This is a genomic window from Streptomyces sp. NPDC111520 (assembly GCF_055635295.1).
Genome location: NZ_JBVKBW010000001.1, coordinates 790646 through 844667, shown reverse-complemented (window position 1 = coordinate 844667; position 54022 = coordinate 790646). Strand labels below are relative to the sequence as shown.

Sequence of the window (54022 nt, the reverse complement as noted above, 5' to 3'; positions counted from 1 at the left end):
CTACAAGCGCGGACTCAGCGCCCGACAGGTCCAGATGATCGCGATCGGCGGCGCCATCGGCACCGGCCTGTTCTACGGGTCCAGCAAGGGCATCGCCGCCATCGGACCCAGCCTCATCGCCTGCTACGCCGGCGCCGGCATCGTGATCTTCTTCATCATGCGGGCCCTTGGCGAACTCCTCACCTACCGCCCCACCTCCGGCAGCTTCGCCGACTACGCCCGCGAGTTCTTCGGGCCGTTCGCCGGCTTCGCCACGGGCTGGTCGTACTGGGCGCTGTGGGTCACCGCCTGCATGTCCGAGGTCACCGTCGCCGGCGCCTACATCAACTTCTGGTGGCCGTCGGTGCCGGTCTGGTCCACCGCCGCGGTCGCCCTCGTCGTGCTGTTCGTCGCCAACCTCGTCTCGGTCAAGATCTTCGGCGAGCTGGAGTTCTGGTTCTCCACCATCAAGGTCACCGCGATCATCGCGATGATCGTCATCGGCGTCGGCATCCTGACCTTCGGCTTCTCCTCCGCCGGCGACACCGCCTCCGTCACCCACCTGTGGACCGACGGCGGCTTCGCCCCCAACGGCGCCTGGCAGGCCATGCTCGCCATGCAGGGCGTGATCTTCGCCTACCTCGGCGTCGAACTCGTCGGCATCACCGCGGGCGAGGCCGAGAACCCCAAGCAGACCCTGCGCAAGGCGATCAACACCCTCCCCGTCCGCATCGGCATCTTCTACGTCGGCACCCTGATCGTCCTGCTCTCCGTGTTTTCCTGGACCAAGTACGACCCCGGAGTCAGCCCCTTCGTCCAGGTCTTCGTCCAGGTCGGCATCCCCGGCGCCGCCGGCATCATGAACTTCGTCGTCCTCACCGCCGCCCTGTCCTCCTGCAACTCCGGCATCTACTCCACCGGCCGCATGCTGCGCGGCCTGGCCGTCAACGGCGAGGCGCCCAAGGCCGTCGCGAAGCTCAGCGACCGCCAACTCCCGCTGCCCGCCCTCGTCATGTCCACCCTCGTCATGGGCATCGGCGTCATCGTCAACGTCGTCTCCCCGGACAAGGCGTTCGTCTACATCACCTCCGTCGCGACCTGCGCCGGACTGTGGACCTGGATCATGATCCTCGCCGCGCACCTGCGCTACCGCGCCAAGGTCCGCGCCGGCCTGCTGCCCGCCTCCGACTTCCGCATGCCGGGCGCCCCGGTCACCAACTGGCTCGGCATCGCCGCGCTGCTCCTCGTCGCCGTCCTGATGGCGACCGACGCCGACACCCGGCTCGGCCTGTACGTGTGGCTCGTCTGGTCGGCCCTGCTGGGCACCGGCTACCTCGCCCTCAAGCGACGCGCCCCCCGCGGCCCCGCCCCCGCGCCCGCCGCGCAGTGACCCCGTCCGCGTCCCGGCCCGCGGCCGCCGTACCCCCGTACGGCGGCCGCCGCCCTCGCCAGGGGGGCCGGGCACGCACCCCTCTATCCTGACGACCATGCTGACCATCACCCGCGCCCTGCACGACGCACTCGTCGCCCACGCGCGCGCCGACCACCCGGACGAGGCCTGCGGCGTGATCGCGGGACCGGCCGGCAGCGGCCGCCCCGAGCGGCACATCCCGATGCTCAACGCGGCCCGCTCGCCCACGTTCTACGAGTTCGACTCCACCGACCTCCTCAAGCTCTACCGCGACCTCGACGACCGCGACGAGGAGCCGGTGGTCATCTACCACTCCCACACCGCCACCGAGGCCTACCCCTCGCGCACCGACATCTCCTACGCCAACGAGCCCGGCGCCCACTACGTACTGGTCTCCACCGCCGACACCGACGACGCCGGCCCCTTCCAGTTCCGCTCGTTCCGCATCCTGGACGGCGAGGTCACCGAGGAACCCGTCGAGATCGTCGACTCCTACATCTGAGACGGCACGGTCCGCATCCTGGGACGACCCCCTCTGGGGCCCCGGGGGAATCGATACGATGACCCCATGGTTTCCCACGACGTGAGCGACAAGGCGCCGGGCACGCTGCTCGTGGCGCGGCTGCACGTCGACCTGTGCCGCCTCGCCAGCGCGGCATGTCCGTGCGCCTGAGCACCGTCAGCCCGCGCCACCCCGCCTTCCCGCCGTACTCACGCACCCCTTGGAGCCGACGCATGGCCATCGAGGTCCGCATCCCGACCATCCTCCGCAGCTACACCGACGGCGCCAAGGCCGTCGAAGGCAGCGGCAGCACCCTCGACGAACTCCTCGCCGACCTCGACACCCGCCACACCGGCATCCGCGAGCGCATCGTCGACGCGGGTGAGCTGCGGCGCTTCGTGAACGTCTACCTCAACGACGAGGACGTCCGCTTCCTCGACGGCATCACCACCAAGCTCACCGACGGCGACAGCGTCACGATCCTCCCGGCCGTCGCGGGCGGCAGCGGTCTGCCGGCCGACCGCGTCGGCGGGCGCTGATGCGGTACGACAGCCCGCTGGCAGCCGTCGGCAACACCCCGCTGGTACGGCTGCCGCGCCTGTCCCCCTCCACCGAGGTCTCCGTCTGGGCCAAGCTGGAGGACCGCAACCCCACCGGCTCCGTCAAGGACCGCCCGGCCCTGCACATGATCGAACAGGCCGAGCGCGCCGGACGCCTCACCCCCGGCTGCACGATCCTCGAACCCACCTCGGGCAACACCGGGATCTCCCTCGCCATGGCGGCCAAGCTCAAGGGCTACCGCATGGTCTGCGTCATGCCCGAGAACACCTCGTCCGAGCGGCGCGAGCTGCTCACCATGTGGGGTGCCGAGATCATCCCCTCCCCGGCCGCCGGCGGCTCCAACACCGCCGTCCGCGTCGCCAAGGAACTCGCCGCCGAACACCCCGACTGGGTGATGCTCTACCAGTACGGCAACCCGGACAACGCCGGCGCCCACTACGCCGGCACCGGCCCCGAGATCCTCGCCGACCTCCCCTCCGTCACCCACTTCGTCGCCGGCCTCGGCACCACCGGCACCCTCATGGGCGTCGGCCGCTACCTGCGCGAGAAGGTCCCCGGCGTGCAGATCGTCGCCGCCGAGCCCCGCTACGACGACCTCGTCTACGGACTGCGCAACCTCGATGAGGGCTTCATCCCCGAGCTCTACGACGAGTCCGTCCTCACCACCCGCTTCTCCGTCGGCTCCGAGGACGCCGTCCGCCGCACCCGCGAACTCCTCCAGCAGGAGGGCATCTTCGCCGGCGTCTCCACCGGAGCCGCCCTGCACGCGGCCCTCGGCGTGGCCCGCAAGGCCGAACGCGCCGGAGAACACGCCGACATCGTGTTCGTCGTCGCCGACGGCGGCTGGAAGTACCTGTCGACCGGCATCTACACCGCCGAGTCCACCGAGGCGGCCGTCGCCGCCCTGCACGGCCAGCTCTGGGCCTGACCCTCCACCCACGGCGCCCCCGCCCGTCCGGACCTCCGGCGGGCGAGGGCGCCGTACTGGTGATTCCGCCCACAACGGGGCTCCGCAGAGGAGCACGCGCACGCCGTGCGCCTTACGCTCAAGAACACATGGCGGGTCGCTCCCGCCCCTCCCCCCTCCCCCTGCGGAGCGGGGGCGTCGTGGCGCGCCAACGCAAGACCCCCGGAACAATCCACGGAGGTTTCTGCACATGAAGCTCACCGTCGTCGGCTGCTCGGGTTCGTTCCCGTCCGCGGAATCGGCCTGCTCGAGCTACCTCATCGAGGCCGACGGCTTCAGGCTGCTCCTCGACATGGGCAACGGTGCCCTCGGCGAGCTGCAGCGCCACTGCGGTCTCTACGACCTCGACGCCATCCTGCTGAGCCATCTGCACGCCGACCACTGCATCGACATGTGCGGGTACTTCGTCGCCCGCTACTACCGGCACGAGGGCGGCCCCGCCCACGCCATCCCCGTCTACGGGCCCGAAGGCACCGAGCGGCGGCTGGCCAGCGCGTACGGGGACGTGCCCGACGAGAAGTGCATGAGCGAGGTCTTCGACTTCCGCACCCTCGAACCCGGCACCTTCCGCCTCGGCCCCTTCACCATCACCGCGGACGTCGTCAGCCACCCCGTCGAGGCGTACGGCTTCCGTGTCGAGCACGCCGGTCGCTCCATCACCTATTCGGGTGACACCGGTCCCTGCGACGCGCTGCAGACCCTCACCGAGGGCACCGACCTCTTCCTGTGCGAGGCCTCCTTCACGTACGGCAAGGAGGACATCCCCGATCTGCACCTCAACGGCCGCGAGGCCGGCCAGTACGCCGACCGCGCCGGCGCCGGGCGCCTGGTCCTCACCCACATCCCGCCCTGGACCGACCCGCAGGTCGCCCTCGAGCACGCCCGCGAGGTCTACGACGGCCCGGTCGAGGTGGCGAAGGCCGGCGCGGTCTACGAGGTCTGAGCGCCCACGCACCCTTTTCGCGCAGCACGAAGCCCCCGGATCCAGGCGGATCCGGGGGCTTCGTCGTGTGGTCTGCGAGGAGGCTACGCCTTGACGAGGTCCTCGTTCTCCTCCTCGGGCTCACGGCCCGGGGTGGGGAGGTTGAACCTGGTGATCGCGAAGCGGAAGACCACGTAGTAGATCACCGAGAAGACGAGTCCGATCGGGATGATCAGCCACGGCTTGGTCGACAGGTTCCAGTTCAGCAGGTAGTCGATGGCGCCGGCCGAGAAGGTGAAGCCCGTGTGCACCCCGAAGGCCCAGGTCACAGCCATGGAGACGGCTGTCAGCACCGCGTGGATCGCGTACAGCAGCGGCGCGATGAACATGAAGGAGAACTCGATCGGCTCGGTGACACCGGTGACGAAGGAGGTCAGAGCGAGCGAAAGCATCATGCCCATGACGGCCTTGCGGCGCTCCGGGCGGGCCGTGTGGGCGATCGCCAGGGCGGCGGCCGGGAGGCCGAACATCATGATCGGGAAGAAGCCGGTCATGAACTGTCCGGCGTGGGGGTCGCCGGCGAAGAAGCGGGTCAGGTCGCCGTGGACGACGGTGCCCGCGGAGTTGGTGAAGTCGCCCAGCTGGAACCAGGCCACGGAGTTCACGAACTGGTGCATGCCGATCGGGATCAGACCACGGTTGATCAGGCCGAACAGCGCGGCGCCGAAGGAGCCGAGACCGGTCATCCACTCGCCGAAGTTGCTGATCACCTCACCGATGGGCTCCCAGACCAGGCCGAAGAAGACGCCGACCAGGGTGCCGACGAAGGCCATGATGATCGGCACGAGGCGGCGGCCGTTGAAGAAGCCGAGCCAGTCCACCAGCCTCTTGCGGTGGTAGCGCTGCCACAGGACGGCGGCGAGCAGACCCATGATGATGCCGCCGAGGACCCCGGGGTTGTTGTAGGTGGCGGCGACGTCCGCGCCGTCCTGGATCTTGGCCTCGGTGACCGGGAAGGCCTTCAGGACGTTGCTGTAGACCAGGAAGCCGACCAGCGCGGCGAGTGCGGTCGAACCGTCGGACTTCTTGGCGAAGCCGATGGCGACACCGATGCAGAAGAGCAGCGGCAGGTTGTCGAACACGGCGCCGCCGGCGGTGGCGAACACCGAGGCGACCTTGTCCCAGCCGAGGCCGTCCGCGCCGAAGACGTCGGGCTGGCCGAGACGGAGCAGAAGGCCCGCCGCCGGCAGGACGGCGATCGGCAGCTGCAGGCTGCGGCCGACCTTCTGCAGGCCCTGGAAAAGGCCGGAGCCCCGCTTCTTCGCTGCGGGGGCCGCCGATGCGGTGGCGGTAGTCATGGGGGGTCCTCCTGGTCTAAACCACCGAGTGGTGTAGACCAGTATTAACATGTAAGCAACGCGTCAAGGAAAGCCTCGTCGGGTGTGGTCTAGACCACAATGCCGAGCGTGGTGCCTCGGCTACGCCTTGACGTTGTCCCGTTCCATCCCCTCCGCGATCTCCTCCGGCTCACGTCCCGGCGTCGCCAGGTCGAACCTGGTGATCACGAAGCGGAACAGCACGTAGTACACCGCCGCGAAGACCAGCCCGATGGGGACGATCAGCCACGGCTTCGTCGCCAGGTTCCAGTTGATGACGTAGTCGATCAGCCCCGCCGAGAACGTGAAGCCGTCGTGCACGCCCAGGCCCCACGTCACCGCCATCGACACCCCCGTCAGTACCGCGTGGATCGCGTACAACGCCGGCGCGATGAACAGGAACGAGTACTCGATCGGCTCGGTGATGCCCGTCACGAACGAGGTCAGCGCCACCGACAGCATCAGGCCGCCCACCTCCTTGCGGTGCGACGGGCGGGCGCAGTGCGTGATCGCCAGCGCGGCGGCCGGCAGGGCGAACATCATGATCGGGAAGAACCCCGAGGTGAACTGCCCGGCCGTCGGGTCACCCTGCAGGAAGCGGTTGATGTCCCCGTGCACCACCGTCCCGTCCGGCTTGGTGAAACTGCCGAACTGGAACCACACGAAGACGTTGAGGAACTGGTGCAGCCCCACCGTCAGCAGCGCCCGGTTCGCCACCCCGAAGATGCCCGCCCCGTACGAGCCCAGGTCCGTGAGCCACTGGCTGAACGCGGTGAGCCCGGCACCGATCGGCGGCCAGACGAACACGCACAGCACCGCGAAGACGATCGCGACGAACGCCATGACGATCGGCACGAGCCGGCGCCCGTTGAAGAAGCCCAGCCAGTCCACCAGCCTCGTGCGGTGGTAGCGCTGCCAGAAGAACGCGGTCAGCAGCCCGATCACGATCCCGCCGAACACCCCCGGGTTCTGGTACGCGGCCGGGGCCGCCGCCGCAGGCGTCCCCGGCGGGATGCACGCCCCGCTGATGGTGCTCGTCGCCAGGAAGGCCGTCCCCTTCGGGCAGTCCTGCGGGAACTGGTGCAGCACCCCGTAGTAGACGAGGAAACCCGCCACCGCCGCCAGCGCCGTCGAGCCGTCCGCCTTCTTCGCCATCCCGATCGCGACGCCCACCGCGAACAGCAGCGGCAGCCCCAGCGAACCGTCCAGCAGGGCGCCGCCCGCGCCGTTGAAGACCTTGGCCACCGCGTCCCAGCCCAGGCCCCGGGGTCCGAAGACGTCGTCCTGGCCCAGCCGGTTGAGGATGCCCGCCGCCGGCAGCACCGCGATCGGCAGCTGCAGGCTGCGGCCCATCTTCTGCAGCCCCTGGAACAGCACGGAGCCCCACGTCCGGCTCGGACGCGGGGCGGCCGCGGCGGCGTCCGGACCCATGGGGCCACCTCCCGGCGGGTAATGTGGTGTAGACCAGTTGCGGCGCGGCTGGGACACTCATGCATCCCCGCAAAACCGGTCCACCACTGCACTACGGTGTGAAATCGGACCGAACGGCCGAGACCAACCAGGAGCACAGATGGCCAGCAAGGCAGAGAAGATCGTCGCCGGGCTCGGCGGACTCGACAACATCGAAGAGGTCGAGGGCTGCATCACCCGACTCCGCACCGAGGTCAAGGACCCCTCGCTCGTCGACGAGGCCGCGCTCAAGGCCGCCGGAGCCCACGGCGTCGTCAAGATGGGCACCGCCATCCAGGTCGTCATCGGCACCGACGCCGACCCCATCGCCGCCGACATCGAGGACATGATGTGACCCGGCACTGACCGCCGGACCACCACAGCCTCACCCGCAAGGGGCCCGTTCCAGGACCGGCACGGGCCCCGAGCCGCGCTACGACTAGGCTCGACGCCATGTCTCGTATCGACGGCCGCACCCCCGAAGAGCTCCGCCCCGTCACCATCCAGCGCGGCTGGAGCAAGCACGCCGAAGGATCCGTCCTCGTCTCCTTCGGCGACACCAAGGTCCTCTGCACCGCCTCCGTCACCGAGGGCGTCCCCCGCTGGCGCAAGGGCAGCGGCGAAGGCTGGGTCACCGCCGAGTACGCCATGCTGCCCCGCTCCACCAACACCCGCGGCGACCGCGAGTCCGTCCGCGGCAAGATCGGCGGCCGCACCCACGAGATCTCCCGCCTCATCGGCCGGTCCCTGCGGGCCGTCATCGACTACAAGGCACTCGGCGAGAACACCGTCGTCCTCGACTGCGACGTCCTCCAGGCCGACGGCGGCACCCGCACCGCCGCCATCACCGGCGCCTACGTCGCCCTCGCCGACGCCGTCACCTGGATGCACGGCCGCAAACTCGTCCGCGCCAAGGCCCAGCCCCTGAGCGGCACCGTCAGCGCCGTCAGCGTCGGCATCATCGACGGCGTCCCCATGCTCGACCTCTGCTACGAGGAAGACGTCCGCGCCGAGACCGACATGAACGTCGTCTGCACCGGCGACGGCCGCTTCGTCGAGGTCCAGGGCACCGCCGAAGGCCAGCCCTTCGACCGCAAGGAACTCAACAACCTCCTCGACCTCGCCGTCGCCGGCTGCGCCGAACTCGACGCACTCCAGCGCGCCGCCCTCGCCGAACTCGAACAGATCACCAAGGACTGACAAAGAGCAGGTCTGGAAACCGCAACCTGAGGACGGCGCGGTGCGTATGTAAAGGTATGCACCCACGCACCCGCCGCCTCGCGGCGCTCGCCACCGCGGCCGCCCTCGGCACCACCGCCCTCATCGGCTGCAGCGCCGTCGACGCCGTCGACAAGGCCCTCGACTGCGCCAACGTCGCAGCCCAGATCGCCACCGACGTCCAGAACCTGCAGAACGCCGTCAACAACGCCGGCAACAGCCCACAGGACGCCGCCAACGCCCTCGACCAGATCGCCGACGACCTCGCCGACCTCGGCGACAAGACCGGCAACGCCGACGTCAACACCGCCGTGGGCGACCTCCAGAAGGCCGTCGAGAACGCGCAGAAGGCCGCCCAGAACGGCGACACCCCCGACATCACCCCCGTCGCCGACGCCGCGACCGAACTCTCCAAGGTCTGCACCCCCGGCTGACGGGATAATCGGACCATGCCGCACACCCGCCTGGTCCTCGCCACCCGCAACGCCCACAAGGTCGCCGAACTCCACGCCATCCTGGCCGACGCCGGACTCGGCGTGGAGCTCGTCGGCGCCGACGCCTACCCCGAAGTCCCCGACGTCCGCGAAACCGGCGTCACCTTCGCCGAGAACGCCCTCCTCAAGGCCCACGCCCTCGCCCAGGCCACCGGACTCCCCGCCGTCGCCGACGACTCCGGCCTCTGCGTCGACGTCCTCGGCGGCGCCCCCGGCATCTTCTCCGCCCGCTGGGCCGGCAAGCACGGCGACGACCGCGCCAACCTCGAACTCCTCCTCGCCCAGCTCTCCGACATCGACACCCCCCACCGCGCCGCCCACTTCACCTGCGCCGCCGCCCTCGCCCTCCCCGACGGCACCGAACGTGTCGTCGAGGGCCGCCTCCTCGGCACGCTCCGCTTCGAGCCCCACGGCAACGGCGGCTTCGGCTACGACCCGATCCTCCAGCCCCTCGGCGAGTCCCGGACCTGCGCCGAACTGACCGCGGACGAGAAGAACGCCATCAGCCACCGCGGCCAGGCCTTCCGGGCCCTGGTGCCGGTGGTGCGGGAACTGGTGGGGTGAGTCCCTAAAGGCGTGGCCTGCGCATCCAATCCTTGGATTCGCAGGCCACGAGTGTGCGGCGGAAGGGATTCGAACCCTCAAGCCCGATCAAGGGCCACAGATCCTAAGTCTGCCGCGTCGCCTCTGCGCCACCGCCGCTAGCCGCCACCCATGGTAACGGGTGGCGGCTGGGGACTCGCATACGGTTTACCGGCTCAGTGGGCGCCTGCCTCCTCGACACCATGTGTCGGTGACGGCATGGCAGTTCGGGCAGAGCAGTCGTAGGTTCTCCGCCCGGTCGTCCAGCCGGTCGCCGTTGATGTGATCCACTTCCAGCGTCATCGGCCTGCCGTGCCAGCTTTCGCCGGTGCCGCATTGCGCGCACTGGGAGGGTGTGCCGATTTCCGCGAGGGCCCTCCGCAGCAGTACGGCCTTGGTGCGGTAGCCGTCGGTGCGGGCGACCAGGATGTCGGCCGCGGGCTTCTTGGCGTTGGGCCCGTTCCTGTTGCCGTGCGCCTGTCCCAGGAAGTGGCCGGTGTCCAGGCCGTCCTCCGCCAGCCATGCGCGCAGCATCGCGCGGGTGCGGGTGTTGTCGGGCCTGTCGAGCCTGCGAAGGGTCTCGGCCACGGAAATGGAGCGGGTCACCGCCGCGCGGAGTTCCGCGGGCGTGGGGCGGGGGCGTCTGTGTCCTCTGCCGGAAGAGGGCCTGCGGAAATGGGAGATGTCGACGCCGAAGTCACCGAACCGCTTCTCCAGGTAGCGGTGCAGCTTTCCGTAGGGGGTCCTGCCGAGGAATGCCACGACCTCCTTCATGGAGTGGCACTGTGCCGCTGCCGCCTGGAGCAGTTCGCGGGTGTACGGAGTCCCGGCGCTCAACGGACCACGCCCCGGTCGCGTCGTTTGCCCCGGCCCCGGTAGGTGTCCGTCGTCGCATGGCAGTTGGGGCACAGCAGGCGGAGATTGGCCGGCCGGTTGTCCCGCCAGATGCCGTCGAGGTGGTCGACCTCCAGGGGTAGTGGCCGGCCGCACCACATGGGTTCCGTCCCGCAGAGCGCGCAGAGCTCGGCGACGCCCCGGGCCAGCATCGCCCGCTTGAGCCGGTCGCTGTGCACGCGACGGGCCGTGTCCGTCTCCTGCTTGACCAGGATCTCCTCGTGCGTCCGACGACCGGGGCCGCGAGGCCGGGTCACGAAGTGCGAGGTGTCGATGCCGAATCCGCGAATGCGGCGGCTGATGTGCGTGTGCTGCCCTCCGACGGCCTCCACGCCCAGGCGGCGCAGCACTTCGTACATGTTGGCCGATGCGGCGACTGCTTCGGCGAGAAGCTCGCGGGTCCAGCGACCGCCCTCGCGTTCGAAGTGCGAGGTGTCCACGCCCATGCGTCTCATCCGCTCCCGCAGGTAACCGCGCGTCGGACTCCTGGGGTCCACGCCCAGTCTCGTCAGCATCTCCGACAGCGTCCGCGACGACGCCGCCGTCTCGGTCAGGAGTTCACGGGTGTAGGGGCTTGCGGGCACTGATGTCCCCCCATGCGATCCTGTGTTGCCCTTTCGCACGTTTTAACGACCCGCTTGTACGACGGTTACGCCGTCCGGGATACGCCGAAGGGCGCCCGGCGTGTCGTGCGGGGCGCCCTTCGGCGGGGGAGGGGCTACGCGTCCTTGAGGGCCTGGCGCTGGTGGCCGAGGCCGTCGATCTCGAGCTCGACCACGTCGCCGGCCCGGAGGTACGGCTTGGGCTCGGGGCGGCCGAGGGCGACGCCGGCGGGGGTGCCGGTGTTGATGACGTCGCCCGGGTACAGGGTCATGAACTGGCTGACGTAGCGCACGACTTCGGCGACCGGGAAGATCTGCTCGGCCGTGGTGCCGTCCTGCTTGAGGTCGCCGTTGACCCACAGCCGCAGGCCCAGGGCCTGGGGGTCGGGGATCTCGTCGGTGGTGACGAGCCAGGGGCCGAGGGGGTTGAAGGTCTCGCAGTTCTTGCCCTTGTCCCACTGGCCGCCGCGCTCGATCTGGAAGGCGCGTTCGGACACGTCGTGGGAGACGGCGTAGCCGGCGACGGCGGCGAGGGCCTCCGCCTCGTCGGCGGCGTAGCGCAGTTCGCGGCCGATGACGACGGCGAGTTCGACCTCCCAGTCGGTCTTGAGGCTGCCGCGGGGGACGAGGACGGTGTCGTCGGGGCCGACGACGGTGTCGGGGGCCTTCATGAAGAGGATGGGCTCTTCGGGGACGGCGGCGCCGGTCTCGCGGGCGTGGTCGTGGTAGTTGAGGCCGATGCAGACGATCTTGCCGATGCGGGTGAGCGGGGGGCCGATGCGCCGGTCGGCGGGGTCGGCGGGGTCGAGGGCGGGGAGGGTGCCGTCGGCGGCCGCGGTGCGGATGCGGGCGAGGGTGTCGTCGTCGGCGAGCAGGGTGCCGTCGATGTCGGGTGTGAGGGAGGACAGGTCGCGCAGGGTGCCGTCCTGGTCGAGCAGGGCCGGGCGTTCGGCTCCGGCGGGGCCGAGTCGCAGCAGCTTCACAAGACTCTCCGGGTGTGGTCGGGGGTGGCGGTGGTCATGTCCGGGGGTCGGGGTCCGGGTCATGTCCGTGGTCATGTCCGTGGTCATGTCCGATGGGGGCGGTCATCGGAGGTCTTGGTTGATCCTCCAGCGCCGGGGGTGGCGTCCGCAACCCCTTGACCGCGCTGTGGACGGTGGAGCCAGGCGCGTTCGGCGGCGGTCCAGGCGGTGGAGGTGGCGACGTAGAGGCCGGCGGCCGGGGGGACGACGGCGGCGGTGATCAGGGTGCCGAAGGAGAGCAGCGGGAGGTGCTTGGCGAGGCCTTCGGCGTCGGGGGCGGCCTTGCGGGCGCGGTGGTAGGACCAGTAGGCGACGGCGGCGACCACGACGAGGATCGCGAGGTGCAGGGCGCCGGTCCGGTCGTCGGCGATCCGGGCGGTGGAGGAGGCGTGGTAGAGCACGAAGAAGGCGGGGAGCTGGAGCAGGGTCGGCAGCATGCCGGCGAAGGGGGAAGCGCCCTCCTGGGTGTAGAGGCCGCCGAGGGCGCGCTGGAGTTCCTGCGGGTCGCGTGCGTGCTTGCGGCGCAGTTCGGCGACGCGTGGGGCGAGGGCGGCGCGGGCTTTCTCGCCGCGGGCGGCGGCGCGGGCGAGGGGGTGGAGCGCGAGTCGTACGAGGAGGGTGACGAGGACGATCGCGGTGGCGGGTGCCGCGGTGCGTCCGGTGAGCGGGACGAGGGTGTCGGTGAGGGTGAGCAGGGCGTGCGTGAACACGGACATGGGGGTGGGACCCTCCGCGGGTGTCGTCGTGCCGGTCGGGGTGGGCGCGGCGTGACGGGGCGCGGTGGGGCGGTGGGTGCCGTGGTGCGGTGGCGTTGCCCCTAGGCGGCCGTCGGGAGGGGGCGGCCGGGGGCCCTGGGGCGTGGGCGGCCGGAGGCGTCGGGGTCGCGCTGGGGGAGGAAGGCGGTGCGGTGTTCCCGGTCGCGCAGCGCGGTGCGGACGCGTCCGCGGGGGACGGGGGGTGCGGTGGCCGCGAGGCGGAGGGCGCTGCCGAGCAGGAGGGCGAGCGCGGCGGTGGTCGCGGCGGCGGCGACGGCGGTGGTGAGGCCGCTGTGGGTGAGCAGGAGGCCGGTGAGGAGCAGCAGGAGGGCGGCGCCGTGCACGCGTGCGGCTGCCGCGGTGCTGCGGATCACGCGGACTGCTCCTTCCGGCCCTTCCGGTCGTTCCGTCAGGGATGACGTTCGGGGGGCCGGCGTGGTTCCGCTGCGGCGAGTCCGCCCCAGACGACCAGGCGGTAGGTGGAGGTGAATTCGGGGGTGCAGGTGGTGAGGGTGATGTAGTGGCCGGGTCCGGTCATGTGCCGGCGGGGGTGGACGCCGCTGTGGGGGACGGGGGCGATGACGGTGCCGTCGGAGGGGGTGGTGCGGGGGAGGGTCTGCCGGACGACGTAGGTGTAGCGGGTGGTGGCGGTCTCGACGAGGAGGGTGTCGCCGGGGCGGAGCCGGTCGATGCGGCGGAAGGGTTCGCCGTGGGTGTTGCGGTGGCCGGCGAGGGCGAAGTTGCCGGGCTGCCCTGGCTGGGCGGTGTGCGGGTAGTGGCCGGCGTATCCGTGGTCGAGTACTTCGGTGCGGTTGACGCCTTCGGCGATGGGGGTGGTGACGCCGATGCGGGGGATGCGCAGGACGGCGTAGGCCTGGGCGGGCCGCGGGGTGGTGGCGCCGGCGGTGGTGCGGGTGCCGGCGCTGCGGGGTCGGCTCGTGGGTGCGGCGGCGCCGATGGCAGCGGATTCGTCCGATGTCTCGGGGGTGGGGGTGCGGGTGGTGGGGGCGCGGTCCCACTGTCGTTCGAGGGTGGTGACCCGGTGCGCGGCGCCGGACTGGGCCCGCAGGTTGGTCCACCACAGCTGGTGGGCGACGAGCAGCAGGAGGACGGCGCCGAGGGTGAGGGCGGCTTCGCCGGCGTCCCACAGCGCGCGTCCCTGCCAGCGCAGCGGGGCGGGGGTTCGGGTGGGCATGCCGGCACGGTAGGTGACGTGGCGTCAGATTCCCAGAGCGGGGCCGGCCCGGGTCCCGTCCGTCCCCCGGCTATCCCGCGAGGAACCGGGAGACGGTGTAGATGACCAGCCCCGCCAGTGAGCCGACGACGGTGCCGTTGATGCGGATGAACTGCAGGTCGCGTCCGACGTTGGCCTCGATCTTGCGGGTGGTCTGCTCGGGGTCCCAGCCGGCGATGGTGTCGGTGATCAGCGCGGTGATCTCGTCGCGGTAGGTGGTGACGACGTACGTCGCGGCGTCCTCCAGCCAGCCGTCGATCTTGGCGGTCAGCCGGGGGTCCTCCGTCATCCGCGCGCCCAGCGACAGCAGCGAGGCCCGGGCCCGCAGCCGCAGCTCGCTGCGTTCGTCCTCGGCGGCGGCGACGATCATGCCGCGGACCGAGCCCCACGCGGACTCGATGAGGTCCTGGACCTCGTTGCGGGCGATGAGGTCCTTCTTGAGCCGTTCGACGCGGGCCCGGGTGTCCGGGTCGGACTGCAGCTCGACGGCGAAGTCGGCGAGGAAGCGGTCGATCGCCTCGCGCGCGGGGTGCTCGGGCATGTCCCGCATCTCGGCGGTGAAGCGCACGAGTTCCTTGTAGACGCGTTCGCCGACCCTGCGGTCCACGAAGCGCGGGGTCCAGCCGGGGGCGCCCCCCTGGACGGCGTGCATCACCGAGTCGGAGTGCTCGACCAGCCAGTCGTGCGCGCGGACGCAGACCAGGTCGACCACCCGCCGGTGCCCGCCGTCGGCGACGACGCGCTCCAGCATCTTGCCTATCCCCGGGGCGATCTCCTGGGCGTCGGCGCGCCGGGTGATGGCCTCGCCGACGACGGCCTGGACGTCGGAGTCGCGCAGTACGGTCAGGGCGCCGCGCAGCGCGGCGGCGCCCTGTTCGGTGACGCGGTCGGCGTGCTCGGGGTGTTCCAGCCAGGCGCCGAGCCGCCGGGCGATGCCGACCTTGCGCAGCCGGGTGCGGACGACCTGCGGGGACAGGAAGTTCTCGCCGACGAAGTCGCCGAGGGTGCGGCCGAGCGCGTCCTTCTTGGTGGGGATGATCGCGGTGTGCGGGATGGGCAGGCCGAGCGGCCTGCGGAAGAGCGCGGTCACCGCGAACCAGTCGGCGAGCGCGCCGACCATGCCCGCCTCGGCGGCGGCCGCGACGTAGCCGGACCAGGCGCCGGCCCCCGCCGACTCGGCCCACTTGGCCAGTCCGTAGACGGCCGTGGCCACCAGCAGCAGGCCGGTGGCGATCACCTTCATGCGTCGTACGCCGCGCCGACGGCCCTCGTCGGCGGGGCTGTACGAGAACACCGGGGTCGGGCCTTGGTCCGATCCGGTCACCGGAGCCGTTTCCATCCGCCGCATCCAATCCTTCCGCGTATCGTCCACACCACACTCTTCGAGTGGAACGAACAACGAGTTCCCGGCGTCCGACCATGCAGACGGGCAGGCCCCACGTCTCCATGGGATCATGGCGACAGCGGATCGCGCCGGTTTCCCGCCCATTGATCCCAGGAGTGAAGCACCGCATGGCCAGGACGACGGGTTGTGCACTGCTCGCCGGAATCGTCGCGCTGGTCGTGGTCGTCTCCGCCGCGATCTTCGTCACCACCAGCCACGGCGACGCCTCGGCCCGCTCCGGGCGGCCCGTGGTGCCGGCGGGACTTCCCGGTGTCCCCAACCAGGCCGCGCCCGCGGCGTCCGGTTCCTGGGTCGGCACCTGGTCGACGTCCCCGGTCGGCGGCGAGCCGAACACGCCGGACGGCTACGCGGGGTGGTCGATCCGCAACGTGGTGCACACCAGCGTCGGCGGCACCTCGGCGCGCGTCCACCTCTCCAACCTCTTCGGCCGCACCGCACTGCCGGTGGGCCGGGCGACGGTCGCGGTCGGCGCGGCCCCGGGGTCGCCGGCCGCGGCGGCCGGCACGATGCGGTCGCTGACCTTCGGCGGGCGGACGTCGGTGCGGATCCCGGCGGGCGGCGCCGTCGTCAGCGATCCCGTGCAACTGGCCGTCCCGCAGGCGGCGGACCTGCTGGTGACGACGTACACCCCGCGGGCCTCGGGCCCGGTGACGTACCACCCGCGGGCGCAGCAGACCTCGTTCATGGCGTTCGGTGAGCGCGCCGCTCGCACCGACGGCACCGCCTACACCACGCGGACCCCGTACTGGCGTTACGTGACGGGGGTGGACGTCTTCACGCGGCAGGCGGCCGGGTCGGTGGTGCTGTTCGGCGACTCGATCACGGACGGGATCACCTCCACGCCGGGCGCGAACCACCGCTGGCCGGACCGCCTGGCGGTGCGGCTGCGCGGCTCCGGCGACCGCGGGCTGCGGTTCGGCGTCCTCAACCAGGGGATCAGCGGCAACCGGGTGCTGCGCGACGGCGAGAACGGCGCCAATCCGAGCGGCCTGAGCCGTCTGGAACGGGACGCGCTCTCGCAGACCGGCGTCCGCGCGGTCGTCGTCGATCTGGGCATCAACGACGTGCTGCGGCCGCCGCAGCGGACCGGCGCGGCGGAGATCGTCACGGGGCTGCGGGAGATCGTGGCGCGCGGCCACGAGCGCGGACTGCGGGTGCTGGGTGCCACGCTGGCCCCGTGCGGGGGCCATGCGGGATACAACCCGCACTCCGAGTCGGTGCGGCAGCAGGTGAACGCGGCGATCAGGGCGGGCAGGGTGTTCGACGAGGTGATCGACTTCGACCGGGCGCTGCGGGACCCGGACCGTCCCGGTGCGCTGCTGCCCGCCTACGACTCCGGCGACCACCTGCACCCCAGTGACGCCGGCTACCTGCGCATGGCGGACACTGTGGAGTTGTCGCTGCTCAAGGGCGGCGCGGCGGCCAAGGTGTGACGAGTACGGACGGACGGCGACACCCATGACGGACCACGCGGGCGGGCTGACCGGCTACGCCGAGCACTTCGGCGAGCCCGAGGGCTACCTGGACTTCGCCCGCTACGGCCCGCCCTCGCGGGACGTCCTGGACGCCACGGCGGCCGCCCTGGCGGAGTCGGCGGAGGCCGACCACACCACCGTCAACGACCTGATGCGGGCCGAGCCGCGGGCCCGGGCCGCGGCGGGACGGCTGGCGGGCACGGACACCGCGCACGTGGCGCTGCTGCCCAACGCCTCCACCGGTCTCTTCCACGCCGCCTTCGGTGTGCCCGGCGGCGCGGTCCTGGTGCCGTCGGCGGACTTCCCCGCGAACCACTACCCGTGGCGGCGCACGGCCGCCCTGGGCCGGGCGGTGCCGCGCTGGCTGGACGGGGCGCCGACCCCGGAGGCGGTGCGTGCGGCGCTGACGGACGAGGTGGTGGCGGTCTCGGTGAGCGCCGTGGACTTCCGCACCGGCTACCGGGCGGACCTCGCGGCGCTGCGCGAGGTCGTCGGCGACCGGCTGCTCGTGGTGGACGCGATGCAGGCGTTCGGCGTCGTCGAGCTGCCGTGGCAGGCGGCGGACGTGGTCGTGGCCGGCGGCCAGAAGTGGCTGCGGGCCAGCTGGGCCACCGGGTTCGCGGCGCTGTCGGACCGCGCCCTGGAGCGGCTGGAGCCCACGCTGACGGGGTGGACCGGGGTCGAGGACGTCGCCGTCTTCGACGACGCCGAGCACCCGGTCGCGCCGGACGCGCTGCGCTGGAGCATCACCAATCTGAGCCCGGTGACGGCGGCGGCCTTCGCGGCGGCGCTGGAGCTGGTCGAGGGCGTCGGGGTGGCCGCGATCGAGGCGCACGTCGCGCGCCGGGTCGACGAGCTGATCGACGTGGTCCGTTCGGCCGGCGGGCAGGTGCTGTCCCCGGTGGCCCGCGCCGAGCGGGCGGGCATCGTGTCGTTCGCGGTGCCGGACGTGGACCCGGCCCGGATCGCGAAGGCGCTGCACGAGCACGGGGTGACGCCGTCGGTCCGGACGGACTCCGTCCGGCTGTCCGTGCACGCCTCGACCACGGCGGGCGCGGTGGAGCGCGTGCGCGCGGCCCTGGCCTCCCTGCGCTAATCCCCGGGGGCGGGGACACCGCCCCGCTCGGCCCGCACCCCGGCCGCCGCGGGACGCGCCCGCCGCGACCGTGCCGGGGCGGCCCGGCGGGCACGTGACGGACCGCGGGCGGGGCATGGGCCCCCGGGGTCGGCGGCCGCACGCCGTGCCCGGTGCGCCGTCAGGGCCGGCCCGGCCGGGTCCCCCGCAGGACCCGGCGGTCGTGGAGGCCCGTGGCGCCGGCCGCCCGGGCGGCGGGGTGGCCGCCGCGCCTTCGCGGCCTCACGCGGGAGCGGTGCTGCTCGCGGCGTACATGCGGGCGATGACGTCCTCGATGGCGGGTTCGCGCACCGACAGGTCGACGACCGCGTGGCGTGCGGCGAGTTCGGCGACCAGGGGTGCCGCGCTGGCGGCCGCGGGGAAGGCGATCCACTGCCGGGCGCCTTCGACGCGTTCGCAGCGGGCGCCGGTGAGTTCCACCGGGGGCAGCTCCCGTTCGAAGTCGACGACGAGGGTGCGCTCGCTCTCGCCGACCTCGTGCAACCCGTCGAGGCCGCCGTCGTACACCAGGCGGCCGTGGTCGATGACCATGACGCGGCCGCACAACTGCTCGATGTCGGTGAGGTCGTGGGTGGTGAGCAGCACGGTGGTGCCCTGTTCGGTGCTGACGGTCCGCAGGAAGGAGCGGACCTTCGCCTTGCTGACGACGTCCAGCCCGATGGTCGGCTCGTCGAGGTAGAGCACCTCGGGGTCGTGGAGGAGCGCCGCGGCGATGTCGCCGCGCATGCGCTGGCCGAGCGAGAGCTGCCGTACGGGGACGTCCAGGAGCGGCCCGAGGTCGAGCAGGTCGACGCAGCGGTCGAGGTTGCGGCGGTAACGGGCGGCGTCGACGCGGTACATGCGGCGTACGAGTTCGTAGGAGTCGCGCAGCGGCAGGTCCCACCACAAGGTGGTGCGCTGTCCGAAGACGACGCCGATGCGGCGGGCGAGCCGGGTGCGTTCGCGGGAGGGGTCGATGCCGGCGACGCGCAGCCGGCCGCCGCTGGGGGTGAGGATGCCGGTGAGCATCTTGACGGTGGTGGACTTGCCAGCGCCGTTGGGCCCGATGTAGCCGACCACCTCGCCGGCGGGGACGGTGAAGGAGATGCCGTCCACGGCGCGGACCTGGCGGCGCTCCCTGCGGAGCAGGCCGGTGCGCCGGCGTACGTCGAAGACCTTCTCGACGCGGTCGACTTCGATGAGTGCGGTCATGTCGGTCATCAGCTCCCGGTGCTCCGGTACGAACGCAGGCCCGCCCGCCAGGCGGCGCCGGCCAGGGCGCAGCAGGCGACGGCGACCAGGGGCGGGGCGAAGTCCACCCAGCCGGGCAGGCCCAGGGGGTCCTGGCGGCCCAGGACGCGCAGTGCGGGCAGCCAGTTGACGAAGGCGAGTGGCACGATGAAGGTGACGCCGCGCACGAGTTCCTTGCCGAAGACCGACGGCGGGTACTGCAGCAGGGTGGCGCCGCCGTAGGTGAAGGAGTTCTGCACCTCGGAGGCATCGCCGGCCCGGAACTGGAAGGCGGCGCCCGTGACGAAGACGGCGCCGAAGATCCCGGCTCCGCTGAGCAGCATCATCGGCAGCAGCACCACGTCCAGGGCGGTCCAGTGCAGGTCGAGACGGGTCACCGACCAGCCCAGGACGAGCAGTCCCTGCACGATCCGGCCGATCCGGCGCAGTGCGAAGCGGTCGGCGGCGACCTGGGCCAGGACGGGCACGGGCCGCACCAGGAGGGTGTCGAGCGTGCCGTCGCGGATCCGGCCGCCGAGCCGTTCCATGCTGCCCAGGGCGAGGTCGGCGAGGCCGAAGGCGGTGCCGGAGGTGCCGTAGAGGAAGGCGATCTCGGGCAGTGAGTAGCCGCCGAGCCGGTCGACCTGGGAGAACATCAGCAGGATCGCGAGGAAGTCCAGCCCGGTGGCGGCGAAGTTGACGGCCGTGTTCATCACGAACGACGCCCGGTACGCCATGGTCGAGCGGGTCCACATCCACACGATCAGCCCGTAGGCGCGAAGTGCCTCAGCCACCTTGGACCACGACCTTGCGGGTGGCCGCGGACTGCAGCAGCCGTCCCGCGCCGAGCAGGAGCACCGCCCAGGCGGCCTGGAAGGCCAGGGCGGCGGCGAGCGCGGCGCCGGTGTGACGGCCCATCAGAATGTCGGCGGGCACCTGGAGCAGCGCCGACCAGGGCAGCAGCAGGACGACCGGGGCGAGGCCGGAGGGGAAGGCGTTGAGGGGCAGCAGCATGCCGGAGAAGAAGAGCGTGGACAGGCCGGAGACGGCGACGATCCCGGCGCCGTCCATGAGCCAGAAGACGCTGAGGACGACGAGGTAGCGCAGGGCGAAGCCGACGACGACCCCGAGGGCGACCGACAGCAGGAAGCAGGCCCAGGTGGCGGGGGAGGCCGGCAGGGCGAGGTCGAAGGCGAGGGCGCCGCAGACCATGGGCACCGCGCCGCGTGCGAGCAACTGGTAGCCGGCCCGGCCGAGGTCGGCGGCGAGCCACCAGGCCTGCAGGTCGGCGGGGCGGTGCAGGTCGACGGCGATGTCGCCGCTGCGGACGCGTTCGATCAGTTCGTCCTGGAACCCGCCGCCCATGAGGGCGGACGTCGCGAACAGGGCCTGGCCGATCCAGACGTACGTCAACGCCATGGACTGGTCGTAGCCCCCGAGGTGGGGCCGTTCGTGCCAGAGGGCGATGTAGGTGTATGCGGTGATGAAGCCGAAGACGGTGTTGGTGAAGACGCCGGCCGCGGTGGCCACCCGGTACGTGGCGTGGCGCCGGAAGCCGTTCGCCGCCACGGTCGCGTACAGGTGCATGGTCCCTCCTCCCGGTTGCGCGGAACGGGCCCGTCCGTTCCGGCGCAAGCGCCCGACGTTACCCGCGGTGTCCGCCGGGTGCCACGGGGTTTTCACCCGGCGGGGTGGTGGGCGTCACGCTTTCGGCCTGTCACAGGCTTGTCACGGATGCACGTCGATGACCCGTTTTGTCCTGATGGTGGGAGAGTGTCCGGCGGGTCGTACGGCACGATTGACCCAAGATGTTCCGCCGCGGCACAACCCTCGGCGGCCGCGGAGGAGTCAGTACAGACATGAGCAGCAGCAACGCTTCCCCCGGCGGCTGGGAGAACCCGCCCTCCGGCAAGAAGCCGAAGCGCACCGGTGCCCGCAGACTGATCCCGAGCTGGCGCGCGGTGCTCGGCACGCTCCTGCTGGTCGTGCTGGCGTGCGCGGGCGCGTTCATCATCGGCTACCAGCTGGTGGACATCCCCAAGGCCAACGCGGGAGCGGTCGCGCAGAGCAACGTCTACCTGTACTCCGACGGCAGCCAGCTCGCCCGCGACGGGGCGGTCAACCGCGAGAACGTGAGCCTGGACCAGGTGTCCGAGGTCGCCCAGCACGCCACGCTCGCCGCCGAGGACCGCAACTTCTACCACGAGTCCGCGGTCAGCCCGAAGTCGATGCTGCGCGCGGCGTGGAACACGGTCACCGGCAAGGGCAAGCAGTCCGGTTCGACGATCACCCAGCAGTACGTCAAGAACTACTACCTCAACCAGGAGCAGACGGCGGTCCGCAAGGCCAAGGAGTTCTTCATCGCGATCAAGCTGGACCGCGAGAAGACCAAGGAGGAGATCCTCGAGGGGTACCTCAACACCAGCTACTACGGCCGCAACGCCTACGGCATCCAGGCCGCCGCCCAGGCCTACTTCGGCAAGGACGCCGCCGAACTCGACGCCGCCGAGGGCGCGTACCTGGCGACCCTGCTCAACGCGCCCAGCGAGTACGACATCGTGGCGCACCCGGAGAACAAGGCCAAGGCGAAGGCCCGCTGGGACTACGTGCTGGACGGCATGGTCAAGGAGGGCTGGCTGAGCGAGGGCGAGCGCGCGGGGCTGGAGTTCCCGAAGCCGCACAAGGCCAAGGCCGCCACCGGGATGTCCGGCCAGCGCGGTTACCTGGTCGAGGCCGTCAAGGACTACCTGTACGGGGCGGGGATCCTGGACGAGGAGACCCTGCGCTCGGGCGGGTACCGCATCACCACGACCATCGACCGCAAGAAGGAGAAGGCCTTCGTCGAGGCGGCCGAGGAGCAGTTGCTGGACAAGCTCGACCCGAAGGCGCACCCGGTCGACAAGTACGTGCGGGTCGGCGGGGCGTCCATCGACCCGGCCAGCGGCAAGGTCGTCGCGATGTACGGCGGCGTCGACTACACCAAGCAGTTCGTCAACAACGCGACCCGCTCGGACTACCAGGTGGGCTCCACCTTCAAGCCGTTCATCTTCGCCTCCGCCGTGCAGAACGACTCCACCACCCAGAACGGCCGGCGCATCACCCCGTACACCGTCTACGACGGCCGGAACAAGCGCGAGGTCATCGGACCGGACGGCCCCACCGGCTACGCCCCGGCGAACGAGGACGACGTCTCCTACGGGTCGATCACGGTCACCAACGCCATGGACAAGTCCGTGAACTCGGTCTACGCCCAGATGGCGCAGGACGTCGGCCCGGGCAAGGTCAACGACACGGTGCGGGCGCTGGGCATGCCGGAGAAGGTGAAGCTGGTGACCAGCCCGGCGATGGCGCTCGGCACGATGACGGCGAGCCCGCTGGACATGGCGCAGACCTACGCGACGCTCGCCAACCACGGCCGGTACGTCCCGTACACCATGGTCGTGAAGATCACCAAGAACGGGCAGGAGGTGCAGCTGCCCAAGCGCCGGCCCACGCAGGCCGTCCACCGCGAGGCGGCCGACACCACGACCTCCATCCTGCGTTCGGTGGTCCGCGGCGGCACCGCCACCGCCGCGCAGGCCGCCGGCCGTCCCGCGGCGGGCAAGACCGGCACGATGGAGGAGGACAAGGCGGCCTGGTTCGCCGGCTACACCCCGGACCTGGCCACCGCCGTCGCCGTCATGGGCCAGGACTCCCAGACCGGCGCCCAGAAGAAGCTGTACGGCACCACGGGGCTGTCCCGCGTCAACGGCGGCGGCTTCCCCACGCAGATCTGGGCCCAGTACACGGCCGACGCGCTGAAGGGGAAGCCGGCGAAGAACTTCAAGCTGCGGCTGGAGCCGGGCGCCCAGGCCCCGCCGACCAGCGCGCCGCCGGCCAGTTCCGCCCCGCCGACCTCCGCCCCGCCGACCGAGTCGGCCCCGCCGGAGTCCTCCGAGCCGCCCGGCACGGAGGAGCCGCCCAGCGAGGAACCCAGCGAGGAGCCCAGCGAGCCGGCCAGCCCCGGCGAGGACGGCGGCACCGAGGGCGGCGGACTGCCCATCGGCGGCCTCGACGGCGGACCCGGCGGCGAGGACGACTTCCCGTAGGAACGCCCGCCGGGTGCCGCCGGGGAGCTCCCCGGCGCCGCCCGGCGCGACGGCGCGCGGTGCCGCACCAGGGCGTGCGCCGTGGCGCCGTTCAGTGCCCCGAGGTCGCCTTCAGGCCGACCACGGACACCAGCAGCAGGCAGATGAAGAAGATCCGGGCGGCGGTCGCCGGCTCGTCCAGCACCACGATGCCGAGCACCGCCGCGCCCGCCGCGCCGATCCCGACCCACACCCCGTAGGCGGTGCCGATCGGGAGCGTCCTGGCCGCGTAGGACAGCAGCAGCATGCTCGCGACGATGCCGAGCCCGGTGCCGACGCTGGGCCACAGCCTCGTGAAGCCGTCGGTGTACTTCATGCCGACCGACCAGCCGACCTCGAGCAGGCCGGCGAGACACAACAGGACCCATGCCATGACGGGCACCTCCACGATCCTCGAGGGGTCAGGGGGTGCGTCGTCTTTGCATGGGCCCTGGTACGGCGCGTCTCGTCAGGGTACGGACCCGACGATAGCAAAGTCAGAGGTAGAGGCCGGTGGAGTCCTCCGAGCCCTGCAGCCGCTCCGCCGCCACCGCGTGCAGGTCCCGCTCCCGCATCAGCACGTACGCCGTACCGCGCACCTCGACCTCGGCCCGGTCCTCCGGGTCGAAGAGCACCCGGTCACCGACCTCCACGGTCCGTACGTTCTGTCCCACCGCGACCACCTCGGCCCAGGCCAGGCGCTTGCCGACGGCCGCCGTGGCGGGGATCAGGATGCCGCCGCCGGAGCGCCGCTCGCCCTCGGGGACGTCGGACCGCACCAGCACGCGGTCGTGCAGCATGCGGATGGGGAGCTTGTCATGCGTCTGCGAACTCACAGGTACGACGTTACCGGCGACGCCGGCGCAGTGAGAGACCGGCCACCACGGCGACCAGCGCCACCGCCGCCACCGCGACCGGCACGATGCGCTCCACCCGGGGCGCGCCGTCCTCCGCCACGAAGTGCCCCCGCAGTTCGGTCACGCCGCGGTTCACCGCCACGTACGCGCGTCCCGCGGTGCGGTCCACCGCCGAGGCGACCTTCGCCTTGGTGTCCGCCGCGATCGTGCTGGGGTGCACCCGCACCGCGATCTCGTCCAGCGTCGCGGCCAGCGCCTGCCGCTTGAGGGCGATGTCCGCCTCGATCTGAGCAGGGCTCCTGCCATCCGACACTGCTCCGCCTCCGTCGTCCTTGTCGACCGGTACCGTGCAGACAGTCTGTCAGTCCGTCCGTGCCGATGCCCGTCGGCACCCCGAACCGGAGAACTGCACCATGAGCGAGCGCCTCCAGCCCGGCGACACCGCCCCCGCCTTCACCCTTCCCGACGCCGACGGCAACGAGGTCTCCCTCGCCGCACACGCGGGCCGCAAGGTCATCGTGTACTTCTACCCGGCGGCCCTCACGCCCGGCTGCACCAAGCAGGCCTGTGACTTCACCGACAACCTCGAGGTGCTCGCGGGCGCCGGTTACGACGTGATCGGGATCTCCCCCGACAAGCCCGAGAAGCTGGCCAAGTTCCGCGAGAAGGAGTCCCTGAAGGTCACCCTGCTCGCCGACCCCGACAAGTCGGTGCTGACCGCGTACGGCGCCTTCGGCGAGAAGAAGCTGTACGGCAAGGTGGTGACCGGGGTGATCCGTTCCACGGTCGTCGTCGACGAGCAGGGCAAGGTCGAGCACGCCTGGTACAACGTCAAGGCCACCGGGCACGTGGCCAAGCTCATCAGGGACCTGGGGGTCTGACGTCCCGTCGGCCCCGGGGGGTCACGCCCGGGTGTGCGAGCCGGTCAGCGCCGCGTACACCACGACGTTCGCCGAGTAGGTCTGGGTGGCGTGGTCGAAGGTGCCGCCGCAGGTGATCAGCCGCAGTTCGGGGCGGACCCCGGAGCCGTACACCCGGTCGGGGCGGAAGCCTGCCTTGTCGACGATCTCCACGCCCTCGACGGCGAACTCGGCGACCGAGCCGTCCGAGCGGGTGACCTCCACCAGGTCGCCCTGCGTGACCGTGCTCAGGGCGTAGAAGACCGCCGCCTTGCTGCGGGTGTCGACGTGCCCGACGATCAGCGCCGCCCCCGCGTCACCCGGGGCGGGGCCGCGCCCGTACCAGCCCGCCACGTCCGGTGTGCTGAACGGCGGCGGGTCCACCGCGCCGTCGGCGGTGAGCCCGCGCTCCACCAGCTTGGCGTGGATGCCGGCCGAGCGGATGTCGATCCGCAGCGGGCGCGCCGGGGGCAGCGGTGTGTGCGCCGCGTAGACCTGGGCGGGCCGCCCCGCGGCCCCGGCCTGCGCGGTCGCGGCGGGCGCGGGCGCGCCCACCCCGAAGCCGGGCAGGCCGGGGTCGACGTATCCCTTCAGCCACGCCGCGCCGAGCACCACGGCGGCGGCGAGGGCCGCGACGGTACGTCCCTGCACCGGTCAGTCCCGGGTGCGGCGGCGGTGCACGACCAGCCCCGCCGCCCCTGCCACGGCCAGCACGCCGGCGGCCACGATGCCGGGGACGCCCGCCGGCTGCTGCTCCGCGGCGGCCTGGTGGTTCGCCATGGCGCCGCCGCCCGCGGGGACGGGCGCGGACGGGAAGCCGGAGGCGGCCTCGGTGACCTCCAGTGTCCCCTCGTGGGACGCGCCGTCGCAGGTGATGGCCACCCGGTAGGAGCCCGGGGTCAGTCCGGAACGGACCACCGCGGAGGCGTACATGCCGCCGTCGCTCGCCGGGGCGAGCGTGACCGGGGTGACGAACGCGGAGGAGCTGACGGTGCCGGTCTTGGCGCGGTCGCACTGGTCGGTGCGGACGTCCACGTCACCGCCGGGGCCGACCGTGCCCGGGGTGATCCGCACCGGGACGGCGACGCCGCCGACGCCGCCCACACCCCCGACACCTCCGACGCCACCGACGCCACCCGTGCCGCCGATCCCGCCGACGCCGCCGGTGCCGCCGGTCCCGCCGTTGTTGTCCGTGCCGTTGCCGGGGCCGTCGTCCTCGCCGTCGTTGCCGTCGCGTCCGGAGTCGTCCCGCCCGGAGCCGTTGTCGTTGCTGTTGTCGCGGCCGCTGCTGTCGCGCCCGCTGCCCCCGTCGTCGTCATCGTCGTCGCGGTTGTTGCTGTTGCCGCTGTCGCCGTTCTGCCGGCCGTTGTCCTGGCGGTCGTCGTTGTTGTCGTTGTTGTCGTTGTTGAAGAACTGCAGGAGGGGGTTGCTGCTGCTTCCGCCGTCGTCGTCCCCGTCACCGCCTCCGCCGCCCCCGCCGAACCGGAAGCTGGACCCGCTGGAGTCGTCCGGCCCGTCGTCGGCCAGGGCGGCGGGACCGCAGAACACGATCAGCGTCGCCGCTGCGGCGGCGCACAGGGGAACGCGGGCGGCTCCCATGACAGAGCCCATGATCACGACCTCCACTCACCCGGGCTCATGTCGTCGGATTGGTCGGCCCCGGTGTTTCGAAGGTCCCTTCCCTCGCGGGCCCCCGCATGCGGTGGTGCTCCGGACGGGTCGGGAGGTCGCCCGGACCGGGGAACGCGGGGCGGACACCGGGCCCATGTGCACAGGTCACCCGGCCGGACTAGAGTCCGCAGCCATGACAGCGCGCAAGCCCATCGAATCCTGGCTCACCGACATGGACGGCGTCCTCATGCACGAGGGCATCCCGGTGCCCGGCGCGGACGCCTTTATCAAGCGGCTGCGGGACTCGGGCCGCCCGTTCCTCGTCCTGACGAACAACTCCATCTACACCCCCCGCGACCTGGCGGCCCGGCTCAGCCGCATCGGCCTGGACGTGCCGGCCGAGAACATCTGGACCTCGGCGCTGGCCACCGCCCGTTTCCTGGACGACCAGCACCCCGGCGGGACGGCGTACGTCATCGGCGAGGCCGGCCTCACCACCGCCCTGCACGACGCGGGCTACGTGCTGACCGACCACGAGCCGGACTTCGTGATCCTGGGCGAGACGCGCACCTACTCCTTCGAGGCCCTCACCAAGGCCATCCGGCTGATCAACGCCGGCTCCCGGTTCATCGCCACCAACCCCGACAACACCGGGCCCTCGCCCGAGGGGGCGCTGCCCGCCACCGGCTCGGTGGCCGCACTGATCACGAAGGCGACGGGGAAGGACCCCTACTTCGTGGGCAAGCCGAACCCGCTGATGATGCGCACCGGCCTCAACACCATCGGCGCGCACTCCGAGACCTCCGCGATGATCGGCGACCGCATGGACACCGACGTGCTGGCGGGCCTGGAGGCCGGGATGCAGACCTTCCTGGTGCTGACCGGCCTGACCAAGGCGGGCGACATCGACCGCTTCCCGTACCGGCCGACCACCGTCGTGGACTCCATCGCGGACCTCGTCGACCTGGTCTGACCCGGCCCCGACGACGGTGCGCCCCCGGCCGGGACCGGCCGGGGGCGCACCGTCGTCGTTCTGGCCCTTGAGACCGTCGGCGCTGTAGACGGTGACCTCCTTGGCGTCCGCGGCGGAGGAGTCGCCGCCGCAAGCGGTGAGGGCGCCTCGCAGACGGGCGCGGGTGCCCGGCCGCGGGCGGGCGGCGGCCCGGCGGCGTCCGGGCCGCGGGGCGCCGCCGCGCCGCGAGACGTTCACCTGATGATCATCCGGCGGGCGGCGGGAGTTGGGGGCCGCGGAGCAGGCTCTCCCCGCATTTCCGCAGCGATCTTGGAAGGGCGTCCACCGATGCTGTCCCGCTCCCGCACGGCCACCCTCGTCCCCGGCGCGGTCGCCACCGTGCTCGCCGCCACGATGGTGCCGCTCCTCGGCACCCCGGCGGGCGCCGCCTCGTACGGCACCCCGACGATCTCCCTGTCCGCCTCCTACCTCTCGGGCGCGGTCGGCGCGACCGCCGACCCGTCTGTCACGGTCACCGTCGCGCAGAGCGGCGCGGACGCCTCGGCGCTCACCGTCGCCGCCTCCGCCAGCACCAAGACCTCGGTCGCCGGCACCGGAGACGTGACCGTCACCGGCACCGCCGGCACCCGCACCCTCACGGTCGCCCCCCGGGCCCGCGGCTACGCCGACCTCACGGTCAAGGTGACCGGCCTCGGCGGCAAGACCGCCACCAAGACCCTGCACTTCGCCGCCTCCGCCGCCGTCACCCGCGCCGCCGACACCCGCTACACCACCGGCTCCAGCGACGCCTCCGCCGCCGTGGACGTCGGCGGCGGCTACATGGTCGTCGCCGACGACGAGAGCAACGTGCTGCGGCTGTACCGGCGCGACGGCTCCGGCGCCCCGGTGCGCACCTGGGACATCGGCTCCAAGGCCGGCGCCTCCTCCGAGATCGACATCGAGGCCGGCACGCGGGCGGGCAACACCATCTACTGGACCGGCTCCATGGGCAACAACAAGGACGGCGAGGTCAAGGCCGACCGCTCCACGCTCTTCGCCACCACCGTCACCGGCAGCGGCGCCGACACCCAGCTGGCCGTCTCCGGCTACTACGAGGGCCTGCGCGCCGACCTGATCGCCTGGGACAAGGCGAACGGCAACCGCTACGGCTTCGCCTCGGGCGCCGCCTCCGGCGAGATACCCAAGGCCGTCGACGGCTTCAACGCCGAGGGCATGGAGTTCGCGCCCGGCTCCACCAGCACCGCGTACATCGGCTTCCGCGCCCCGCTGGTGCCCCCGGCCTCCGGCGGCAAGGCCCTGCTGGTGCCGGTCACCAACCTCGACAAGCTGGTCGGCGGCAAGCCCAACACCTCCGTCCACGCCACCTTCGGCACCCCGGTCACCCTCGACCTCGGCGGCCTCAGCGTCCGCGACATCCGCCGCAACGCCGCCGGGCAGTACCTGATCCTGGCCGGCTCCTGGGCCGCCGACGACAACAGCGACCCGTACGCCCTGTACTCCTGGGACGGCAACGCCGGCAGCGCCCCCGTGAAGCTGCTCGACCTGCCCACCTCCGACCCGGGCGCCTGGGAGGCCGTCGTGGACGTCCCGGACCTCACCGCGGCCGGCGCCCGGGCGCAGCTGATGACCGACAACGGCGCCGCCGACCTGTACGGGGACGGCAAGGAGGCCAAGGACCTCAGCCACCCCGAGTGGCAGAAGTCCCGCAGCACCTGGTTCACCCTCGGCGGCTGAACCTCAGGGCCGCACCGCCCATGACCATGAGCACTCCGGCGCCCGTGAGCACCAGCGCGGGCGCCCGGTGCGGGTCGCCGGTGGCGGCGAGTTCCGGGACGGTCTCGCCGCCCTTGCCCGTCCCCGGGTGCCCCCCGGGTCCGGTGTCCGGCGCGCCGCCCGCGGAGGGCTCCCGCCCGGTCCCGGGCCCGCCGCCCGGCCCGCCGCCCGTGGAGGGATCCGGTGCCGGGGACCCGCCGGGCCGCGCGCCCGGCGTCTCGCCCGGTCCGGTGCCGGTGTCCCCGCCACCGTCCCCGTCCCCGCCGCCGTCCGGCCGCCCCTCCTCGCCGGTCCGGCCGGGGCGCGGGGACTGCGGCCCGGCCGGGGCGTGCCGGGACGGTACGACGTCGAAGTCGTAGCCGGTGGACTCCCCGACCCAGTCGCCGTCCTGGCCGCGCCGCTCCATGATCGTGGCGGACGCGGTGACCGGCCCGGCGGGTGTGTCCGCGGTGAAGCGCAGCCGCAGCGCGATCGTCACCTTCCGGCGCGGGGGGAGCGTGGTGCCCGGCCCGTGCGCGCCGCCCAGCACGGCGATGTTCTCGTCGTTGTCCGTGTGCTCGACGGCCACCGGCCGCCACGTGCGGTCCCGGGCGGTGTTCCCGGCCCCCGCGACGGACGTCGCCTTCCGGTACTCCAGGCGGATCTGCCCGGCCGTCAGTTTCCGTCCGCGGTCGACGAAGACGAGGACCGGGTGGACGTCGCGCAGCGGCCCGCGCGAGGTGTTCTCCAGTTCCACCCGGAACTCGCGGGGTCCGGCCCCCGCCGTGTAGACCGGTGGGCCGTCCAGCAGCCGGGCGTCGACCGGGAAGGGCTCCACGGGTGTCCGGGGGGCCGCCGCCACGACCGCGGCCGCCGCGACGGCCAGAGCGCTGCACCACCTCATGGGCAGCGAAGCTCTCACGGTCATCCGCTGATATCACCGCACGACGCGGCGCGGGCCCGCCCGCCGCACCCGTACGGGCGGCTAGCCCACCGCCGTCTGGCCGAAGAGCGGCGCCAGCGCCAGCAGCGCGGCCCCCTCGGCGACCACCCGCCGGCCCGCCGGCGCGACGGTGACCGGCACCGTACGGCCGGCCGCCCGCAGGGTGCGCGGGTCCATGGCGGCGGCCACCTCGCGCGCGAACAGCCCGGGGTCCGCCAGCACCGTACGGCCGCCGAGCACGACCCGGTCGATGTCCAGCAGGGAGACCAGGTTGGCGGCGCCGACGCCGAGCAGTCGCGCGGCCCCGGCGGTGTCGCCGCGGCCGACGGCGGCCAGGCACAGCGCCTCCAGGCAGCCCCGGTTGCCGCAGGCGCACTCGGGCCCGTCCAGGGCGACCGCCTGGTGGCCGAACTCGCCCGCGCCGGTGCGGGCACCGCGGTGCAGGGTGCCGTCCAGCACGAGGCCCGCGCCGAGCCCGGTGCCCAGGTGCAGGTAGCCGAACGAGTCCCCGGCGCCCGTTCCGCCCGGCCCCGGCCCGTCGTCTCCGCCCTCTCCGACGTACTCGCCCTCGGCGCCGGGCGGGAGCACGGCGAGCGCGGCGGCGTTGGTGTCCTTGTCCAGCACGACCGGCAGTCCCAGGTCCGCGGCCAGCGCGTCGCGCAGCGGGTAGCCCTCCCAACCCGGCAGGCCCGTGACGCGGTGCAGCACCCCCGCGGTGTGGTCGAGCGGGCCCGGGCAGGCGAGTCCGGCGCCGAGCACCGCCCCGTCCGCGCCGGGCGTGCCGCCGACGGTCTCCCGGACCTGATCCGCCACGGCTTCCAGCACCTCCCCGGCCGGGCGGCCGAGGTCCAGCGGGACGGTCCTGGCGTCCACCACGCCGCCCGCGAGGTCGGCGAGCACCACGGTCAGTTCGTCGCGGTCCAGGTGCACCCCGGCGGCGTAGCGGGCGCGGCGCGCCAGCCGCAGCAGGGTGCGCGGCTTGCCGCCGGTGGGGGCGCCCCGTCCCGCCTCGTCGACCAGTCCGTCGGCCCGCAGCCGCGCGGTGATCTTGCTGACCGCCTGCGGGGTGAGCCCGGTGCGCTCGGCCAGTTCCAGACGGCTGATGCCCGTGCCCCCGCCGGCCGTCGCGGTTCGCAGCAGGCCCAGCACGAGGGCGGCGTTGTGGCTGCGCAGCGCGGGCAGGTTGGCCCCGGAGATTCCCCTGTTCACGTTCCCCATTGTCGGCTTCCCTTGCACTTTGGCAACAGCGTTGCTTAAGTGGTCGCATGTCTCCCGCACCTCTTCGCGTCGGGCTGGTCGGCTACGGTCTGGCCGGCTCGGTCTTCCACGCCCCGCTGATCGCCACCACCGACGGCCTCGTCCTGGACACCGTCGTCACCAGCAACCCGGAGCGCCAGGCGCAGGCCCGCACCGAGTACCCGGACGTCCGCCTGGCCGGCACCCCGGACGAGCTGTGGAAGCGGGCCGGCGAGCTCGACCTGATCGTCGTGGCCTCGCCGAACAGGACCCACGTCCCGCTGGCGACCGCCGCCCTGGAGGCCGGGCTCGCGGTCGTCGTCGACAAGCCGGTCGCCGGCTCCGCGGCCGAGGCCCGCGCCCTCGCGGACCTCGCCGACGAGCGCGGCCTGCTGCTCTCGGTCTTCCAGAACCGCCGTTGGGACAACGACTTCCTCACCCTTCGCGGGCTGCTGGAGCGCGGCGAGCTGGGCGACGTGTGGCGCTTCGAGTCCCGCTTCGAGCGGTGGCGGCCGAGCCTGAAGGGCGGCTGGCGCGAGTCCGGCGACCCCGCCGAGGTCGGCGGTCTGCTCTACGACCTCGGCAGCCACCTCGTCGACCAGGCGCTCACCCTCTTCGGCCCCGCCGTCTCCGTCTACGGCGAGCTCGACGTGCGCCGCCCCGGCGCCCAGGTCGACGACGACGCCTTCGTGGCCGTCACCCACGCCGGGGGCGTCCGCTCCCACCTGTGGATGAGCGCCACGACCGCGCAGCTCGGCCCCCGCTTCCGGGTGCTCGGCAGTGCCGCCGGCTACGTCAAGCACGGTCTGGACCCGCAGGAGGCGGAACTGCGCGACGGCGCCCGCCCCGCGCCCGGCGCCGTGTGGGGCACCGAACCGGAGGCCGAATGGGGCGTGCTGGGCGCGGGCGACGACGTGCGCCCCGTGCCGACCCTGCCCGGCGACTACCCCGCGTACTACGCGGCCGTCGCCGCCGCCCTGCGTGACGGCACCGCCCCGCCGGTCACCGCCCGCGAGGCCGCCGACGCGCTCGCGGTCATCGAGGCGGCCGCCGTCTCGGCCCGCGAGGGGCGGACCGTGCGGCTCACCCCGGTGGTCTGACGGCACCTCCACGCCTCCCGCACCCCACGAGGGGTCACAGCGCCCGGCCCGCGGTCCGCTCCTCCCGGAGCCGCCGGCCGGGCGCTCCTCACCCTCGGGCGCCGGGACCGCGGGAGTGGTCCGGCGCGTCAGGGGAGAGACGGTGGGCCCGCCCCGGACCGCCCGGTTCGGGCAGCCGGGCGCGGAAGCGCACCAGCACCGCGCCGTCGGCCGTGTGGTGCACCTGCACCCCGTCCAGCGGCCCGCCCGTTCCCGTGCCGGTGCCGGTCAGCGTCCGGCACAGCCGGGTGGTCTCGTCCGGGGACGGCGGCTCCGCCGGCCCCTGCGCGGACCCGCCGGGCGGCCGGCCGTAACCGGTGTCGGTCACGCACACCGCACAACGGCCGCCGTCCACGCCCAGGGTGACGCGGAACCGGGGCGCCTGCCCGTAGGCGACGACGTAGCCGCAGGCGACCGCGACCGCCTCGGCCACCCGCTGCGCGGCGGGCCCGTACGCCAGGGTCTCCAGCGCCGCACCGCTCATCCGGGCGGCCAGGGCCTCGCCGCCGGGGGCGCGCCGCAGGGAGAAGGTCCAGGAGTCGAGTGCGGATCTGCGCGGATCGGACAGGGACAGTCGTGAGGAGGCCGCGAGCTTGGCCATGGCCGGACCACGTCCTGGAGGCGTAGGAGGCACTTCCGGCGACCGGGGTCCAGGGCCGCTCGGTCAGGCTAGAACACCTGAACGCGGCCGGGCTAGGGCGTGTTGGGGGCGCGTGGGTGGGCGCGCGCGTCAGCCGGTGGGCTCCGGCCAGTCCCGCAGGATGGTGAAGCACCGGGTCAGCCGGGTGGCCCGCAGCGTGCGCAGCGTGAACTCGTCCCGGCACACCAGCCGTACCCGCCCGGAGCGTTCCTCGGCGCGGCGCCGGGCACGTACCAGCGCCGACAGGCCGCTGCAGTCGATGAACTCCACCGGCCGCAGGTCCACCACGATGTCCGGGCGGCCGGCGCCGGTCAGCGCGTCCAGGGCGGCGGACACCCCGGGCGCGGTCAGCGCGTCCACGGCGCCGCCGAGCGTCACCAGGGTGCTGGACCCGTCGGTGCGCCGGTGGATCAGGGGCGTGGCGTCTGTGGCGTCGTCGGACATGGGACGTCTCCGGGAGCGGGAGCCTGGCGAGTGCGGCAGGGACGGGAACGGCACGGGACGCCACCGGGGTCCGGGGTGGTGGGCCCCACCCTATGCCCGGCGCCCCGGCACGGGCCCGGCCGAGGACGGACCCGGGGCCCGGCCGGGCGGGCCGCCGGCCGGCGCCGTGCCGAGCGGGGCCGCCGTGGCCGCGGACCGCGACCGGCCGCGAACCCGGAGGACGCGCGGGTGCGGCCGTTGACCTCCGGCGTCGTGCGGCTGGTCGACATGGGCGCGACGATCCCGGCCCGCGCCCGCGCCCGCGCCCCGGACCCGGACCCGTGTTCGGGGCGGGTCCGCACCGGGAGCCGGAACCGCCACTCCGGCACGGGTGTTCGCCCGCGCCGGCCACGGGCACCCCGCGCCCGGACGTCGTGGCCGGCCCCGTGGCGGCGGGTGGAGCCGCCGGCGCCGAGCACGCTCCCGGCCCCGGGGGTCACGTCCGCCGGAGGACGCCGCGCGTCAACCGCCGGGCCCCCGCAGGGCGTCGGAGTCCACCGCGCCGCCCACCACGCCCGCGGCCAGGTCCGCCAGCCGCACCCGGTGGGTGCGCGCGTACCGCCGCAGCGCCGTGAACGCCTCGTCCACACCGACGCCCCAGCGTTCCGCCAGCACGCCCTTGGCCTGCTCCAGCACGACCCGGCTGTCCAGCGCGGCCTGCAACTGGGCGGCCAAGGACTCCTGCCGCTGGCGGGCCCGTTCCTGGAGGATCCCGACGGCGGCGGCGTCCGCGAACGCCCGGGCCAGCGCCACGTCACCGCGCGGCGGATCGCCGGGCACCTCCCGGAACAGGTTGAGCGCCCCGATCACCTGCGCCCTGCGGCGCAGCGGCACGGCGTACGTCGCGAGGAAGCCCCGGTCGCGGGCGAGCGGGGCGAAGTGCGGCCAGCGGTCGTCGCAGCGCGCCAGGTCCGGGGCGGTGACCACGTCGGAACCCCGGTAGCACTCCAGGCACGGCCCCTCCTCCCGCTGCCGCCCGAGGAGTTCGCCCGCCCCGCCGCGGCCGGCCGCGGTCCGCAATTCCCCGCGGCCGTCGTCCAGCAGCAGCCCGGCCGCCGTCACGTCCAGCATCTCCACGCACCGGTCGGCCACCCGCTCCAGGAAGACGCCCACGTCGAAGTCGCCGTCCAGGGTGTCGGCGAACTCCACGAAGACCTCGGCGAGCCGCAGCTCGCGCGCACTGTGCGTCGGGTGCTCTGTCACGTACGGCTCCAGCCCTCGGCGGCCACGGCTTCGCCGGGGGATTCTGCCATGCGGACGAGACGCGGCATTCGACGGGAAAGTCGCGGACTGGCCCGATCCCAGGGCTCGTTGAGGGTTCGGTATGTCAGGATTGAGGATGACCGGTCTCGTCCCGCCATCCAAGGGGGAGTGGATGTTCGGCACCAACACCGGCCCGCTGCGCAGAGCGGCGTGCGCCGTGTCCGCCGCCGGACTCCTCTCCGTCGCCCTCGGCGGCTGCTTCGGCACCGGCAGGCCCGGGGGGCACCAGGACAAGGGCGGAGACGACCGGAGCAGCAGCCCCGCGAGCACGGCGGGGGCGCCGTTCTGGGTCAACCCCGACACGGCCGCGGCCCGGCAGGTGGCGCAGTGGCGCGCGGGCGGCCGGGAGGCCGACGCCGAGCTGCTGGAGAGGATCGCCGGCCGGCCCGTCGCCGAGTGGATCGGCCAGGACGACGCCGAGGCGCGGGCCAGGACCTACACCGAGTCCGCCGCCCGCGACGGCCGGGTGCCCGTGCTCGTGCTCTACAACATCCCGCACCGCGACTGCGGCCAGTACTCCCGGGGCGGTGCCGCCGACGGCGCCGCCTACCGCGCCTGGGTGGCCGAGGTCGCGGCCGGCATCGGCGACCGCGAGGCCCTGGTGGTGCTCGAACCGGACGCCCTCACCCACCTCGTCGACGGCTGCACACCGGCCGGGTTCCACGACGAGCGCTACGCCCTGCTGACCCACGCCGTGGACACCCTCGGCGCGCTTCCCCGCGCACGGGTCTACCTCGACGCCGGCAACTCCGGCTGGGTCAGCGACCCCGCGCGCCTGGCGGGCCCGCTGCGCGCGGCCGGCATCGCCGGTGCCGACGGCTTCGCCCTCAACACCTCGAACTTCTACACCACCGCCGCGAACACCGCTTACGGCAGGAAGCTGTCCGCCCGGCTCGGCGGCAAGCACTTCGTCATCGACACCAGCCGCAACGGCCGCGGCCCCCTCGACGGCGCCCACGACGAGGCCTGGTGCAACCCGCCCGGCCGCGGTCTGGGCACCCCGCCCACCACCGACACCGGCGACGGACTCGTCGACGCCTACCTGTGGATCAAGCGCCCCGGCGACTCCGACGGCACCTGCAAGGGCGGCCCGCAGGCCGGCGACTGGTGGCCCGAGTACGCCCTGGGGCTGGCCCGGCGCGCGGCCTCCTGACCGCGCGCCGGACCCCCGGCCTCAGGTCACCCGCACCCAGCGCGCCTCGGAGGGCGTGCCCTCGTCGTCGGTGACGACCAGCATGTACCAGCCCGGCGGCACGATCGACGGGTCCGCGGGGACGGTCACGCTCACCGTCCCCTCCCCCCGCCGCACGTCCAGCGCGATCGACCGCTGCTCCACGTCGGTGGCGTGGGTGACCGCGCTCGGCCGCATCAGCCGTGCCGTCTCGATGTGCTCCGCGTACGCCGTCCGGTACGTGGCCGTGCCACCGCGCCGGACGAGCGCCGGGCCCTCGCCGAGCGAGGGCCGGGAGTCCCGGTAGCGGTACGCCGGGGTGTAGACCTCGATCCGCTGCTCGAAGAAGCCCGGCTTGGTGTCGGCCGCGTCCCCGAAGAGCGGGTTGGACCCGAAGACCGCCACCCGGCCGTCGGGCAGCAGCAGCGCCTCGGAGTGGTAGTTGCGGCCCACCGACGGGTCGGCCGCCTCCCGGAAGGCGTTGTCCGCGGGGTCGTAGATCTGCGCCCGCAGGACGTCGCTGGCGCCGCGGCCCCGGTAGTCGCGGGAGCCGCCGGTGGTGAACACGGTGTCGTCGGGCAGGATCACCGTGTTCAGGTACCGGGTCGGCTCGGGCAGGTCGGGACCGGTCGTGTAGCGCGGGTCCGCGGCGTCCAGGTCCACCACGGCCGTGCGGGTGGTCGAGGAGTGCGACTCGCCGACCCCGCCGCCGCCCAGCACCATCACCTTCTGGTCCTGCGCGGGCGGCAGCAGCACCGAACCCGCGGTCTCCAGGTCCCCGGCGTCCTCCAGCCCGCCCACCGCGGTGAAGCGGTTGGTGCGCAGGTCCCACACACCCGGGACCCTGCCCTCGTCGGCCGGCCCGTACCCCGCGTTGGCGCCCGAGTAGAAGATCTTCCCGCCCTTCATCAGGAACAGCGCCGGGTAGGTGGGGAAGTAGCGCTCGGTGGTGTACGTCCACCTGCGGGTCCTCGGGTCGTAGACCTCGTTCTTGCCCGGCACGACCTGGCCGATGTCGTCCAGCCCGGAGACCGACAGCACCCGGCCGTCGGCGAGGGTGACCAGCGTCGGGTACCAGCGGGCCTCGTTCATCGGGTCGACCGGGACGTAGGCCTCGGCGACCGGGTCGAACTCGTAGGTCTCCTTGATCCCCTGGAAGTCCTTCTTGTCCAGGCCGAGCTTGGTGGCCAGCCCGTAGAGGTTCTCCCGGTCCTCGCCCGCGAGGCCCCTGATCCCGTACTGCGCCGCGGTGTTGACGATGCCCTTCTCGCCCTTGACCAGCGACTGCACGAAGACCCGTGCCTCGCTCGCGGTCACGGTGACCTCGCCGGTCCGGGCGTCGACCGTCTTCTTGGCGCGGGGCACGTTGACGGGGAACTCCGACCGGAAGGATCGGCCGTTCTCGTTGTTGACGAAGACCGTGCCCTTGGGGAAGTTCCGCGGCTCGTCCGGGTCCTCGTTCTTGATGAGCATCGCGCCGCCCGCCCGGTCCACGGCCTCCTTGAGCTTCTCGTAGCGGGCGGTGCCGCCGGCCACCAGCAGGGTGCCGTCGGCGAGCTGGGTGTGGCCGGCGCAGAACATGTCCTTGGGGGTGTCGACCTCCTTGAAGGAGTTCTCCACCGGGTCCCAGAGCACGCTCTTGAAGGACTTGGCCTTGAAGTTCCGCTCGTCGTTGCCGGAACCGGCGATCAGCAGCACCTTCCCGGTGCGCAGCAGCGCCGCGTGGATGGCGTTGATCCGGAACTCCTCGGGGACCTCGACGAGGTCCCAGTGGCCGTACGCGGCCTTGTACTCGGGCTGGTTGATCTTGTAGTCGTGGTACTTCGCGGCGGAGTAGCCGTAGATCGCGGGCGCGTTCATCCCGGCGAGCACCCCCACGGCCGTGCCCCCGACGGCGATCTTCCGCAGTCTGCGGCTGGGTCGGTAGCTCATCGGGCGGCGCTCCTGGCACGGACGAGGGACAGGGACCAGACGGCGACCGGTGCCAGCGCCAGGACGAACGCCAGCGTCGCCCAGGTGCGCATCGCCACGTGGGTGTGGCCGTTGAAGAAGCTGGCGGCGAGCGAGCCGCCGAAGACGAGCAGCCAGAACAGGTGGATGCGGAAGGTGGACAGCAGCCGGTCCGGGCTCGCGGAGTCGCCCTTGGGCGTGACCACGAACCCGCTCTTGCGCCGCAGCACCGCGTCCATCAGCGAACGGGCGTAGATCGGCGCGGACAGCGCCGACATCACCATGCCCGCCGCACCCGAGGAGCCCTCCGGCTCGTGGGGGCTGACGTTGTGCCGCCGGTTCCACACGTACAGGCCGATCTGCAGCGCCGCGGCGTCGCTGTAGAGCATCATCCAGACCTCGGAGTCGATCTGGATGCCGGAGGCGCCCAGGCCGAGGAAGAGCGCGCAGCTGAGGCCGCCCAGCACCCAGTTGACGGCCGTCATCGGGTAGTAGACGACCATCAGCGTGTAGTTGAGCAGGCGCCCCGGGGAAAGGGTGAACGGAACCTTCCAGAACTGCTTGATGAGCGTCTCGTAGGTGCCGCGGCTCCAGCGCAACTGCTGGGTGAAGAAGTCGGTCCAGGAGGTCGGCCCCTCGCCGACGGCGAGCACGTCCGGGGTGTAGACCGAGCGCCATCTGCGGCCGGTGGCGGGGTTGCGGTGCCGGTGGAGTTCCAGGCCGGTGGCCATGTCCTCGGTGATGGAGTCGTACAGCCCGCCGACGCCCTTGAGGGCGCTGACGCGCACCGCGTTGTTGGTCCCGACGAACATGGGGGAGCCGTAGCGGTTGCCGGCCCGCTGGATGAGCGCGTGGAAGAGGAACTGCTGGCTCTCGGCGGCCTTGGTGACGGCGCTGTCGTAGTTGCCGTAGACCTGCGGCCCGACGACGAAGGCGATGTCCGGGTCGCGGAAGTAACCGAGCATCCGCTCCAGGAAGTTGGGGAGCGGGACGTGGTCGGTGTCGACGGAGGCGAAGAAGTCGTAGTCGTCGCCGTGGGCGTCGAGCCAGGCGTTGTAGTTGCCGTGCTTGGTGCGGGCGCGGAAGGTGCCGCTGGGCCGGTTCCAGCGTTCGACGCCCTTGCGGGTGAAGTGGCGTACGTTCAGGCGCTCGCAGAGGCGCTTGACGTCGGGGTCGTCCCCCTCGTCCAGGAGCCAGACGTGCAGTGTGCCGCGGTGCCGCAGGCGGACCGCGGCCTCCAGGGTCGCCCGCACCATCGCCAGGGGCTCCTTGCCCGGCACGAAGGTGGTCACGAAGGCGACCTTGCTGCCCTTCTCCGGGACCACGGGTACCGGATCGCGCGCGACGAGCGTCGCGTGGGCGTTGGACGTCACGTTGATCAGCCGGAAGAGCTCGATCAGGCCGATGGATATCAGCATCACGGCGTCGCAGGCGACCATCCAGCCCGGCGCGTTCTCCCTGCGGGTCCAGTGGGCCGGCTGCATCAGCCAGACGAGCAGCACCGCCGAGAGCACCGGGGCCGCGCCGAGCAGCAGCGCCGCGCGTATCCGGTGGGGCTCCTCGGAGAGCAGGCTGCGGTACTTCACCCGGTACGGGACGCCGGGCTCCGGCTCCGTGAGCGGGCCCGCGAGTCTGCTGTAGTGCTCGTAGTCGTACCGGGGCGCGGCCGCGCCGGGGTCCGGCCGGGACGGGCCGGGACGGGACTGCTGGGGTATGACGGGCACGGCTGTGCCGGCCCTGGGGTCGGTCGTGTACTGCTGGGCGCCGGGTGTCGGCGGCATGTGGATGCTCCCCCCGAAGCATGTCGCGCCGCTGTCGCGGCGGTGTCGGCGCCCCGGGCGCTGCGGCCCCCCGCCCCCGGGGCATGCGTGGGCGTTCTGTGGCCTCCGGGTCGCGTGAGGCCGGCCATGACTCGTCAACGACCGGACGACCGTGAGGTAACGCCTGAATTCACCCCCCTTGCCCCCTGAGGGCCCTCCCCAGGGCCCCACACGAAAAGCCGCCGAAACGGACCCTTTCGTTCACCGGTAAGGGCGCATAGGTCCGTTTGGCGCATACATGTCCTGCGGTCCCAGCGTCCCTGAATGCCCGTCTTGATCGCAAGGTGTGAAACGAGTTGTTAACCGGTCGTATGAGCGATTTGGTCCGGTTGTGCGCGGGTGACCAGCGGCAGGACCACGGACGGGGAGGCGTGGACCGGGAAGTGTGGACCGGGAAGTGTGGACCGAGTACCGCGAGCCGGGAACCGCGGCTCAGCTCCCGCCGGCCGCCTCGAAGCCGGGCGGCTCGTCGTCGGCCTGTTCGTCGTCGCCCGCCGCCGGTGCCCCCATCCGGGCCAGCAGCAGGGCGACGTCGTCGTCGGGTGACTGCATCCGGGCGCCCAGGACGACGTCGCAGGTGTCCTCCAGCGAGCGGTTGCGGCTCTTGAGCTTGAGCGCGCGCATCAGCGTGCGCAGCCCCACGTCGATGGACTGCCGGCGGTCCTCGACCAGCCCGTCGGTGAACAGCGCCAGCAAGGTGCCTTCGGGGAGCTTGCGCTCCACCGTGCGGAAGCGGATGCCGCCGACGCCCAGCGGCACCGCGCTGGGCAGGTCGATCAGCTCGGCCCGACCGCCGGGCGGCACCAGCACCGGCGGCAGGTGCCCGGCGGTGGCGAACTGGCAGCGGCCGGTCGCCGGGTCGCAGACGGCGTAGACGCAGGTGGCGATGAAGTCGCCCTCGGCACTGCCGGTGATGTTGTCCAGGTGCGCCAGCACCTCGTGCGGCGGCAGGTCGAGCCGGGAGAAGGCCCGGGTCGCCGTCCGCAGCTGGCCCATGATCGCGGCCGCGTGGAGGCCCTTGCCCATCACGTCGCCGACGATCAGCCCGACCTTGCCGTCCCGCAGCTGCAGGACGTCGTACCAGTCCCCGCCGACCTCCCGGACGGCGGGGATGTAGCGCGCGGAGATCTCGATCCCGTCCACGCGCGGTGGCTCGTGCGGCAGCAGGCTGCGCTGCAGGGTGAGGGCCGCGTTGCGCTCGCCCGCGTAGAGCCGGGCGTTGTCGATGGAGATCGCGGCCCGGGCGGCCAGTTCCAACGCCAGGGTCCGGTCCTCGTCGTCGAAGGGCTTCTGGTTGCGGGTGCGGAACATCCCCACCGCCCCCAGCACCTCGCCGCGGGCGATCAGCGGCGCGGCGAGGTAGGAGTGCGCCCCCGCCCGTTTCAGCTGGGCGGCGGCCCGTTCGTCGCGGGCTATGCGGCGCAGCATGCGGCTGCTCACCCGGTGCACGACCACCGGCAGGCCCTCCCGCACGATCTTGGTGATCAGCCGGTCGTCGGGGTACCGGGCCAGCTCGCCGACCGGGTCGACGGCGCCGATCGCCTCGCCGGACTCGGCGGCGGCGACGGCCAGCGCCCGGAACTCGGCCGACTGCTGGGCGCGCACCTTGGGCACCGGGCCGCCGCGCAGCACCTCGTCCAGCACGTCGACGGTGGCGATGTCGGCGAGCGTCGGCACCACCACCGAGGCCAGCTCCCGTGCGGTCTGCTGCAGGTCCAGCGTGGTGCCGATCCGGGTGCCGGCCTCGGCGATCACCGCGAGCCGGCCGCGGGCCTCGGCGATCTCCTCGGCCGCCTGGTGGCGCTCGGTGAAGTCCGCGATCGACGCGGCCAGGCCCAGCACCCGCCCGGTGGGGTCCTGGATCCGGTAGTACGAGACCGACCAGGCGTGGTCGTGCTCCTGGTCGGCGTAGGTCCGCACCACCGTCTCCAGGTCCAGCAGCGGCTCCCCGGTCTCCAGCACCTGCCGCATCCGGGCCTCCATCGCCCGGAACTCCGCGCCGGGCGAGATCTCCCGCACCCCGCGCCCGATCATGGCCGCGGCGGGCAGGCCGTGCAGTTCCTCCATGGCCCGGTTGACCCGCACGATCCGCAGGTCGGTGTCGAAGACGGCGAGCCCGATCGGGGACTGGTCGACGAGGCTGGCGGACAGCGCCATGTCCGTCTCCACGCGCCGCACCGTGGAGAGGTCGGCGCCCAGGCCCAGGGCGTAGACGCCGCCGTCCACGTCGTGCATCCGCATGTTGCGGAACTCCACGTCGCGGGTCGTGCCGTCGGCGTGCACGATCGGGAACACGCCCTGCCAGATGGCACCCGCCCTGACCTGCTTGAACAACTCGGTGACCAGCTCCAGCTTGTCCGGCGCCACCAGCAGCAGACCGGCGTTCTGGCCCAGCGCCTCGGCCGCCGAGTAACCGAACAGACGCTCGGCCTCCGGGCTCCACAGCACGATGTGACCGGTCCGGTCCAGCACCATCGCCGCGACCTGCAGCAGGTCGAGCAGACCCCCGGGCGAGGCGGCCCCTGGACTCGGCCGGGCCTCCCTGCCCGTGCCGGGCGGCGGCGGATCGTGCGCGCGCATGGCCTCCTCGTGAGCCCCCGTAGAGCTCTCACATCATCGTTACGGGATATTTTCGCACCGAGTCACCCGGGACGCCGCCCTTGCCGCACAAATGAGCGAGGGCGCCCTTCCCGTAGGAAGGACGCCCTCTCGCTGTGCGCCGCCAGGGACTCGAACCCCGAACCCGCTGATTAAGAGTCAGCTGCTCTGCCAGTTGAGCTAGCGGCGCTCACCGACAGAGAGGATCCTACCGGACCTGTGGGGGTGCTCCCGACCACGTCGTCCAGGAGCGTGGGGTCGTCGTCCAGCCATCCGAGGCGGACCATCTTCACCCCCGCCTGGAACCGGCTGTCCGCCCCTATCTGCTGCATCAGCTCGGCCACTATCCGCCGTACCGTCCGGTCGGACAGGCCCAGCTTCCGGCCGATGGCCTCGTCCGTGAGCCCGGAGGCGAGCAGCCGGACGACCTCCCGGTGCCGTGCGGCAGGGGCGGCGCCGACGTCGTCGGTGAACAGGTCCGAGGCCGCGGCCCAGCAGTGCTCGAACATCTGCCGCAGCACGGCCACCATGGCGGGGCTTCGCAGCACCATGGCGGAGCCCGAGTTGCCGTCGCCGCCGCCCTCGTCGAGCCCGAGCGCCGGCACGACGGCGAGCGTGTGGTCCACGATGATCATCTTCATCGGGAGCGTCGCGGTGGTGCGCACCTCGCCGCCGTCGTTCACGAAGGTCCGCAGATGCGTACGGATGTTCGGAACCGCCGCCGCGGTCGCCAGGTAGATGGACCGCTGGCGGACGCCGCGGCTGAGCGCGTCGCGGTTGCGGGAGTCGCCCAGGTGTTCCTCCTGCACGCTCGCGTGCATCGAGAGGATCTCGGTGGTGACGGTGCTGGCCGCCTCGTCCAGGATCGCCGCTATCTGGGCGGGCTGCGCGGCCACCTCGATGCGTGCCTCAGCGAGTTGGCGCATGTGCACGGGCTGGAAGTCGGCCGCCACGCGGCTCAGGGCGGTGTGGGCGCTCGTGATCGTCTGGACCAGGTCCTCGGTGCGCCGGCGGCTGCCCTCGATCAGCTGGGCCATCGCCGTCGCGGGGGAGTGTACCGACCAGCCGCTGCGGGAGGACGGGAACTGCGCCGCGAGTCCCAGGTCCGCCAGGCAGTGCACCGCCGCTTCCAGTTCCGCGCGTGACCATCCGGTGAGAGCACAGACACTTTCGGGCGCCCAGTCGGCGTCGGCAAGCGCCAAGGCGTAGAGTTCCTGCGCCCGGGCGCGCAGAAGGTCGTCGGTCACTGCTCGCACCCCCAATGCTTCACGTCACCCCCGGCTTCGATCAGGTTAAGGGGCGGGGCTCGTGTATGGACCCTTCGGGGCCCATCCGGTCCCATGTGTCCGCATAGGGCCATGTCCGAATCCGGAACGCGAAAACTACAGACCAGCGGCCCGGCGTCCGACAGAATTCAGTCAGTCGTACGGTTCCCCCAGACCGGACCGGCACCCCCAACCAGCAATACCCCAGCTCACACCCCCAGGACAGGTCTGCCATGTCATCGATTCGTCGCAACGCCCTCCGTGTAGTTCTGGGCGTCGTCGCCGCCATCTCATTGGGGTTGATCGGCGCGACCACTGCTTCGGCGCAGCCCGCTGCGCAAGGCGACATCGTCTGGGCGGCTCCCAACGACATCGTCTGGTAGCCGACCGGCGGGCAGTACCCCCAAAGACAACAACACCCCCCAAATAAGCCACACCCCCTCCCCCCACGCTGATGGGCCCGGCATACCTCCCCCCTCTTGCCGGGCCCTTCAGCATGCCCGCGTGACGGGCGTCCGTGCGGGAGTTCGGCGAGGGGACCCGGTCCGGCCCCGGGGCCGGCGGGCGTGGTCATGAGCACCCCCCGGGACCCCGTATGATTGTCCTGCACGCGCCGCTAGCTCAACTGGCAGAGCAGCTGACTCTTAATCAGCGGGTTCGGGGTTCGAGTCCCTGGCGGCGCACAGCGAGAGGGCGCCCCTCCTCCGGGAGGGGCGCCCTTCGTCGTGGTCCGGTCGGGTGCGCGGTCGTCGCGGCCTCAGAGGGCCAGTGAGAGCAGCACCGGCGCCGCGCGCTCGTTGAGGGTGTCGGCCGCGCCCTTGAGGCGGTGGGCCTGGGTGACGGGCAGGGAGAGGGCGAGGCAGCCGACCGCCTTGCCGACGGTGATCGGGATCGCGGCGCAGACCGTGCCGATCGCGTACTCCTGGATGTCCAGGGTCGGGGTGCTGGCCGGCTGGCTCTCCAGCTTGGTCAGCAGCAGCTTCTCGCTGATCGTCGTCTTGGAGGTGAGCCGTACCGTCTTGTGCCGGGACAGGTGGTCGCGGCGTCCGTTGTGGTCGAGTTGGGTGAGCAGGCACTTGCCGACCGCGCTGGCGTGGGCGGCGAAGCGGAAGTCCACCCACTCGTTGACCTTGGGTGCCGCCGGGCCGTCGGCGAAGTCGACGATCTTGACCTCGCCGTCGTCGTAGCGGCTGAAGTAGACGGCCGCGCCGACCTCGTCGCGCAGGGCCGTCAGGATCTTCTTGATCTTCTCGCCGAGGGCCAGGTCGCGGCTGGCGCTGCCCAGCAGGACCAGCGACTCCCCGACCGCGTACCCGCCGCCGGGCAGGGCGTTGAGGTAGCGCTCGCGGTTGAGCATCGCGAGGAGTTGGCCGAGGTAGGCGATGGGTACCCCGATTTCGCGGGCGAGCTGCTCGGCGGTGACGCCGTTCCTGTGCTTGTCCACGGTCTCGAGCACGCGCAGCGCGTGCTGGACCGCGTAGACCGGCGCGACCTGTCGGTGCTCAAGCGCCACGGTGTCCCCCTACAGGTGTGACCGTTTGCGTCCTTGCTGTAGCTGCTGGTCACGGCTGCCGGGCACGACGGGCGGCCCGGCAGCTGGGCCGGATTCCACGATAGCCTCAATGTTGTTTGCAGTAGAGCCCGTTGGAGCTTTCCGTACGGGGCCTCAGGCGTATACGCAGGAACGCGCCACTCTGGCATATGCCAAGGGCACGGACCAATTTTCCTCAGAGCACCGCACCGAGGAATTCCCGGGTCCTGGCGTGCTCCGGGGAGCCGAAAATCCGCTCCGGCGGACCCGACTCGACGACCCGGCCGCCGTCGAACATCAGTACGCGGTCCGAGACGTCCCGGGCGAACCCCATCTCGTGGGTGACGCAGAGCAGTGTGATGTCCGTGTCGCGGGCGATGTCCCTGAGCACGTCCAGCACACCGGCCACCAGTTCGGGGTCGAGCGCCGAGGTCACCTCGTCCAGCAGCAGGATGTCGGGCCGCATCGCCAGCGCCCGGGCGATGGCGACGCGCTGCTGCTGGCCGCCGGAGAGCCGGGTGGGGTGGGCGTCCTGCTTGTCGGCGAGCCCCACCAGTTCCAGCAGCCCGCGGGCGCGCTCGGCGGCCTCGTCGCGGTCCATGCCGAGGACGTGCACCGGGGCCTCGGTGACGTTGTCCAGCACCTTCATGTTCGGGAAGAGGTTGAAGTGCTGGAACACCATGCCGATCCGGCGGCGCGTGGCGCGCAGGTGCCGCTCGTCGGCCGGCACGAGGCGCCCGCCGCGGCCCGGCATGTGGGAGAAGGGCGTGCCCTCCACGTGGATGACGCCCTCGGTGACCCGCTCCAAGGTCATCAGCAGCCGCAGGATGGTCGTCTTGCCGGAACCGCTCGGGCCGATCAGCGTGACGCGCTCCCCGCGGCCGACCTCCAGGTCGAGGTGGTCGAGCACGGTGTTCTCCCCGTACCGCTTGACCACCCGGTCGAAGCGGACGGCGGGCGCCGTGGGCGGGGACCCGGCGGGGACGGTGGACTCTTCAGTGAGCAAGGCGCTTCTCCAGCTTCCGCATCAGGATCGAGGTGGGGCAGCTCGCGACCAGGAAGACCACGGCCGCGATGGTGAACGCCTCCAGGTAGGCGAAGTGGTCACTGCCGAAGCGGTTCGCCTCGTGCACCATCTCGTCGACGGTGATGACCGAGAGGAAGGGCGTCTCCTTGAACATCGAGATCACGTAGTTGCCGAGGGCGGGCACGATCTTCCGCACCGCCTGCGGCAGCACCACGGCGGACCAGGTGCGCGCCCGCGGCAGCGACAGCGCGACGGCCGCCTCCCACTGCCCCCTCGGCACCGCGTCGATGCCCGCCCGGTACACCTCCGAGGTGTACGTCGCGTAGTGCACGCCGAGCACGGTGATCCCGATCACCAGCGGGTCCAGGCCCGGCACCAGCACCCAGACCGCGAAGAGCTGGATCATCACCGGCGTCGAGCGCACGAACTCCACGGCCGCCCGCAGCGGCAGCGTCACCCAGCGGCCGGCCGCGCGCCGCAGCACCGCGATCCCCAGTCCCAGCACGACGGCGAGCGCCGAGCCCAGCACCGTGGCCAGCAGGGTGACCCCGAAGCCGCGCAGGATCAGCGGCAGGCCCTCGCGGGCCGTCTCCCAGCTCCACATCAGGCCCGACCTCCCGCCGGTTGCCCGAGCCGCGCCTTGGCCACGGACTCCAGGCCGTTCACGGCCAGCGTCAGCGCGTACGCCAGGACGAAGTAGACGACCAGGAGCAGCAGGTACGCCGTCGCGGTGTCACCGGTGGTCGAACGGAGCTGGTCCATCTGGAAGGTGAGGTCCGAGATGGTGATCAGCGACATCAGGGGCGTGCACTTCAGCAGCTGGATCAGCAGGTTGCCGAACGGCGGGATCATCTGCGGCCAGGCCTGCGGCAGGACCACCAGGCGCATCCGCTGCCAGGGCGTCATGCTCAGCGCGACCGCCGCCTCCCGCTGCCCGGCGGGCACGGCGTCGAGGGCGCCCCGGACGACCTCCGAGCCGTACGCCCCGTAGTTGAGCCCGAAGGCGACCACGGCACAGGCGAGCGGCACGAGCTTGAAGCCGAGGATCGGCAGCGCGAAGAAGAGCCAGAACATCTGGACGTACAGCGAGGTACCGCGGAAGAACTCCACGACCACCCGGGCCCCGCCGCGCACGAGCAGCCGCCGCGAGCGCGCCATGAAGCCGAGGACGAAGGCGAGCAGCAGCGCGAGTGCCGCGCCCAGGACGGTGGCCTGCACGGTGACCCACAGGCCGGCCCCCAGGCTCGGCAGGGAGTGCGTGAACTCCGTGAGGCCGGAGAGGGGTTCACCGGCGCGGAGCAGGTACGGGGACGAGGACAAGGCGCCGCCTCAGGCCTTGCACAGCTGTGCGGTGCGCAGGGTCGCCGGCGGCACCTCCGCCTTGGTGAAGCCGTACTTCCCGATGAGGGACGTGTAGCGGCCGGGGTCGGCGGTGATCTTCCCCAGCTCCTTGTTGAACGCGTCGCGCAGTGCGGTCGCGTCCTGCCGGAACACCGCGCCGCCCGGGCTGTACTGCTTGCGGCCGCCGACCACCGGCAGGAAGGGGTCCAGCACCTCCACCGCGGCGCCGTCGTTGGTGCGGGCCAGCCAGCGCAGCGAGATCCCGGTCAGGGCGAAGGCGTCGATCCGCCCGGCGAGCAGCGCGTCCACCCCGTCCTGCTGCTTGGCCAGGGACTTCACCGAGGTCAGCGGCACTCCCGCGGCGTCCGCGTAGTCCGCCTCGACCGCCGCGCTGAGCACGCCGACGGTGGCCTTCTCGCGGGCGCAGGACACCAGGTCGCTCAGGCCCTTGGGGTTGCCCTCGCGGACCATCAGCGCGGTCGGCGAGACGAACTCGGGCTCCGAGAAGATCACCTTTCTGCACCGGTCGGGCGTGATCGCCATCCCGGCGCTGACCACGTCGAAGCGGTCGGCGGTCAGGCCCGGTATGAGCGCTCCGAAGTCGGTGAGCGTCGGCCGCAGTTCCGGTACGCCGAGCGCCGTGAAGATCTCCCGGTGGAGGGTGGGCGCCTCGCCGGCCAGCTCGTTGCCGTCCCGGTACCCGTAAGGGGCCTCGCCCGCGAACCCGACCCGGACGTACCCCTGCTTCCTCAGCCTGGCCAGCAGGTCGCCGTCGCCGGTGGGCGCGCCGGTGCCCACCTGGGTACGGCTGCAGGCCGCCAGCAGCCCCGGGACCGCGGCGAGACCGCCGACGGCCGCGGTACGGGAGAGGAAACCCCTGCGGGACAGTGAACTGCGCTCCGACATGAACCAGACCTCCGGTAGTTCGCTTCCGTGCGGCGCGGTGATCGCACGAGGGCCGCGCCTACCCCGGCGCACCGGGGGCATTCATGCGAATCTGGTGGGGTACCCGATGTCCGGAACGTCCGCGAGAGGCAGGGAGCTGCCATGAGCGACAGCACCGAAGGGAACGGCAAGCGCGAGCAGCTGGTCGTCGAGCGGGTGCCGAAGGCACTGCTCGTCGGCGGCCGCTGGCGGCCGGCGAGCGACGGGCGCGAGTACGAGGTCGAGGACCCCTCCACCAGGCGGTCGCTGTGTGCCGTGCCGGACGCCGGGGCCGAGGACGCCGAGGCGGCGATGGACGCCGCGGCCGCCGCGCAGGAGGGATGGGCGGCCACGGCGCCGCGCGAGCGCGGGGAGATCCTGCGCCGGGCCTACGAGCTCATCGTGGAGCGGCAGGACGAACTCGCCCTGCTGATGACCCTGGAGATGGGCAAGCCGGTCGCCGAGTCGCGCGGCGAGGTCCTCTACGCCGCCGAGTTCTTCCGCTGGTTCTCCGAGGAGGCGGTGCGGATCGAGGGCGGCTGGCGCACCGCGCCCGACGGCAACGGCCGGATCTGGGTGATGCGCCGCCCGGTGGGCCCGGCGCTGCTGATCACCCCGTGGAACTTCCCCATGGCGATGGGCACCCGCAAGATCGGCCCCGCCGTCGCCGCGGGCTGCACCATGATCGTCAAGCCGGCCCACCAGACGCCGCTGTCGATGCTCGCCCTCGCCGAGGTCCTCGGGCAGGCCGGGCTGCCGGACGGCGTGCTCAACGTGCTGACCACCTCACGCCCCGCGGAGATCAGCGACCCCCTGACGCGGGACCCGCGGCTGCGCAAGCTCTCCTTCACCGGTTCCACGGGCGTCGGGCAGAAGCTCATCGAGCTGAGCGCGCGGCAGGTGCTGCGCACCTCCATGGAGCTGGGCGGCAACGCCCCCCTCATCGTCTGCCGGGACGCGGACCTGGAGAAGGCCGTGGAGGGCGCGGCCATCGCCAAGATGCGCAACATCGGCGAGGCCTGCACGGCCGCGAACCGGATCTACGTCCACCGCGAGCTGGCCGAGGCCTTCACCGGGCGGCTCGCCGAGAAGCTCGGCTCCATGGTCGTCGGCCGCGGCACCGAGCCCGGCACCCAGGTCGGCCCGCTCATCGACGGCGCGGGCCTGGACAAGGTGGACCGCCTGGTGCGCGACGCCGTGACGGCCGGGGCCCGCGCGGTCACCGGCGGCGCCCCGCTCTCGGACCGCCCCGGCTACTTCTACCCGCCGACCGTGCTGGCCGACGTGCCGCCGGACGCGGCGATGCTGCGGGAGGAGGTCTTCGGCCCGGTCGCGCCGGTCGTCACCTTCGAGGACGACGACGAGGCGATCCGGCTGGCCAACGACACCGTGTTCGGCCTGGTCGGCTACGTCTTCACGGAGAGCCTGCGGCGCGGGATCCGCTACGCCGAGGAGCTGGAGACGGGCATGCTCGGCCTCAACAAGGGCGTGGTCTCCACGCCCGCGGCGCCCTTCGGCGGCGTCAAGCAGTCCGGGACCGGACGCGAGGGCGGCGCTGTCGGGATCGACGAGTACCTGGAGATCACGTACGTGGCCGTGGACGTCTAGCGGAGCCGTGCCGAGCGCGCGGACGGACGGTACGGCCGGGGCGTGTGCGGCGCCCACGCCCCGGCCCCGGGGTCAGGCGCCGCCGGGCAGGCCGTACGCGTCGGCGATCAGCTCGTAGGAACGCACCCGCGCGGCGGGCGTGTGGGCGTTGGCCGTGATCATCAGCTCCTGCGCGCCCGTGCGGCGCACCAGCGCGTCCAGGCCCTCGCGGACCGCGTCCGGCGTGCCGTGCACCACGTTGCCGAGCCACCCGTCGACGAAGTCCCGCTCGGCCGGGCTGAACTCGTACGCCTCCGCCTCCTCCGGGGAGGGCAGCAGGCCCGGACGTCCCATGCGCAGGCGCAGCATGCCCAGGGCGCCGCTGAGTACCTGCCGGCGGGCGTCCTTCTCCTCCTCCGCCGCCAGTGCCGCGACGCCGATCAGCGCGTACGGCTCGTCCAGCACCTCGGAGGGCCGGAAGGACCTGCGGTACAGCTCCAGCGCCGGTTCGGTGTTCGCCGCGGAGAAGTGGTGGGCGAAGGCGAAGGGCAGTCCGAGGACCGCGGCCAGCCGGGCGCTGAAGGTGCTGGAGCCGAGCAGCCAGACCGACGGCCGCGCCGCGGACTGCACACCGCCGGGCACCGTGCCCTGCACGGGACCGGGGATGGCGTGGATGCGCGCGTAGGGGTGGCCCTCGGGGAAGTCGTCGTCCAGGAAGCGCAGGAGTTCGGACAGCGCTTGCGGGAACTCGTCGGCGCCCTCGTTCAGCCGGTCCGTGCGGCGCAGCGCGGCGGCCGTGGCGCCGTCGGTGCCGGGGGCGCGGCCGAGGCCGAGGTCCACCCGGCCCGGTGCCAGCGCCTCCAGGGTGCCGAACTGCTCGGCGATGACCAGCGGCGCGTGGTTGGGCAGCATGACGCCGCCGGAGCCGAGGCGTATGCGCTCGGTGTGGGCGGCCAGGTGGGCGAGGATCACGGCGGGGGAGGAGGACGCGACCCCGGGCATCGAGTGGTGCTCGGCGACCCAGTAGCGGTGGTAGCCGCGGGCCTCGGCGAGCCGGGCAAGCTCGACCCCGGAGACGAGGGCGTCCCTCGCGGTGAGGCCGCTGCCGACGCCCGCCAGGTCGAGGACGGAGAGCGGGACGGGTGCGTTGCCGAGGGTGGTGCCTCGTACCGGGTCGTTCGTGTCCACGTGCCTGCGTCGCCTCCTGCGGCCGGTTCGCTGCCTACGGCAACGACCAACCCGGCACCGGCTCCCGCTATTCCCCGGGGGCGGCGGCGTCCGGCCCGGGGCCGCGCAGGGCGGCGATGCCCTCGGCCGGCACGGGGCGCGAGTACAGCCACCCCTGCCCGGTGTCGCAGCCGATCCGGCGCAGCCGCTCCGCCTGCTCGGCGTTCTCCACGCACTCGGCGGTGACGGTCAGCCCGAGCCGGTGGGCGAGCTGCACCAGGGCCTCGACGATCGTCTCGTCGGCCGGGTTGGGGTGCAGGCCGTCGCGGAAGCCGTGCACGAAGCTGCCGTCGAGCTTGAGCGCGGAGACCGGCAGCCGGCTGAGGTAGGCCAGGTTGGAGTAGCCGGTGCCGAAGTCGTCGATGGCGATGCGCACGCCCATCTCCTGCAGGGCGTGCAGGGCCTGCAGCGGCCGGCCGGCCGAGCCCATCACCGCCGACTCGGTCAGCTCCAGTTGCAGCAGCCCGGCGGGCAGGCCGGTGTCGTCGAGGATCTCCGCGACGTCGGCGACCAGGTCGGAGTCCCACACCTGGCGCACGGCGACGTTGACGCTGACGAAGAGGGGGTCGTCGGGCCAGTCCTTCTGCCACTGCCGTGCCTGGCGGCACGATTCGGCGAGCACCCAGCGGCCGAGCTGGACGATGGAGCCGTTCTCCTCCGCGAGCGGGATGAACCGGTTCGGCCCGAGCCGCCCGAAGTGCGGGTGCTCCCAGCGCACCAGGGCCTCGACCCCGCGCAGGCAGCCGGTGCCGAGCTCCACCAGCGGCTGGTACTCCAGGGTGAACTCCCCGCGCTCCACGGCCTGCCGCAGGGTGCTCGACAGCGCCTGCTTGGTCATCCGGTGGGCGTTGCGTTCGGGGTCGAAGAGCGTCCAGCGGGCCTTCCCGTCGGCCTTGGCCCAGTACAGCGTGGTGTCGGCGGCCTGCATGATGCCGGTCGCGGTGGCGCCGGCGGCCTCGCGCTCGACGACGCCGATGCTGGCCGAGACCGCCAGGCGCTGCCCGGCGAGGTCGAACGGCAACTGCAGCGCCGTCAGTACGGAGTCGGCGAGCCCGGTGGCCTGCCCGGTGCCGGTGGAGTCCTCGACGAGGACGGCGAACTCGTCGCCGCCCAGCCGGGCGACGAGCGTCCCGCTGCGCCCGAGGCGGGCCGCGCAGTCCGAGAGCCGGCCGGCGACGGCCTTGAGCAGCCGGTCGCCGATCCGGTGGCCGAGGGTGTCGTTGATGGCCTTGAAGCCGTCGAGGTCGAGGTAGCACAGGCCGATCCGGCCGGTGCGGCTGTCGGCGCCCTCCAGCGCGGTGGCCAGGCGCTCGAAGAACAACTGCCGGTTGGGGAGCCGGGTGACCGGGTCGTGCATCCGCAGGTGCCGCAACTGCTCGCGCAGGTCGCGGGTCTCGCCCAGGTCCTCCACGGACATCAGCGCACCGCCGGGCACGGGCACGACGACGACCTCCGCCCAGACCGTGCGTCCCTCCGGTCCGCGCACGGGTCTGGTGCGGCGCAACTCCCCGCGCCGTCCGGTCAGTACGTCCTCGTACTCGGCGTACTCCGGGCTCTCCGCGAGCGGGGGCGCCTCGCCGCCGCCGCCGGCGAGGCCGAGCAACTCCGCCGCGGTGCGGGTGGTGAGCAGCAGCGGGTCCGCGCCGAGCAGCGCGCCGAGCGCCGGATTGGCCTCGCGCACCCGGCCGTCGGGGTCGACCAGCGCCATCGGCAGCCGGGCCACGTTGAAGGCGGCGCGGTAGTCGCGCACCTCCGGCGACGTGCGGTCCGGGGCCGACCGTTCGGGGGCTGACCGTTCCGGGGCCGAAGCGTGACGCTGAGTGACCGTCGTGGCCGTCGCCTCGGGTTCGAGGTCCGGGCCTCCCGAGGGTCCGCCCACCGCTGGCTCCCGCATAGGTGTCGTCTCGCACACGTGGTCGTGGAGGAATCGAATGACCGCCAAGAAGCGGCGTTCATGCTGGAAATGTGCCGATCATAGACGTTGGGGAATTGCCGCGGCCACCGCCGTCGTGGTGATTCTCGGCACGCGGCATGCGATCTTGATCATTTGTGATTGGCCCCTGAATTCCATTGACCGGTTTTCGTCACTCATTACGCACTGTAGTGATCGGACGGTAACCCGGGCGGCGCAGCATAACAGGGCAAAACATAGCAAACCGTAGCAGCGTGATGTGGGTGTCCCGACCCCGTACGGGAGGTCCACGTGCCGCTGTCAGGGCTACCCATACGTGCGCATCGGCGGTTCCGCCGGAGCGTCCGCGGGCATGCCCCCGACGGGATCCGGGCGGCCATCGCCGCCGTCAGCGTCTTCGCGGCCGTCGTCGCGTGGACGCTGGTCACCGGCCCCGCGGCCGGGGGCTCGGACTCCTCGCTGTGCGCCCTGCAGCGGACCCGGGCCCACCACTCCGAGGGCGTCAGCGCCTGGAACGCCGCCTACCCGCGCGCCCGCGGCGACGTTGACGCGCTGATGGTGTTCCTGGCGTTCCC

Annotated in this window: 55 protein-coding genes and 3 tRNA genes (2 of these 58 cut by a window edge); 23 read left to right on the top strand and 35 right to left on the bottom strand. The window is 72.5% G+C overall.

What is annotated here, in order from left to right; all coding sequences use genetic code 11:
• From ACZ7MY_RS03885 to ACZ7MY_RS03860, 6 genes are all read left to right on the top strand, one after another.
• Positions 1–1369, top strand: partial view of an amino acid permease gene (locus tag ACZ7MY_RS03885; RefSeq protein ID WP_499599281.1) — the 3' portion only. The gene continues 68 nt to the left of window position 1, outside the view; only the last 1369 of its 1437 coding nucleotides appear in the window; the start codon falls outside the window, past its left edge; the stop codon is at positions 1367–1369.
• A 97-nt stretch (positions 1370–1466) separates the two neighbouring features.
• Positions 1467–1892, top strand: a complete 426-nt coding sequence (locus ACZ7MY_RS03880; protein ID WP_499599280.1) for a M67 family metallopeptidase — start codon at positions 1467–1469, stop codon at positions 1890–1892.
• 66 nt (positions 1893–1958) lie between these two features.
• Positions 1959–2063, top strand: a complete 105-nt coding sequence (locus tag ACZ7MY_RS03875; protein ID WP_431959667.1) for a putative leader peptide — start codon at positions 1959–1961, stop codon at positions 2061–2063.
• 62 nt (positions 2064–2125) lie between these two features.
• On the top strand, positions 2126–2431 hold the full coding sequence (locus ACZ7MY_RS03870) for a MoaD/ThiS family protein (RefSeq protein WP_499599278.1): 306 nt from the start codon (positions 2126–2128) through the stop codon (positions 2429–2431).
• A complete protein-coding gene (locus ACZ7MY_RS03865) occupies positions 2431–3381 on the top strand; it encodes a PLP-dependent cysteine synthase family protein (RefSeq protein ID WP_499599276.1) in 951 nt (316 codons plus the stop codon). The genes ACZ7MY_RS03870 and ACZ7MY_RS03865 overlap by 1 nt, the downstream gene beginning before the upstream one ends.
• A gap of 229 nt (positions 3382–3610) precedes the next feature.
• Complete coding sequence (locus ACZ7MY_RS03860) at positions 3611–4363, top strand: MBL fold metallo-hydrolase (RefSeq protein WP_499599274.1); 753 nt, start codon at positions 3611–3613, stop codon at positions 4361–4363.
• Between the two features lie 83 nt (positions 4364–4446).
• Here ACZ7MY_RS03860 and ACZ7MY_RS03855 read toward each other — a convergent pair whose 3' ends face one another.
• Together ACZ7MY_RS03855 and ACZ7MY_RS03850 are read right to left on the bottom strand one after the other, a co-directional pair.
• On the bottom strand, positions 4447–5700 hold the full coding sequence (locus ACZ7MY_RS03855; RefSeq protein WP_499599272.1) for a PTS transporter subunit EIIC: 1254 nt from the start codon (positions 5698–5700) through the stop codon (positions 4447–4449).
• A gap of 120 nt (positions 5701–5820) precedes the next feature.
• Complete coding sequence (locus tag ACZ7MY_RS03850; RefSeq protein WP_499599270.1) at positions 5821–7149, bottom strand: PTS transporter subunit EIIC; 1329 nt, start codon at positions 7147–7149, stop codon at positions 5821–5823.
• A gap of 139 nt (positions 7150–7288) precedes the next feature.
• Between ACZ7MY_RS03850 and ACZ7MY_RS03845 the strand changes: the two genes are divergently transcribed.
• From ACZ7MY_RS03845 to rdgB, 4 genes are all read left to right on the top strand, one after another.
• The gene (locus ACZ7MY_RS03845; RefSeq protein ID WP_499599268.1) at positions 7289–7522 is read left to right on the top strand and encodes a PTS sugar transporter subunit IIB; all 234 of its coding nucleotides are present in this window, start codon (positions 7289–7291) and stop codon (positions 7520–7522) included.
• A 98-nt stretch (positions 7523–7620) separates the two neighbouring features.
• Complete coding sequence (gene rph / locus ACZ7MY_RS03840; protein ID WP_499599266.1) at positions 7621–8367, top strand: ribonuclease PH; 747 nt, start codon at positions 7621–7623, stop codon at positions 8365–8367.
• 56 nt (positions 8368–8423) lie between these two features.
• Positions 8424–8819: a hypothetical protein gene (locus ACZ7MY_RS03835; protein WP_499599264.1), complete on the top strand. Its 396-nt coding sequence runs from the start codon at positions 8424–8426 to the stop codon at positions 8817–8819.
• Between the two features lie 15 nt (positions 8820–8834).
• Positions 8835–9443, top strand: coding sequence for an RdgB/HAM1 family non-canonical purine NTP pyrophosphatase (gene rdgB / locus ACZ7MY_RS03830; RefSeq protein ID WP_499599262.1), 609 nt, complete (start codon positions 8835–8837; stop codon positions 9441–9443).
• Between the two features lie 54 nt (positions 9444–9497).
• Here the strand turns inward: rdgB and ACZ7MY_RS03825 are convergent.
• From ACZ7MY_RS03825 to ACZ7MY_RS03790, 8 genes are all read right to left on the bottom strand, one after another.
• Positions 9498–9581: transfer RNA gene (locus ACZ7MY_RS03825), tRNA-Leu, on the bottom strand.
• Between the two features lie 48 nt (positions 9582–9629).
• Positions 9630–10298, bottom strand: coding sequence for an HNH endonuclease signature motif containing protein (locus ACZ7MY_RS03820; protein ID WP_499599261.1), 669 nt, complete (start codon positions 10296–10298; stop codon positions 9630–9632).
• Positions 10295–10939 carry an HNH endonuclease signature motif containing protein gene (locus tag ACZ7MY_RS03815; protein WP_499599260.1) on the bottom strand — a complete coding sequence of 215 codons (645 nt, stop codon included), beginning with the start codon at positions 10937–10939 and terminating at the stop codon, positions 10295–10297. Before ACZ7MY_RS03815 ends, ACZ7MY_RS03820 begins: the two co-directional genes overlap by 4 nt.
• Before the next feature lie 134 nt (positions 10940–11073).
• Positions 11074–11940, bottom strand: a complete 867-nt coding sequence (locus ACZ7MY_RS03810) for a fumarylacetoacetate hydrolase family protein (RefSeq protein ID WP_499599258.1) — start codon at positions 11938–11940, stop codon at positions 11074–11076.
• An 83-nt stretch (positions 11941–12023) separates the two neighbouring features.
• Positions 12024–12695 carry a YidC/Oxa1 family membrane protein insertase gene (locus ACZ7MY_RS03805; RefSeq protein ID WP_499599256.1) on the bottom strand — a complete coding sequence of 224 codons (672 nt, stop codon included), beginning with the start codon at positions 12693–12695 and terminating at the stop codon, positions 12024–12026.
• A gap of 101 nt (positions 12696–12796) precedes the next feature.
• Positions 12797–13108 carry a DUF6412 domain-containing protein gene (locus tag ACZ7MY_RS03800; RefSeq protein WP_499599254.1) on the bottom strand — a complete coding sequence of 104 codons (312 nt, stop codon included), beginning with the start codon at positions 13106–13108 and terminating at the stop codon, positions 12797–12799.
• 35 nt (positions 13109–13143) lie between these two features.
• Positions 13144–13929 (bottom strand): class E sortase, encoded by a 786-nt coding sequence (locus ACZ7MY_RS03795; protein WP_499599252.1) that lies wholly within the window; start codon positions 13927–13929, stop codon positions 13144–13146.
• 70 nt (positions 13930–13999) lie between these two features.
• The gene (locus ACZ7MY_RS03790; RefSeq protein ID WP_499599250.1) at positions 14000–15307 is read right to left on the bottom strand and encodes a DUF445 domain-containing protein; all 1308 of its coding nucleotides are present in this window, start codon (positions 15305–15307) and stop codon (positions 14000–14002) included.
• Positions 15308–15480: 173 nt separating this feature from the next.
• On the opposite strand from ACZ7MY_RS03790, the gene ACZ7MY_RS03785 reads away from it, so the two are divergent.
• On the top strand, positions 15481–16806 hold the full coding sequence (locus ACZ7MY_RS03785) for an SGNH/GDSL hydrolase family protein (protein WP_499599248.1): 1326 nt from the start codon (positions 15481–15483) through the stop codon (positions 16804–16806).
• Between the two features lie 25 nt (positions 16807–16831).
• Positions 16832–17944 carry an aminotransferase class V-fold PLP-dependent enzyme gene (locus tag ACZ7MY_RS03780; protein WP_499599246.1) on the top strand — a complete coding sequence of 371 codons (1113 nt, stop codon included), beginning with the start codon at positions 16832–16834 and terminating at the stop codon, positions 17942–17944.
• Positions 17945–18205: 261 nt separating this feature from the next.
• Here ACZ7MY_RS03780 and ACZ7MY_RS03775 read toward each other — a convergent pair whose 3' ends face one another.
• From ACZ7MY_RS03775 to ACZ7MY_RS03765, 3 genes are read right to left on the bottom strand one after another with little or no spacing between them, the layout of a single operon-like run.
• Positions 18206–19183: an ABC transporter ATP-binding protein gene (locus ACZ7MY_RS03775; RefSeq protein ID WP_499599244.1), complete on the bottom strand. Its 978-nt coding sequence runs from the start codon at positions 19181–19183 to the stop codon at positions 18206–18208.
• Positions 19183–19986, bottom strand: a complete 804-nt coding sequence (locus tag ACZ7MY_RS03770; RefSeq protein ID WP_499599242.1) for an ABC transporter permease — start codon at positions 19984–19986, stop codon at positions 19183–19185. The genes ACZ7MY_RS03775 and ACZ7MY_RS03770 overlap by 1 nt, the downstream gene beginning before the upstream one ends.
• Positions 19979–20779 carry an ABC transporter permease gene (locus ACZ7MY_RS03765; protein WP_499599241.1) on the bottom strand — a complete coding sequence of 267 codons (801 nt, stop codon included), beginning with the start codon at positions 20777–20779 and terminating at the stop codon, positions 19979–19981. The genes ACZ7MY_RS03770 and ACZ7MY_RS03765 overlap by 8 nt, the downstream gene beginning before the upstream one ends.
• Positions 20780–21051: 272 nt before the next feature.
• On the opposite strand from ACZ7MY_RS03765, the gene ACZ7MY_RS03760 reads away from it, so the two are divergent.
• Complete coding sequence (locus tag ACZ7MY_RS03760) at positions 21052–23280, top strand: transglycosylase domain-containing protein (RefSeq protein WP_499599239.1); 2229 nt, start codon at positions 21052–21054, stop codon at positions 23278–23280.
• Positions 23281–23371: 91 nt separating this feature from the next.
• Here ACZ7MY_RS03760 and ACZ7MY_RS03755 read toward each other — a convergent pair whose 3' ends face one another.
• The 3 genes from ACZ7MY_RS03755 to ACZ7MY_RS03745 all read right to left on the bottom strand — a co-directional run bounded on the left by ACZ7MY_RS03755 (position 23372) and on the right by ACZ7MY_RS03745 (position 24468).
• Entirely contained in the window at positions 23372–23692 is a 321-nt protein-coding gene (locus tag ACZ7MY_RS03755; protein WP_499599238.1) for a DMT family transporter, read from the bottom strand.
• Between the two features lie 103 nt (positions 23693–23795).
• On the bottom strand, positions 23796–24134 hold the full coding sequence (locus ACZ7MY_RS03750) for a co-chaperone GroES (protein WP_319139263.1): 339 nt from the start codon (positions 24132–24134) through the stop codon (positions 23796–23798).
• Between the two features lie 10 nt (positions 24135–24144).
• Positions 24145–24468: a DUF3618 domain-containing protein gene (locus ACZ7MY_RS03745; protein WP_499599236.1), complete on the bottom strand. Its 324-nt coding sequence runs from the start codon at positions 24466–24468 to the stop codon at positions 24145–24147.
• A gap of 100 nt (positions 24469–24568) precedes the next feature.
• Between ACZ7MY_RS03745 and bcp the strand changes: the two genes are divergently transcribed.
• Positions 24569–25036: a thioredoxin-dependent thiol peroxidase gene (gene bcp / locus ACZ7MY_RS03740; protein WP_499599234.1), complete on the top strand. Its 468-nt coding sequence runs from the start codon at positions 24569–24571 to the stop codon at positions 25034–25036.
• Positions 25037–25057: 21 nt separating this feature from the next.
• Here bcp and ACZ7MY_RS03735 read toward each other — a convergent pair whose 3' ends face one another.
• Both ACZ7MY_RS03735 and ACZ7MY_RS03730 read right to left on the bottom strand, forming a co-directional pair.
• A complete protein-coding gene (locus tag ACZ7MY_RS03735; protein WP_499599233.1) occupies positions 25058–25705 on the bottom strand; it encodes a class F sortase in 648 nt (215 codons plus the stop codon).
• 3 nt (positions 25706–25708) lie between these two features.
• Complete coding sequence (locus ACZ7MY_RS03730) at positions 25709–26665, bottom strand: hypothetical protein (protein WP_499599232.1); 957 nt, start codon at positions 26663–26665, stop codon at positions 25709–25711.
• Positions 26666–26858: 193 nt separating this feature from the next.
• Here ACZ7MY_RS03730 and ACZ7MY_RS03725 point away from each other — a divergent pair, with 193 nt between their 5' ends.
• Together ACZ7MY_RS03725 and ACZ7MY_RS03720 are read left to right on the top strand one after the other, a co-directional pair.
• On the top strand, positions 26859–27638 hold the full coding sequence (locus tag ACZ7MY_RS03725; RefSeq protein WP_499512058.1) for an HAD-IIA family hydrolase: 780 nt from the start codon (positions 26859–26861) through the stop codon (positions 27636–27638).
• Positions 27639–27965: 327 nt separating this feature from the next.
• Positions 27966–29372 (top strand): hypothetical protein, encoded by a 1407-nt coding sequence (locus ACZ7MY_RS03720; protein ID WP_499599231.1) that lies wholly within the window; start codon positions 27966–27968, stop codon positions 29370–29372.
• Here ACZ7MY_RS03720 and ACZ7MY_RS03715 read toward each other — a convergent pair.
• Together ACZ7MY_RS03715 and ACZ7MY_RS03710 are read right to left on the bottom strand one after the other, a co-directional pair.
• Positions 29356–30318 carry a hypothetical protein gene (locus tag ACZ7MY_RS03715; protein ID WP_499599230.1) on the bottom strand — a complete coding sequence of 321 codons (963 nt, stop codon included), beginning with the start codon at positions 30316–30318 and terminating at the stop codon, positions 29356–29358. The genes ACZ7MY_RS03720 and ACZ7MY_RS03715 overlap by 17 nt on opposite strands.
• A 57-nt stretch (positions 30319–30375) precedes the next feature.
• Positions 30376–31551, bottom strand: coding sequence for an ROK family transcriptional regulator (locus ACZ7MY_RS03710; protein WP_499599228.1), 1176 nt, complete (start codon positions 31549–31551; stop codon positions 30376–30378).
• Between the two features lie 47 nt (positions 31552–31598).
• Here ACZ7MY_RS03710 and ACZ7MY_RS03705 point away from each other — a divergent pair, with 47 nt between their 5' ends.
• Complete coding sequence (locus tag ACZ7MY_RS03705; RefSeq protein ID WP_499599227.1) at positions 31599–32669, top strand: Gfo/Idh/MocA family oxidoreductase; 1071 nt, start codon at positions 31599–31601, stop codon at positions 32667–32669.
• An 88-nt stretch (positions 32670–32757) separates the two neighbouring features.
• Here ACZ7MY_RS03705 and ACZ7MY_RS03700 read toward each other — a convergent pair whose 3' ends face one another.
• The 3 genes from ACZ7MY_RS03700 to ACZ7MY_RS03690 all read right to left on the bottom strand — a co-directional run bounded on the left by ACZ7MY_RS03700 (position 32758) and on the right by ACZ7MY_RS03690 (position 35034).
• Positions 32758–33309 carry an ATP-binding protein gene (locus ACZ7MY_RS03700; protein ID WP_499599226.1) on the bottom strand — a complete coding sequence of 184 codons (552 nt, stop codon included), beginning with the start codon at positions 33307–33309 and terminating at the stop codon, positions 32758–32760.
• A 129-nt stretch (positions 33310–33438) separates the two neighbouring features.
• Entirely contained in the window at positions 33439–33792 is a 354-nt protein-coding gene (locus ACZ7MY_RS03695; protein WP_499599225.1) for an STAS domain-containing protein, read from the bottom strand.
• A 501-nt stretch (positions 33793–34293) separates the two neighbouring features.
• Positions 34294–35034, bottom strand: coding sequence for a GAF and ANTAR domain-containing protein (locus tag ACZ7MY_RS03690; RefSeq protein ID WP_499599223.1), 741 nt, complete (start codon positions 35032–35034; stop codon positions 34294–34296).
• A 172-nt stretch (positions 35035–35206) separates the two neighbouring features.
• Here ACZ7MY_RS03690 and ACZ7MY_RS03685 point away from each other — a divergent pair, with 172 nt between their 5' ends.
• Positions 35207–36247: a glycoside hydrolase family 6 protein gene (locus ACZ7MY_RS03685; RefSeq protein WP_499599373.1), complete on the top strand. Its 1041-nt coding sequence runs from the start codon at positions 35207–35209 to the stop codon at positions 36245–36247.
• 21 nt (positions 36248–36268) lie between these two features.
• Here the strand turns inward: ACZ7MY_RS03685 and glxA are convergent, their stop codons facing one another.
• The 5 genes from glxA to ACZ7MY_RS03660 all read right to left on the bottom strand — a co-directional run bounded on the left by glxA (position 36269) and on the right by ACZ7MY_RS03660 (position 43022).
• Positions 36269–38197, bottom strand: coding sequence for a radical copper oxidase GlxA (gene glxA / locus ACZ7MY_RS03680; protein WP_499599222.1), 1929 nt, complete (start codon positions 38195–38197; stop codon positions 36269–36271).
• Complete coding sequence (locus ACZ7MY_RS03675) at positions 38194–39996, bottom strand: glycosyltransferase family 2 protein (RefSeq protein WP_499599220.1); 1803 nt, start codon at positions 39994–39996, stop codon at positions 38194–38196. The genes glxA and ACZ7MY_RS03675 overlap by 4 nt, the downstream gene beginning before the upstream one ends.
• Positions 39997–40467: 471 nt before the next feature.
• Positions 40468–42615, bottom strand: a complete 2148-nt coding sequence (locus tag ACZ7MY_RS03670) for a SpoIIE family protein phosphatase (protein ID WP_499599219.1) — start codon at positions 42613–42615, stop codon at positions 40468–40470.
• A 135-nt stretch (positions 42616–42750) separates the two neighbouring features.
• Positions 42751–42823: transfer RNA gene (locus ACZ7MY_RS03665), tRNA-Lys, on the bottom strand.
• Entirely contained in the window at positions 42786–43022 is a 237-nt protein-coding gene (locus ACZ7MY_RS03660; protein WP_499599372.1) for a hypothetical protein, read from the bottom strand. The genes ACZ7MY_RS03665 and ACZ7MY_RS03660 overlap by 38 nt, the downstream gene beginning before the upstream one ends.
• On the opposite strand from ACZ7MY_RS03660, the gene ACZ7MY_RS03655 reads away from it, so the two are divergent.
• The 3 genes from ACZ7MY_RS03655 to ACZ7MY_RS03645 all read left to right on the top strand — a co-directional run bounded on the left by ACZ7MY_RS03655 (position 43021) and on the right by ACZ7MY_RS03645 (position 44581).
• Entirely contained in the window at positions 43021–43371 is a 351-nt protein-coding gene (locus ACZ7MY_RS03655) for a hypothetical protein (protein WP_499599218.1), read from the top strand. The genes ACZ7MY_RS03660 and ACZ7MY_RS03655 overlap by 2 nt on opposite strands.
• A 56-nt stretch (positions 43372–43427) precedes the next feature.
• Positions 43428–43778, top strand: a complete 351-nt coding sequence (locus ACZ7MY_RS03650; RefSeq protein WP_499599216.1) for a hypothetical protein — start codon at positions 43428–43430, stop codon at positions 43776–43778.
• A gap of 730 nt (positions 43779–44508) precedes the next feature.
• Positions 44509–44581: transfer RNA gene (locus ACZ7MY_RS03645), tRNA-Lys, on the top strand.
• Between the two features lie 74 nt (positions 44582–44655).
• Here ACZ7MY_RS03645 and ACZ7MY_RS03640 read toward each other — a convergent pair.
• From ACZ7MY_RS03640 to ehuB, 5 genes are all read right to left on the bottom strand, one after another.
• Positions 44656–45411: an IclR family transcriptional regulator gene (locus tag ACZ7MY_RS03640; RefSeq protein ID WP_499599214.1), complete on the bottom strand. Its 756-nt coding sequence runs from the start codon at positions 45409–45411 to the stop codon at positions 44656–44658.
• A gap of 214 nt (positions 45412–45625) precedes the next feature.
• Entirely contained in the window at positions 45626–46435 is an 810-nt protein-coding gene (gene ehuA / locus ACZ7MY_RS03635; protein WP_499599212.1) for an ectoine/hydroxyectoine ABC transporter ATP-binding protein EhuA, read from the bottom strand.
• Positions 46425–47060, bottom strand: coding sequence for an ectoine/hydroxyectoine ABC transporter permease subunit EhuD (gene ehuD / locus ACZ7MY_RS03630; protein ID WP_499599211.1), 636 nt, complete (start codon positions 47058–47060; stop codon positions 46425–46427). The genes ehuA and ehuD overlap by 11 nt, the downstream gene beginning before the upstream one ends.
• Positions 47060–47758: an ectoine/hydroxyectoine ABC transporter permease subunit EhuC gene (gene ehuC / locus ACZ7MY_RS03625; RefSeq protein ID WP_499599370.1), complete on the bottom strand. Its 699-nt coding sequence runs from the start codon at positions 47756–47758 to the stop codon at positions 47060–47062. The genes ehuD and ehuC overlap by 1 nt, the downstream gene beginning before the upstream one ends.
• A gap of 27 nt (positions 47759–47785) precedes the next feature.
• Complete coding sequence (gene ehuB, locus ACZ7MY_RS03620; RefSeq protein ID WP_499599209.1) at positions 47786–48703, bottom strand: ectoine/hydroxyectoine ABC transporter substrate-binding protein EhuB; 918 nt, start codon at positions 48701–48703, stop codon at positions 47786–47788.
• 141 nt (positions 48704–48844) lie between these two features.
• On the opposite strand from ehuB, the gene ACZ7MY_RS03615 reads away from it, so the two are divergent.
• Positions 48845–50329 carry an NAD-dependent succinate-semialdehyde dehydrogenase gene (locus ACZ7MY_RS03615; RefSeq protein ID WP_499599208.1) on the top strand — a complete coding sequence of 495 codons (1485 nt, stop codon included), beginning with the start codon at positions 48845–48847 and terminating at the stop codon, positions 50327–50329.
• A 72-nt stretch (positions 50330–50401) separates the two neighbouring features.
• On the opposite strand, the gene ACZ7MY_RS03610 is transcribed toward ACZ7MY_RS03615, so the two are convergent.
• Together ACZ7MY_RS03610 and ACZ7MY_RS03605 are read right to left on the bottom strand one after the other, a co-directional pair.
• Positions 50402–51496 carry an LLM class flavin-dependent oxidoreductase gene (locus ACZ7MY_RS03610; protein WP_499599206.1) on the bottom strand — a complete coding sequence of 365 codons (1095 nt, stop codon included), beginning with the start codon at positions 51494–51496 and terminating at the stop codon, positions 50402–50404.
• 67 nt (positions 51497–51563) lie between these two features.
• Positions 51564–53429, bottom strand: a complete 1866-nt coding sequence (locus tag ACZ7MY_RS03605; protein ID WP_499599205.1) for a putative bifunctional diguanylate cyclase/phosphodiesterase — start codon at positions 53427–53429, stop codon at positions 51564–51566.
• A gap of 384 nt (positions 53430–53813) precedes the next feature.
• On the opposite strand from ACZ7MY_RS03605, the gene ACZ7MY_RS03600 reads away from it, so the two are divergent.
• Positions 53814–54022 carry the beginning of a M6 family metalloprotease domain-containing protein gene (locus tag ACZ7MY_RS03600; protein WP_499599369.1) on the top strand. The gene runs 973 nt beyond the window's last position, so 209 of the gene's 1182 nt are visible here — the first part of the coding sequence; it begins with the start codon at positions 53814–53816; its stop codon lies off the right edge, out of view.

Bases quoted from the DNA above. Each gene is read 5' to 3' on its own strand.
- ACZ7MY_RS03875 (WP_431959667.1), top strand. From the start codon at position 1,959: ATGGTTTCCCACGACGTGAGCGACAAGGCGCCGGGCACGCTGCTCGTG.
- glxA (WP_499599222.1), bottom strand. From the start codon at position 38,197: ATGAGCTACCGACCCAGCCGCAGACTGCGGAAGATCGCCGTCGGGGGC.
- ACZ7MY_RS03695 (WP_499599225.1), bottom strand. From the start codon at position 33,792: ATGTCCGACGACGCCACAGACGCCACGCCCCTGATCCACCGGCGCACC.
- ACZ7MY_RS03795 (WP_499599252.1), bottom strand. From the start codon at position 13,929: ATGCCCACCCGAACCCCCGCCCCGCTGCGCTGGCAGGGACGCGCGCTG.
- ACZ7MY_RS03655 (WP_499599218.1), top strand. From the start codon at position 43,021: ATGGCCTCGTCCGTGAGCCCGGAGGCGAGCAGCCGGACGACCTCCCGG.
- ACZ7MY_RS03615 (WP_499599208.1), top strand. From the start codon at position 48,845: ATGAGCGACAGCACCGAAGGGAACGGCAAGCGCGAGCAGCTGGTCGTC.
- ACZ7MY_RS03720 (WP_499599231.1), top strand. From the start codon at position 27,966: ATGCTGTCCCGCTCCCGCACGGCCACCCTCGTCCCCGGCGCGGTCGCC.
- ACZ7MY_RS03855 (WP_499599272.1), bottom strand. From the start codon at position 5,700: ATGACTACCGCCACCGCATCGGCGGCCCCCGCAGCGAAGAAGCGGGGC.
- ACZ7MY_RS03865 (WP_499599276.1), top strand. From the start codon at position 2,431: ATGCGGTACGACAGCCCGCTGGCAGCCGTCGGCAACACCCCGCTGGTA.
- ACZ7MY_RS03785 (WP_499599248.1), top strand. From the start codon at position 15,481: ATGGCCAGGACGACGGGTTGTGCACTGCTCGCCGGAATCGTCGCGCTG.
- ACZ7MY_RS03675 (WP_499599220.1), bottom strand. From the start codon at position 39,996: ATGCCGCCGACACCCGGCGCCCAGCAGTACACGACCGACCCCAGGGCC.
- ACZ7MY_RS03605 (WP_499599205.1), bottom strand. From the start codon at position 53,429: ATGCGGGAGCCAGCGGTGGGCGGACCCTCGGGAGGCCCGGACCTCGAA.
- ACZ7MY_RS03755 (WP_499599238.1), bottom strand. From the start codon at position 23,692: ATGGCATGGGTCCTGTTGTGTCTCGCCGGCCTGCTCGAGGTCGGCTGG.
- bcp (WP_499599234.1), top strand. From the start codon at position 24,569: ATGAGCGAGCGCCTCCAGCCCGGCGACACCGCCCCCGCCTTCACCCTT.
- ACZ7MY_RS03765 (WP_499599241.1), bottom strand. From the start codon at position 20,779: ATGCACCTGTACGCGACCGTGGCGGCGAACGGCTTCCGGCGCCACGCC.
- ACZ7MY_RS03775 (WP_499599244.1), bottom strand. From the start codon at position 19,183: ATGACCGACATGACCGCACTCATCGAAGTCGACCGCGTCGAGAAGGTC.
- ACZ7MY_RS03715 (WP_499599230.1), bottom strand. From the start codon at position 30,318: ATGACCGTGAGAGCTTCGCTGCCCATGAGGTGGTGCAGCGCTCTGGCC.
- ACZ7MY_RS03870 (WP_499599278.1), top strand. From the start codon at position 2,126: ATGGCCATCGAGGTCCGCATCCCGACCATCCTCCGCAGCTACACCGAC.
- ACZ7MY_RS03845 (WP_499599268.1), top strand. From the start codon at position 7,289: ATGGCCAGCAAGGCAGAGAAGATCGTCGCCGGGCTCGGCGGACTCGAC.
- ACZ7MY_RS03670 (WP_499599219.1), bottom strand. From the start codon at position 42,615: ATGCGCGCGCACGATCCGCCGCCGCCCGGCACGGGCAGGGAGGCCCGG.
- ACZ7MY_RS03880 (WP_499599280.1), top strand. From the start codon at position 1,467: ATGCTGACCATCACCCGCGCCCTGCACGACGCACTCGTCGCCCACGCG.
- ACZ7MY_RS03760 (WP_499599239.1), top strand. From the start codon at position 21,052: ATGAGCAGCAGCAACGCTTCCCCCGGCGGCTGGGAGAACCCGCCCTCC.
- ACZ7MY_RS03850 (WP_499599270.1), bottom strand. From the start codon at position 7,149: ATGGGTCCGGACGCCGCCGCGGCCGCCCCGCGTCCGAGCCGGACGTGG.
- ACZ7MY_RS03835 (WP_499599264.1), top strand. From the start codon at position 8,424: ATGCACCCACGCACCCGCCGCCTCGCGGCGCTCGCCACCGCGGCCGCC.
- ehuD (WP_499599211.1), bottom strand. From the start codon at position 47,060: ATGTGGAGCTGGGAGACGGCCCGCGAGGGCCTGCCGCTGATCCTGCGC.
- rdgB (WP_499599262.1), top strand. From the start codon at position 8,835: ATGCCGCACACCCGCCTGGTCCTCGCCACCCGCAACGCCCACAAGGTC.
- ACZ7MY_RS03700 (WP_499599226.1), bottom strand. From the start codon at position 33,309: ATGGCCAAGCTCGCGGCCTCCTCACGACTGTCCCTGTCCGATCCGCGC.
- ACZ7MY_RS03780 (WP_499599246.1), top strand. From the start codon at position 16,832: ATGACGGACCACGCGGGCGGGCTGACCGGCTACGCCGAGCACTTCGGC.
- ACZ7MY_RS03860 (WP_499599274.1), top strand. From the start codon at position 3,611: ATGAAGCTCACCGTCGTCGGCTGCTCGGGTTCGTTCCCGTCCGCGGAA.
- ACZ7MY_RS03705 (WP_499599227.1), top strand. From the start codon at position 31,599: ATGTCTCCCGCACCTCTTCGCGTCGGGCTGGTCGGCTACGGTCTGGCC.
- ehuB (WP_499599209.1), bottom strand. From the start codon at position 48,703: ATGTCGGAGCGCAGTTCACTGTCCCGCAGGGGTTTCCTCTCCCGTACC.
- ACZ7MY_RS03790 (WP_499599250.1), bottom strand. From the start codon at position 15,307: ATGGAAACGGCTCCGGTGACCGGATCGGACCAAGGCCCGACCCCGGTG.
- rph (WP_499599266.1), top strand. From the start codon at position 7,621: ATGTCTCGTATCGACGGCCGCACCCCCGAAGAGCTCCGCCCCGTCACC.
- ACZ7MY_RS03725 (WP_499512058.1), top strand. From the start codon at position 26,859: ATGACAGCGCGCAAGCCCATCGAATCCTGGCTCACCGACATGGACGGC.
- ACZ7MY_RS03685 (WP_499599373.1), top strand. From the start codon at position 35,207: ATGTTCGGCACCAACACCGGCCCGCTGCGCAGAGCGGCGTGCGCCGTG.
- ACZ7MY_RS03710 (WP_499599228.1), bottom strand. From the start codon at position 31,551: ATGGGGAACGTGAACAGGGGAATCTCCGGGGCCAACCTGCCCGCGCTG.
- ACZ7MY_RS03805 (WP_499599256.1), bottom strand. From the start codon at position 12,695: ATGTCCGTGTTCACGCACGCCCTGCTCACCCTCACCGACACCCTCGTC.
- ACZ7MY_RS03730 (WP_499599232.1), bottom strand. From the start codon at position 26,665: ATGGGCTCTGTCATGGGAGCCGCCCGCGTTCCCCTGTGCGCCGCCGCA.